We start from the raw sequence: 57,671 nt of genomic DNA on the forward strand, positions 1-57,671 counted from the left end.
CGCGAGTGTGCCCCCTCTCCCCAACCCCTCTCCCACGGGGGGAGAGGGGCTCAACAGCAGCCAAAGCTCTGCACGCAGCCTGCGGCCTGCACCCAGCTTGCGGGTCGCGCGCTCGCCTATACGCCGGCGAGTAGGCTTGACCTGAAAGAGAGTGTCTACAAGCAGCTGGTCTTGGCGGAGGCGGGCGACATTTACAGGGGCGGTTGAGGGGGCTGTATCTTGAGAGCAACACCGTTCCATGCTCGCATCGCAGGCCTTGCTTCGCCCACAGCCCGAGTCGCCAGCGCGCTGGCTGCCAGGTTCGTCTCCCGCGGTGTGATGGGAGCGGCGTCCTTCAACGGGGCCTTCCGCATCGAGGCCAGGCCGAGCGCAGATCCGCTGCCTCGAAGCGCCACGCGACGTCCCGCTCCCTACGCCCGCAGCGGTTTCGAGGTATGAGCCCGACGGAAGACATGCCCGTCGCGCGGCGCGCGCAGTCTAGCGCTGCAACGCTGTGGCATCCTCGCGTCTTTCGCGTATCCGGGGTTGATCGATGCCGCTGAGCTGGAACGAGATCAAGGACCGCGCCCTGCGCTTCTCGCGCGACTGGGCGCAGCGGTCGCCGGAAGACGCCGAGGCCAAGAAGCTCGGCAGTGACGCCGACTGCGTCACTTTTCTGTTCAAACGCTACCAGGCCCTGACAAGCCTTCTATCCACGGAGAAGCCGAAGCGCGGGCGCGCCAAGGCCAGCGCTGCACAGGTGGACGGCGCTGCGTGAGCGCAAGCGCTGACAACCCCTGGCGAGCGCTGCCAGTCGCGGCACCCTTCGTGCCGACCTGCGATGCACCTTGGCTGCCGCTGCTGCAGTCGCGCGTGGTGGAACGCGACGAGGAGAGCGCGAGCGCGGCGCTGGACCTCGATCTGCAGCCCGAGCCCTTCTTCGGTCCACACGAGGCACCCGTGGTGGTGCTGCTCTTGAACCCGGGTTTGGGCGATGACGATGCCCGCCATCATTTGCGCGGTGAGTTCACCCTCGCGCTGCGGGCGCATCTCCAGAGCGAGGGGGGCGCGCCGCACTTCCACCTGCTCGACCCGAGCCGCGGCCCCGGCCATCGCTGGTGGCTGCGCCAGGTTGGGCCCGTGCTCAAGGCGTCCGATTGCAGCGTCGAACAGCTGGCTGCACGTCTGCTGAGCATCGAGTTCTTCCCCTACCACTCGCGCTCCTTCGCCCACGCCCATCTGCGCCTGCCCTCGCAGCGCTTCGGCTTCGAGCTGCTGCAGCGGGCGATGCGACGCAGTGCGCTGCTGCTGTGCATGCGCGGCTATCGCTACTGGTGCGGCGCGGTGCCCGAGCTTGCGAGCTATGCGGGTGTGCTGCGGCCGAAGAACCCGCGCTCGGCGTCGCTGAGCGCGGGCAATCTTGGGGCGGAGGGTTTTGCGCGTGTGCTGCGCGCGCTTGATGTGGGAAGTGCTGCTATGCAAGCGCGAGGCTTCTGAATGGAAACCGGCGAGCAGGTGTTCGCGCCGCTGGCTCAGGCAGTCTCTATCGCCCTGACGCGCGAAGCTGGGCCGCGCTGCGCTTGTTGGCGCCAACCCATGAAGACCTCGCCACGCTGCAGTGCCCGGGTAGGTCGGGACAGGCCAAAGGCGCGTCCCAACATCGCACTCTCGCAGCTCGCCGCAGACTGGCTCTGGAAACGCGCTACATCCAAGGAGGGCGCCGTGACCTTCCCCCGTACGTCCAGAACGCTTCTGGGTATGAGCCAGACGGTGCATGCCACGGCGAACCCCGAGCGTAGCCCATGTATGTGATCCAGAGGGATGAAAGAGAATTGCGCAGCAGACGCGCGGGCCGGGCTGTTTATCGCGGGACTGCCTGCGCATGAATGGCAGCGAGTCGGCCCGCTTCAGGCTCGAACACATCGGCTTCCGCGTCGTGGGTGAATGGCTGCTGGAGGAAGACACGCTGCGCTGCGTGCTGACTGAGTGCGCTGCCAGCACGCACATCCTGTATGCCTTTCTGCTGGAGGGCGAGGTGGTCTACGTCGGCAAGACCGTGCTTCCGCTCAAGCGACGCCTGTACAGCTACCAGAAACCGGGGCCGACGCAATCGACCAACATCAAGGGCAATGCCCTCGTTCGCGATGCGTTGTCGCTCGGGCGGCGCGTCGAAGTGCTCGCCCTGCCGGACAACGGTCTGCTGCATTACGGCGGCTTTCACTTGAACCTGGCGGCGGGTCTGGAAGACAGCCTGCTCGCGACCCTCAAGCCCGCTTGGAATCGCAGCGGCGTCTGAGCGGCGCTCTCGGCATCCCATCCTTGGCGCGGGATTCAGGCTGGTCGAGCGGCGGGCAGGGTAAGCGACGGGCGGAATTCAGCTCGTGGTGGGCCAGGGCCCACCCTATGTGTGCGGGATCCCGTGAGCTCGAACGCGGGGCCGGCTCTCCTGCGACTTGGGCCAGGCTTGGCGCTTATCGCGAGTGGCCCCGGCGCAACGACGACGCGCTCAGTCGGCGCGCGTGTCGCCGCTGCCCGACGCCTTGTGACGCGCGCCGTCGGTTTTCGCGCGCTCGGCGGCGAACTCGCTGTCGGGGTTCCAGCTCGGCCAGTCGCTGCTGTTGGCGATGTCTTCGATCAGGCGGTACACGGTCGTCGTGTCGAGCGTGGGGCCGCGCATGTCCCAGCTGTCGTTGTATTCGTCGGCGGGCTGGTGGTAGCGCTCGGCGAAGTACTTGGCGCGCGCGGCCTTGCCGGCGTCGATGCCGCCCTCGAGCAGGTCGGTGCCGGGCCCCAGCGTGAGCGCGGGCACGCCGGCGCGGGCGAAGGCGAAGTGGTCGGCGCGGTAGAACATGCCGGCCTCCAGGTTCGGATCGGGCGAGCGCAGGCGGCCGTCGATGGCGGCCGCCGCGTCCAGGCTGCGCTCCAGCGACACCTTGCCGAGCCCCCAGGAGGAGATGTCGCGGGTCGGGCCGTCCGGGCTCCACATCTCCATGTTGATCACCGCGGCGGTGGTGGCCAGCGGTCGCAGCGGGTGGGCGGCGTAGTACTGTGCGCCCAGCAGGCCGTTTTCCTCGGCCGTCAGGGCGAGGAAGAGCAGGCTGCGCGCCGGGCGTTCGCCGGTGCTGAACACGCGCGCGAGTTCGATCATCGAGGCCAGTGCGGTGGCATTGTCGACCGCGCCATTGATGATGGTGTCGCCGCTGGCATCGGCGTTGGGGGTGATACCGAAGTGGTCCCAGTGGCCGGAGACGATCACGGTCTCCCCGGCCTGGTCGCCGCCGCGCAGCAGGCCCGCGACATTGCGGCTGACGATCTGCGCGTGCTGCACGTCGAAGGCGATGCTGAGTGAAGCGCCTTCGATGGCGTGGGCCTTGAACTCCGGCTGCTGGGCGGCGCGCTTGGCGGCCTCGAAATCAAGGCCGGCATCGGCGAACAGCTGCACCGCCAGCGCGCGCTGCATCCAGCCGCGCATGCGCAGGTGATGGCGCTCGGCGTCGGCGCGCACGATGTCGTACTGCGGGCCGTTGCGACCATTGCGCACCGTTGCCCAGGGGTAGGCCGCCGGCGCGTCCTCGTGGACGATCAGCACGCCGGCCGCACCACGCCGCGCGGCTTCCTCGTACTTGTAGGTCCAGCGACCGTAGTAGGTCATGGCGCGGCCGCCGAAGCGGCCTTCGCCGGCCTCGAAATCCGGATCGTTGACCAGCACGACCAGCAGCTTGCCGCGTACGTCGAGCTCGCCGAAGTCGTCCCAGTCGAGCTCCGGCGCATGCACGCCATAGCCCGCGAACACCAGCGGCACGTCCTTCAGTTCGACGCGAGCGGCCGGGTGCAGGCTTTCAACCGCGATGTCCTCGCTGTTGACCAGGGCGCGCGTCTGTTCCTTGACGCGCAGGGTCGCCGCGACTGCACCCTGAACCTCGCTGCGCACCAGGCTGACACGCTGCGTCCAGCTGCCGTCGTCGCCGGCCGGCTCAAGACCGGCTTTTGCGAAGGCATCCTGCAGATAGGCGACGGTCTTGTCTTCGCCGGGCGTGGCGATGGCGCGGCCTTCGAAGTCATCCGATGCCAGCACGCGGATGTGTTCGGCCAGTCGATCGGGCTGGATGCCGCCGCCCGGCAGATCAGCGGCCAGTGCCAGGGTGCAGGCGAGCGCCAGCGGTATGGCGATCAGACGATGGGCTTTCATGGTGGCTCCGTATTGCTCGCGACGCTGATGATAGGACGCCGGGCGCCGTACCGGGACGGCGTTCGCTCAGGCGTTCGCGGGGCCGTGCTTCGCGCGGGGATTCCGTTGGGCGAACCGCGGACGCCTGGCGCTGCCGCAGCTCGCGCGTGGCCGAGTTCTTGCTTGTCGGCAGTCGCGTACGTTGGGACGGTGTGTCCCGCACGGCGCTGGGCTTCAGGAGAACACCCATGCGTGGACTGTTGTGCACTCTGGCGCTGATGATGGCGTCGCCGGCTGCTTTCGCCGAGTACGCCTTTCAGATCGAAAACAACACGGACCAGAAGATCGTCGCCATCGTGGTTTCCGAAGACGGCGACGACTGGGGTGCCTTCGATATCGGCAGCGGCATCGATGCGGGCGAGACCGCCGATCTGGTCTGGGATGCCAGCACTGACGAAAGCGGCTGCAACTGGTACTTCATGGCGCGCTTCGAGGACGACAGCGACTCGGAGCTGGTCGCCTTCGATTTCTGCGATGACGAGCTGGTGATCCAGTTCAACTGAGGCCCAAGCCCGGGCATGGCGACCGCGCACCTGAGGCGCAGGGCCTGTACCGGCCCTGTGCCTGTCGGCCATCGGCCCGGTCGCAAGACGATCGGCTGCACGCGTTCGGACAGCGGCGCCGATCTTGCTGCGCCGGCAGGAACGGGCGCGGTGGTCAGCGGAAGTCCAGCGTGTCGGGGACGCCGCACCAGGGACGCACGAGCGCATCGAAGCGCCGGCGCGCGTCCGCGATCGACACTTGGCAGAACACAGGACATGCACCCATGCGGAGCTCTTTGAGGTGCCTCGGCGCAGCGCTTCTGAGTGCTGGGCTCTCGCCGTGGCCGGCACAGGCCGAAGGCCTGCACATCGGCGCGCCCCAGTACGAGTCCGCCGTCATGGGCGCGGAGGCCGAACGCCTGCGCCGCAGCGGTCATCTCGAAGCCGTGGTGCGCGCCCTGAACGCGCAGCTTCGGCTGCCGCAGCGCGTGACCGTGCGCTTGATCGAATGCGGCGAGTCCAACGCCTACTACGATCCCGGCAGCCGCGAGATCCAGATGTGCCTGGAGCTGATGGAGGACATGGCCACGGTCCTCGATGGCCAGTTCGAGGAGGCCTCGGTCGAGGAGGATGCTCTGAGCGGTGCCTGGCTGGGCACCCTGCTGCACGAGCTTGGGCACGCCCTGGTGGACGTGCTGGAGCTGCCGATCACTGGCCGCGAGGAAGACGTGGTCGATCAGCTGTCCGCGTGGATGCTGATCCAGTCGGGCGACGCCGACGCCGTACTCGGCTACGCGGCGACCTACTACTCCGAGGACCGCGAGGCGGATGCTTCGGAGTTCGCCGGCGTGCACGCGCTGAACGAGCAGCGCTACTACAACCTGCTGTGCTGGGCGTACGGCAGTGATCCCGAAGCGGGTGCGGAACTCACCCAGTCCTGGCTGCTGCCGGAAGACCGCGCCGCGCTGTGCGAGGACGAGTACGCCCAGATGGACCGCGCCTGGTCGCGCCTGCTGCGCGACCACCTGAAGCAACCCATCGCGCAGCTGCGGATGCCCAGGCCGAACGCCAGCGGAATCCTGTTTGGCGACGAGGATTCGCCCGTCCTCGCGACCGGCGCCGAAGCCACCGAAGCACCGTCGAAGGACAGCGTGACCCGGGTAGGGGGCATCGCCGATCGTACGGCGCCACAGGCACCGGCCACTCTCGGCCGCATCGAGAAGATCCGCAGTGGCAGCCCAGTCGAGCGCGAGGCCGATCTGCGGCGTCCGATCAACCATCGCGACGAACGCGACTGAATCCACCGGTGCTGCCTGGCCCGGCGAGTGCGCGAACGTGGGGCGAGCTGGTCGCGGATGCGGGTTGGCCCGGCAACTACGCGAACCTGAGGCGAGCTTATGGCGGATGCGCTGCGCTTATCCGCCCTACGAGTACGAGTGACGCGGTGCCCCAACCGAAGCCTCAGACCGGTGTGCGCGTAGGGGACATAAGCGCAGCGCATGTACCGGAACCCGCGACAGGCCCGAGTTCGAGCGAGGAGGACGTGGGAAGTCCCGCGTTTCCGCCAGTCGATGGCGGCTGCGCGGAGCTTGTCCGCCCTACGAATACGAGTGACGCGGTGCCCCAACCGAAGCCTCAGACCGGTGTGCGCGTAGGGGACATAAGCGCAGCGCATGTACCGGAACCCGCGACAGGCCCGAGTTCGAGCGAGGAGGACGTGGGAAGTCCCGCGTTTCCGCCAGTCGATGGCGGCTGCGCGGAGCTTGTCCGCCCTACGAATACGAGTGACGCGGTGCCCCAACCGAAGCCTCAGACCGGTGTGCGCGTAGGGGACATAAGCGCAGCGCATGTACCGGAACCCGCGACAGGCCCGAGTTCGAGCGAGGAGGTCGCGTGAAGTCCCGCGTTTCCGCCAGCCGATGGCGGATGCGCGGAGCTTGTCCGCCCTACGAGTACGAGTGACGCGGCGCCCCAACCGAAGCCTCAGACCCCTGTTCGCGTAGGGTACATAAGCGCAGCGCATGTACCGGAACCCGCCACAGGTCCGAGTTCAGGCGATCAGGTTGCCAGCGCCTCCGCGTCTCCACCGCCGCGCTGGCGGATGCGCTGCGTCAATCCGCCCTGCGGTCGCTATGGTTCCTTGGCAGGGCCATCCACCCGACAGGGCTCCAGGCGCAGCACTCGCTGCAGCTTGCCGCTGCGGCCGAGCAGGGGGGCGCAGCCGAGTCGACCCTCGACCCGTACCTGGCCCAGCCCGCGCGCGCTCAGCCACTGCCTCAGCGCGCTGCGCGCACGCCGCAGCGCCTGACCATCGGAGGTGTGCAGCTGCAGGCGCAGGTGCTGCGGCCCGGTCTGTACCAGCTGGTAGTCGAACAGTCCGGCCTCGTCCTCGATCACGGTGCTGAGCGCCAGCGGCAGCAGGCCTTGAGTCGCGCCCTTCCGGTCGAGCAGCTGCAGGGTGTCGTCCTCGCGGCCCTGCACTTCGATCAGCGGCAGGCGGTTGCCGCAGCTGCAGGGCTCGCCGGTGATGCGAACGCGATCGCCGAGCGCGTAGCGGATGAGGGGCTGCACGTGGTTGGCCAGGTTGGTCAGCAGGGTGGTGTGTGGCCAGTCGCCGACCGGCACCGGGCGATGCTCGGCATCCACCGGCTCCAGGATCACCCAGTCAGCGTTCAGATGCAGGCCGCCGGCGGCGCACTCGCTGGCGAGGCAGAAGAACTCCGAGGCGCCATAGCTGTTGCGTACGCGGCAGCCAAAGGCCTGCTCGATCCTTTCGCGCACAGCCGGTCGCAGGGTCTCGCCGCCGCACCACAGCGCGCGCAGCGTCACCTGCAGACGACCGGCGCGCGCCTGCTCCGCCAGCAGCTCGGCTGCGGTCGGGTAGGTGGCCAGCACCTGTGGCCGCCAGTCATTCAAGGCCTGAACAAGCGCGGCAAGTGGCCGCAGGATCGAGAAGGCGCGCAGCTGCGGCGCCAGCCAGGGCTGTGCTCTGCGCAGGCGTTCGAAGGCGGCGATGCTGGCGAAGTGGCCGCCGGTGGCGACCAGCAGGGCCATGCGCCCTCCTGCCGCCAGAGTGTTCCAGGCGCCGGCGCCGGCACCGCGCAGGCTTTCCAGCGCGTCATAGACGCACAGCGCCGCCCGATCCTGGACGAACCAGCCGGGCTGGCCGTGGGTGCCCGAGCTCTCCCAGACCTGCCAGCGACCGTCGATCAGTTCGCCGACCCGATCGGGCTGTCGCAGCCAGGTCTCGACCCTGCCGGCATCCAGGTCAGAACCGCAGAGGCCGGCCTCGAAGTCCGCCATCAGCTCGGCCCGGCTCAGTACCGGCAGCGACTGCAGATCAATCGGAGAGAAGGCGGGCAGGGACGGCAGGCGCCGTGCGTGCAGGCGGCTGTGCTGGCGCGCGTGATCGAGCAGACGGCGCAGCCGCGCATCGCGCAGCTGCGTCAGCGCCTCGGCCGACAGCTGCGGCGCCAGCAGGGCCGCGCAGTGCACCTGGGTCTGCTGAAGCGGCCACAGCGCCGCGTCGAACAGGCTCCAGGGATCCGGTAGGCGGACGGGCGTCATGGGCGGGCACCGACGCTGGGCGATGCCGGTCAATCTATCAGCTCCCTCGCTGGCGACGAGCGCGGCGGCGGCCGCGCTGCCGGCTCCCAGGCTTTGCAGTCACCGGTGCGGAGAACAGCGCCCTCCAGGCTGCGGCTGCGATCTCAGTCGCTGCGCTCGCCTGCACTCTGTGCCTGCAGCTTGGCTGGCCTCGCCAGCACCAGCCGCAGCAGGCAGGGCAGGAAGCTCAGGGTCACCACGGTCGAGCACAGCAGGCCAGCCAGCACCACCACGCCGACGCCGCGGTAGAGCTCGGTGCCGGCGCCCGGCACCAGCACCAGCGGGGCGAGGCCGAACAGGGTGGTCAGCGTCGACATCAGGATCGGCCGCAAGCGTGCGCGCACCGCGTCGAGGATGGCCTCGTCCAGGGCCAGGCCGCGCCCGAGGTTGGCGCGCGTGCGGTCCACCACCAGGATCGGATTGTTCACCACCGTGCCAAGCAGGATCAGGAAGCCGAGCATGGTGATCATGTCGAAGGGCTGGCTGAAGCCGCCCAGGCCCAGCGCCGCCGAGGCGCTGCCGGCGAGGTTCAGCGCCAGCAGGCCGAGAATGCCGCCGGCCACGCCGGTGGGCACGGTGACCAGGATCAGCAGCGGATAGCCCCAGTGGGTGAAGATCGCCACCAGCAGCAGGTAGGACAGCAGGATCGCGACCGCGAAATTGCCGAGCAGGGCGTCGCGGGTGGCATCGAGCTGATCGGCCGCGCCGGTCAGGTCGACGCTGACGCCGGGCGCGATCTCGCCGGCGCTGCGTGCGGCCGGCAGCAGCTCTTCCTGCACGCGCGCGACCGCGGTTTCCAGCGCCACCGAACGCGGTGGGATCACGAACAGGGTGACGGTGCGGCGGCCGTCGACGCGGCGCAGTGAGTCGCTGTCGACGGTCTCGACCAGATCGGCCAGCGCCGACAGCGGCAGCACCTCGCCGCCGGGCGTCAGCACCGGCTGCTGCGGCAGGGCCTGCAGGGTCTGCTGGTTGCCGGCGCCGCTGAACACGAAGACGTCGACCGGGCGATCCTCGATCAGCATCTGGTCGACGAAGGCACCGTCGGACAGCGCCGCCACCGCGAAGCCGAAGCTGTCGGCATCGAAGCCGACCTCGGCCAGCCGCGCCCAGCGCGGACGCACCTCGACCAGCGGCTGGTCCAGCGACAGCGCCGAGGGCTCGCTGCTGAGCTGCGGGTTCTCGAAGAGCTCGCCGGCGCGCCGCAGCAGGGCTTCGCCGGTGCTGTACAGCCCGGCCATGTCGGTGCCCGACAGCTCGATCGCCACCGCGCGGGTGCCGCCGTCGTTGCTGGAGATGATCGAGCCGCGCGCCGAGAACGCGCGCATGCCCGGGTAGCTGCGGAAGAGTTCGCTCAGGCGATCCATCATCGCCTGCAGCTGATCGCCGTCGACCGGCTCGCTGAGCACCATCAGGCTGCCGGCGCTGACGCTCATCGAGTAGTACTTGATCGGCGGGATCGGCAGCTCGCCGCGCTCGAAGGCGGCGGCATCACCATTCACCGCCGGGTCGATGGCGGTGCGGATCTCGGCGGCGATGCGCTCCATCTCGGCGAGGTTCTGCCCCGGCGGCGCGATCATGCGGGTGAACGCCTTGGGCTCCTCGCCCTCGGGCAGGTACTCGGCCGGCGGCGCCAGCCCGAACACCACGCCGAGCGTGATCGCCAGCGTCGCCAGCACGCAGGCCAGGGCGCGCCGCGGCTTGGCGATCAGCCAGGCGCTGGGCGCGGACAGGATCGGCGCATCGCCCGGCAGCGTGCCCTCGATGCGCGCCGCCCGCGAGAAGCGCGCGCTGGCGGCGGGGATGATGCCGATCGCCACCAGCATCGAGGCGAGGATCGCGGTCGAGATCGCGATGCCGATGTCGGAATAGAGCTGTCCGGCTTCCTGCTCGACGAACAGCACCGGCGCGAACACCAGGGCCGTGGTCAGGGTCGAGGCCAGCACCGCCGGCCAGACCTCGCGTGCGCCTTCCACCGCCGCCTGCAGCCGCGCCAGCCCGCGCCGCCGTGCGCTCTCGATGGCCTCCAGCACGACGATGCTGTTGTCCACGGTCATGCCGATCGCGAAGGCCACGCCGGCCAGCGAGATGACATTGATGGTGCGGCCGGCCGCCATCAGGCCGAGGAAGGCGGCCAGGGTGCAGATCGGCAGGCCGATCATCGCCACCAGGGTGGTGCGCCAGCTGCGCAGGAAGTAGAGCATCACCGCCGAGGCCAGCAGCGCGCCCAGCGCGAGGTTGCTCCAGACGTTGCGGATCGAGTCCTGCACGTAGCGCACGTCGTCGCTGAACAGGCGCAGGCTCAGGCCATTCGGCGCCAGCAGGTCGCGGTTGATCCGTTCGACTTCGGGAAGCATCGCCTCCTTGATGGCGATGACGTTGGAGCCGGGCTCGCGCTGCACCGACAGGTTGAGCCGCGGCTGGCCGTCGGCGAAGGCGAGACCGCGCACCTCGAAGTGGCTGAGTTCGACCTCGGCGACGTCGCGCAGGCGGACGATGGCATCGCCCTCGCGGCGCAGGATCAGGTCCTGCAGGCCTTCCGCATCGGCGACCCGGCCGACCGTGCGGATCAGGTAGCGGCGCTTGCCGCTGTCGATGTCGCCACCCGAGCTGTCGCGATTGCGCCCGCGCACGGCCTGGCGCACGTCATCGAGGCTCAGCCCGCGCTGGGCCAGCCGCGCGGGAACGACGCGGATCTGCACCTGGCGCTCGGCGCCGCCGCCGACATTGACCTGGGAGACGCCGGGCACGCGCTCCATGCGCGGCCGCACCTCGTCCTCGACGAAGTCGCGCAGCATGTTGATGTCGAGATCGAGCGGGTTGCCCGGCAGCGGCGCCAGCGCGTAGTACATGAAGGCGTTGTTGCTGAAGCTGCTGGTCAACAGCTGCGGCGGGTCGACGTTTTCCGGATAGCTGGAGACCTGCGACAGCGCATTGCTGGTGCGGATCAGGGCCTCGTTGATGTCGACGCCGAACGGAAACTCCAGCTCGATGCTGGCCTCGCCGGTGCGCGCATACGAGACCATGCGCCGCAGGTTGGGCACGCTGCGCAGGAATCGCTCCTGCTCGATCAGGATCTCCTTCTCGACGTCCTGCGGCGTGGCGCCGGGCCAGCGCGTCACCACGCTGACCGTGCGCACCTCGAGGTCGGGAATCATCTGCACCGGGATGCGCAGGGCGGCGGCAACGCCCAGCACGCAGAGGATCAGCACCGCCACGGTGACCAGGGTGCCGCGCTTGACCAGGGCTTCGAGCATGACCTTCAGCCCCCGGCCGCGCGCACTTGGATCGCTTGGCCTTCCTGCAGGCTCTCGTTGCCGCGCACCACCACCTGCTCGCCCTCGCGCAGGCCTTCGAGCACCTCGACGCGCAGGCCGGATTCGCGACCCAGCTTCAGCGGTCGGCGCTGTGCGCGCAGCGCGCCCTCGGCCTCGACCGCCACATAGACGCTGTAGCCGCCGTCGGGGTGGCGCAGCAGGGCGTCGCGCGGAATGCCGATGGCGGCGCTGCGATCGAGGCTGAGATGCGCGCGCGCCGAGGTGCCGGGCAGCAGGGCGGCGTCGGCGTCGCTCGGCACGATCTGCAGCAGGAAGGTGCGCGCGCCGCTGCCGCCGGAGACTGGAACTCGGGCTTCGATGCGTGCGGCGATGCGGGTGCCGGGCGCGGTGTCGGGTTCGATCTCGACACGGGTGTTGCCATCGATCTCGGCGAAGCGCTCCTGCGGCACCTGGACTTCCAGCCGCAGTGCGTCGAGATCGACCAGCTGCAGCACCGGGCTGCTCGGCGTCACCCATTCGCCGATGTCAACCAGACGCGCCGCCACCACGCCGGCGAAGGGCGCGCGCAGCACATGCCGATCGAGGTGCTCGCGCTGCGCGGCCAGGCGCGCGCGTATCGCATTCACGGCCGCCTCGGCTTCGGCCAGCGCCGCGCGCCGCGCCGCCAGCTCGGTCTGCGGAAGGCTGCGCTGCGCGACCAGCGGCGCGGCTTCGTCGACGCGACGCTGCGCCTCATCGCGCGAGGCCACGGCCGCTGCGGACTCCGCTTCGAGCGCCTCGACCTCCAGCCGGGCGAGGCGATCGTCCAGGCGCAGCAGCGGCGCGCCGGCCTTGACCTGGGCGCCGGCGTCGACTTCCAGTTTCGCAATCAGACCTTCAATGCGCGGCGACAGCTGGGCATCGTTCACCGCGCGCAGGCTGCCGGGCAGGCTCAGAGTTTCCCTCAGTGGGCTCCGCTCGACCGTCGCCAGCTCGACCAGGGCGGGGGACTGTGCACTCGCTGTCGCCGCCCAGAGCACCGCCAGCACGCTGCCCATCCAGCGTCGCAAGCAGGTTGCGCGGCGGCCATGCGGCGCTGCGGCAGCGTCGTGATCGAGGCGGGCGGCGGCTCTCGGGAGCGAAGGAGTCATGGGCAAGATCCAGGCGCTTGGGCGACAAAGATCGCGAGCATGCCGGCCCGAGGGTTCAGTGCAAGCGAAGAGGCGCAGGGGGCCGCCGAGCGCGGCCGAAGGTGTCATGCCTGCGTGAAATGCGGGCCTTCTGGGACATGTCACGGCGTCCTCGCTTGCGCAGCGTTGCGCGGCGCTCATGCGCCTGACCCCTACCGATCACGGATGCCCTGATGTTCGCCCATCGACCTGCTGTCGCCCGCGTCTTGTTCGCCTGCCTTGCCAGCCTCGCCGCCTTCGCGGCCCAGGCCCAGCGCAGCCTCGACTTCGAGCCCTATGCCGTGCCGCGCGAGGGCGCGGTGGCGGTGACCCTGCCGCGCGATGCGGCGCCTTCGGCCGCCTTCGCCGACGTCGACGCGATCGCCGGTGGTGCGCTGGCGCGCGCCGTCGCCAACGCGGGTTTCCTGGGCGACCGCGGCACCCTGCTCAACCTGCACGGTGTCGGGCCCTACACCCAGGTCATCGTGCTCGGTACGGGCACCGATGCGCCCAGCCCGCGGCTGCTTGAGGACATCGGCGGCCTGGTCGGCCAGGCCGGCGTGCTGAGTGCGGCCCCGCGCATCGATGTGCTGTGGTCGGAGGCCTCGCTGCCGGCGGCAGGCGCGCATCTGGCGCTGGGCCTTGAACTCGGCCAGTTCACCTTCCGCCAGTACCGCAACCCCAAGCCCGGCCAGCCCGTGCTGGGGCAGGGCAGCGTCGTGCTGCGCACGGCCGATGCCGAGGCCTCGCGCAGCGCCTGGGCTGCGCAGTGGCAGCCGCTGGCCGAGGGCGTGCGCTTCGCGCGCCAGCTGGTCAGCGAGCCGGCCAATGTGATCTATCCGGAGAGTTTCGTTGAGCGTGCGCGTGCCGCTTTTGAAGGTACTGACAAGGTGCGCATCGAAGCGCTGGACGAGCAGGCCATGGCCGAGCTCGGCATGGGCGCGATGCTGGCGGTGGGGCAGGGCAGCGCGCGGCCGCCGCGGCTGCTGGTGATCCGCTACGACGGGGGTCGCCGTGGTGAGGCTCCGCTGGTCTTCGTCGGCAAGGGCATCACCTTCGACACCGGCGGCATCTCGATCAAGCCCGCCCAGGACATGTGGCGGATGAAGTACGACATGACCGGTGCCGCCAGCGTCAGCGGTGCGGTGCTGGCGCTGGCCAAGCGCGGTGCCGCGGTCAATGCGGTGGCGATCGCGGCGCTCGCCGAGAACATGCCCTCGGGCACGGCGACGCGGCCGGGCGATGTGATTCGCACGATGAGCGGCCAGACCTTCGAGATCATGAGCACCGATGCCGAAGGCCGGATGGTGCTGGTCGATGCCATCGCCTGGGCGCAGCGCGAGCTGAAACCTCGCCTGCTGATCGATATCGCCACGCTCACCGGTTCGCAGGTGACGGCGCTGGGCGACGAGTACGCCGGCCTGTTCAGTCGCCATGACGAACTCGCCGCCCAGCTGCAGGCCGCGGGCGCGGCCAGCGGCGAGGAGGTCTGGCGCCTGCCCCTGCATCCGAGCTACGCCAAGGATCTCGAATCGCCGATCGCCGACCTGCGCAACGGCGGCAGCAGCGCTCGCGCCGGTGCCGGTGTCGGCGCCTTCTTCATCGCTGCCTGGGTGGCGCCTGAGCTGCCCTGGGCGCATCTCGACATCGCCAGCATGGCCTGGCGCGACGACCCGGCCCTGCCGACCGTGCCGCTCGGCGCTTCCGGCTACGGCGTGCGCCTGCTGGATCGGTTCGTGCGCGACCATATCGAGAGCGGGCAGCGCTGAGCGAGCTCCTCCGGGTTTGCGCTGCCCGAACTGCTGACTGGCCGGCGCTTTCAAAGCGGGCGGCTGCCGCATACTCCGGCCCGCGCAGGCTCAGGGGACTGCGCGTGACTTCGGCAGGAGGGATGACTGTGATCGCCATTGCAGGCGATGCGGCGTCCGCATGTCGAGGACTCCCGCTGGCGGCTGGCTGCTGTTCGGTGCCTGCCGTCCCCGGCCGCCCGGTCTGTATCCGGGCCGCCCCTCGTCGAGCCCCGGGCAGGGGCTCGCGACAGCCCCGAGCACGCGCCCATGTCCGAAGCACCGATCCCAGACTCCAGGCCGTGTGCCGCCGCGATCCGCGGGCTCCCGCGCCGCTTCGCCCTGCTGCTGTTCCTGCTGGCGTTGGCCGCGCCGCTGGCCGCGCAGACCAGCTTCCACGTCGCGACCACCGGCAGCGACCAGCCCGGCAACGGCAGTCAGGCCCAACCCTGGCGCACGATCACCTACGCCCTGGATCGGGTGCCTGATGGCAGCCTGATCCTGGTCGAGCCCGGCACCTACACCGGGCGCATCCGCATCCGCGGCAACTTCGCCCAGGGCGTGACGGTGCGCTCACGTCTGCCCTACCAGGCGCGGCTGCGGGCGGCCGAGGCGGTGCTGACGGTGTACAACGATGCGGCCGACATCGCCGGCATCAGCATCGAGGGCTTCGACATCGCCCACACCGGCTCGGGTGCCGCGGCGCTGGTGGTGCACATCCAGGACGGCGGCACCCGCGACACCCGCCGGATCACCCTGCGCGACAACATCCTGCGCGACAGCTGGAACAACGACATCCTGAAGATCAACAACGGCGCCAGCGAGATCCGCGTCATCGGCAACCTGTTCTACAACCAGCAGGGCTCGGACGAGCACATCGACATCAACTCGGTCGACGACGTGCTGGTCGAAGGCAATGTCTTCTTCAACAACTTCGCGGCCTCGGGCCGCACCAACGCCAACGACACCTCGGCCTACATCGTGGTGAAGGACAGCAACGGCGGCGACGACGAGTACCTTGGTGCGCGCAACGTGCGTGTGCGCAGCAATCTCTTTCTCAACTGGCAGGGCTCGGCGGGCTCGCCCTTCCTGCTGTTCGGCGAGGATGGTCATCCCTATCACGAGGCCTACGACTGCGTCGCCGAGAACAACCTGTTCATCGGCAACGCCACCAATCCGATGCGCGCGGCCTTTGGCGTCAAGGGCGCGCGCGACATCACCTTCCGCGCCAACACGGTGGTCGGTGACCTGCCGGGCAATGCCTTTGCGATGCGTTTGAACCGCGAGGGCAGCAATCCGGTGGTGCAGAACATCCGCTTCTTCAACAACCTCTGGTCCGACCCGACGGGCACGATGAACGACTTCAGCGATGTGCTGCCGGCGGACGTCAGCGGCATCGTTTTGCGGCGGAACGGCTACTGGAACGGCGGCAGCGCGATTCCGCAGGACCCGGGTGATGCCGTGAACAGCGCCAACGACGCCGAGCCGCGGCTGGGTGATCCGCGGCTGCCGCCGGTGAGCGGCGTGGTCACCCCGCACTGGCTGCCCGCGCAGTCGCAGTTCAACGGCGGCTTCACCCGGATCGCCGAGGTGTTCCAGCACTACGCGCGTACCTACGGGCAGACTGCAGCCGGTGGCGCGGGCATCGATCAGGCGGATCCGACCCAGATGCCCGCCGATGACCTGCTCGGGCGGGCGCGTGGTGCGCTGCCCGACCTCGGGGCGGTCGAATTCCTCGAGACGGTGCCAGTGCTGTTCGCGAACGGCTTCGAGCCCTGATTGAGCTGGGCGATGCGTGGGGTGACTAGGGGTAGCGGCGAACCCGTGCCTGGCTGATGTCGAGGGCCTTTGGGCCTGATCGCAGCCCGTGCGGCGAGCGCCGCTCAGGCGGCAGCAGGTCGCGGCTTCTACAATGCCGCGCATGGATGCTTCCTCCGGCGCGCTTGGCCCGTTCCGACTCCCGCTGTTCCGCGCGGTGTGGCTGGCCAGCCTGGTTTCGAACTTCGGCGGGCTGATCCAGTCGGTCGGGGCGGCCTGGCTGATGCTGGAAATGACCCGTCGCGCCGACATGGTGGCGCTGGTGCAGACCTCGGTAGCGCTGCCGGTGGTCCTGTTCTCGCTGATGGGCGGGGCGATGGCCGACGGGCTCGATCGGCGCCGGATCCTGCTGGCGGCGCAGGGCTTCATGCTGGTGGTGTCGACCGGGCTCGCGCTGTGCGCCTGGCTGGGCCTGCTGTCGCCCTGGCTGCTGCTCGCTTTCACCTTCCTGATCGGCTGCGGCAACGCCTTCAACGCGCCGGCCTGGCAGGCCTCCGTGCAGGACATGGTGCCGCGCGCGCAGGTGCCGGCAGCGGTGGCCCTGAACAGCATGGGCTTCAACCTCGCGCGCAGCACGGGGCCGGCGATCGGCGGCGCGATCGTGGCTTCGGTCGGGGCGGCGGCGGCCTTCGTCGTCAATGCCCTGAGCTACGTGGCCTTGATCGCGGTGCTCTGGCGCTGGCGCGCCGTGCCCGAGCCGCGCCTGCTGCCGCGCGAGCGCTTGGGCAGTGCGATGGCGGCGGGCCTGCGCTACGTGCTGCTCTCGCCGACCATCCGCACGGTGCTGGTGCGCAGCGTACTGTTCGGTCTTGGCGCCGGCGCGGTGCTGGGCCTGCTGCCGCTGATCGCCGCCGGGCTGGTCGGGGGCGGTGCCTTCACCTACGGGCTGCTGCTGGGCGCTTTTGGCCTTGGCGCCGTACTGGCCGCGCTGGGCAGCGCGGGTCTGCGGAGACGGCTTTCGAACGAGACCATCGTCGCTTGCGCCAGCCTGGGCCTGGCGCTGGCCCTGCTGCTCGCCGCAGCCGGCGGCGCCTTCGCCCTGAGCGCACTGGCGCTGATGCTGGCGGGCGCGGGCTGGGTGCTGGCGCTGTCGACTTTCAATGTCACCGTGCAGCTGTCGGCGCCGCGCTGGGTGGTGGCGCGCGCGCTGGCGCTGTACCAGATGGCGGCGTTCTGCGGCCTGGCCATCGGTAGCTGGAGCTGGGGCGAAGTGGCGACGGTCCACGGCCTCGAACTCGCGCTGCGTGCAGCGGCCGTCGTCCTGCTGCTGGCTGCCGCCCTGGGCGCACTGCTGCCGCTGGAAGCCTCGGAGCCGCGCAATCTCGATCCTTTGCGGCCGCATCGCGAGCCCGCGACCGCGGTGCCGGTCGATGCGCGCACGGGGCCGGTGATCGTCAGCATCGAATGGATCATCGACGAGGCGGACATCGTGCCCTTCCTGCAGGCGATGGCCGAGCGTCGACGCATCCGCCGCCGCGACGGCGCGCATCAGTGGACCCTGCTGCGCGACCTGCATGATCCCCGGCTGTGGGTCGAGCGCTACAAGACCGCGACCTGGCTGGATTACCTGCGCCACAAGGGCCGCATCACCCAGGACGATGCCGAGGTGCCGGAGCGCCTGCAGGCCCTGCATCGCGGCAGCGAACCGCCGCGGGTGCGCCGACAGATCGAGCGCAGCACACATCGGCTGCCTTTCAGTCCGCTCGACCCCAAGGGTGCAGGCGCCCCCGAGCACGACCCCGCACGCGACGTCTAGGACCGAGGGTGACCCCAAGTGCCGGTGTGCGTGGGGTCTTGTGGTCGCGTTGATTGTTGTATCCAAAGGTCAACTTGGGTCCCGGTTCGATGCGGGGGCTCACCACCAGAATTGCGCCTTCTCACCCCGGGAGATGGCAATGCCTTTACTCCGCACCGCGGCTGCGCTGCTGCTTGCCCTGAGCAGTGCTGGCGCTCAGGCCCAGCAGCCACCCGCGGCCTTCGTCAGCGAAATCCTGCACAGCCCGGCCAATGGCAAGACCGGCATCGCTTTCGATCATCTGGGCGCGAGCTACCTGATCGAAAAGCAGGGGCGAATCATCCGCGCGGCGGCCAACGGCAGCGGTGGCTTCGCGAGCCCCGTCGTGTTCGCGGATTTCGTCAGCGAAGTGTCGACCGCGCAGGAGGCCGGGTTGCTCGGCATCGCGATCGATCCCGACTACGCCAGCACGCGCTACCTCTATGTGTTCTACACCACGGCCAGCGATCAGCGCCTCGTGCGGCTGCGCGCAAATGTGGCGTTTTCTGCCGTCGAACCCGGCTCGGCAACGGTGCTGCTGGCGGGGCTGCCGCGCGCCAGCAATATCCACAAGGGCGGCGACATCCACTTCTCACCGGCCGATCCCACCGCGGTCTACATCGCTCTCGGCGACGACGGCGTGCGTTCGGAGCGCATGACCTGTCCCAGCCGCGGCGGCCTGACCCAGGTGCCGGTGACTCAGTGTCCTGATCGCTACGAAGGCAAGCTGCTCAAGGTGGATGCCGGCAACGGTCGCGGCCTGCCCAGCAATCCCTTCTACAACGGCGATCCGGACAGCATCGCCTCGCGGGTCTGGGCGGTGGGCTTCCGCAACCCGTTCCGCTTCACCTTCCATCGAGGGCGGCCCGACGCCGACGTGCTGTATGTCTCCGAAAACGGCGATGGCATCGACCGCATCTCGCACGTGCGCCGGGGCTCGAACGGCGGCTGGGGCCCCTGTGGCGACGCAGGGGCCTGCAACGGGCCCGGCGACGTCAACGACGGCGGCCCCTTCATCGCGCCCAAGGATCCGAACCACAGGGTGATGCTGACCGTGAGCCCCTCGCTCGTGGGTATCGATATCGCCAGTGATGGCCCCTTCGGCAGCGACGTTCTGTACTTCGCGCGCTGGGGATCCGCGATTCGCCGCGGCCTGCTGACGGGCGTCAACCGCGACGGCCTGCAGACGCTCGACAACGATGGCCCCTTTTTCAGCGGCTCCGCGGTGACCCTGCGCTTCGGCCCCGACGGGCATCTGTACTACGCCTCCAGCGGACAGGGCGCTTCGACGGGCGGCAACGACCCGCTGCGTCGCCTGCGCTTCAACGCCACCACGCCACCGACCGCGGCCTTTGCGACTGCACCGAATCCGCCGACTGGGCTGGCGCCGCTGAGCGTGCAGTTCACCGATCAATCGAGCGCACCGGGCAGCAGCGTCCTGCAGCGCCGCTGGTCCTTCGGTGACGGAGGCAGTTCGACTGCGACCTCGCCGTCCTACGTCTACAGCACGCCCGGGCGCTACACAGCGCGACTTGAAGTGAGCAACTCCGCCGGCCAGCAGGCCAGCGCGGAGCGTGCAGTGGTGGTGAATCGCCGCGTCAATCTGCAGATCAGCGGCCTGCTGCGTGACGCCCGTACGCTGGCCGCGCCGCCGCTGCCTGTGGCCAGCGAGCTGCGTCTGTACCAGGACGACGGCATCACGCCGGCCCCGCATTCGGGCGGCAACAACGTGGTGACGGTGGCTGCGGGGGGTGTGGTGTCAGCGCAGCTGCAGGTCGAACTGAGCGGCAACGCGCTGGTGATCAGTGCGGGCGAGCCGGCGGGTGATGGGGTGCAGCCGATTCGACGCGGATTTCTGCTGCCGGCGGGCGCGGGCCCGCATGCCATCACGATGGACGCATGGCTGTCCGACACGACGGTCGCCGGACGCGTGTTCGATACGCGCGGCGCGCCGCTGGCGGTCGATGTCGGTCTGCGTCTATCCGGCACGCCCTATGCGCTGCCGAACGGGCGTGACTACCTGCCGGCGTCGGGGCAGACCGCGACCGGCGTGGCGCATCGCGTGATGAGTGATGCGCTGGGCTGGTACCACATGCCGCTGCGCAGCGATGGCAGCGGCAGCCTGCGGCTGGATGCCGCGGGCGATACCGGCACCGGCACCCATGCCAACCCGCGGGTCGACCGCAGCATCGCCGCGGGCGCGCTGCTGGGCCTGGACCTCACTGTCGGTCAATGGAGCGGTGGGCGCGAGTGTCTGAGCCTGAGTGCCCTTCCGAACGCATCGCAGGTGAACTACGCGAGCCAGATCCAGCCGATCTTCGACGCCGCCTGCATCGGCTGTCATGCCCCCGGCGCGACCAATAGCGGTGGACTGGATCTGACGGCTGCGAACAGTCTCAACGCCTTGGTCGATGCCTTGAGTGATCGCGCACCCGGCGTTCAGCGCGTGCAGCGCGGCGAGCCCCTGCGAAGCTTCCTGTTCGAGAAGATCAACTGCCTCGATCCGCAGAGCGGCGCGGGCATGCGTCCGGGTGACCCGATGCCGGCCGCACAGCAGGCGCTGTTCCGCGACTGGATCCTGCGCCTAGACAATCCCTATCGCATCTTCGGCAACGGCTTCGAGGGCTAGCAGCCAAGAAGGGTCGCCCTGAGCAACTCCGCCAGTCCGCCGGAGCCTGGGTGCAGATGCTGGGTCAGGCGCAGCAGCAGCTGCCGGCCGCCAACACTTCGGCGCTAGACTCACGCCACGCACCCGGGGGCGGGGCGCGCATGGGCCAGGGCCCGGAGGGTGCGGATGGCATCTGCAGCTGCAGTGCATGCGCCAAGGCGGGGGCGGCGCGGTTCGCTGATCGTGTCGCTGGTGGCGGCCCTGCTGGTCGTCGCCGCGCTGCCGCTTGGTCTCGTCGCCTACCAGGTGCGGCTTTCGCGCGAATCGATGGTCGAGCAGGCGCAGCGCACCCATCTGATTGCCGCACGCGCCTCGGCCGATCGCGTGCACTCGGCGCTGTCGAGCCTGCGTGCGGCCCTTGATGGCGCCGCGCAGAACGCCTTGCTGTACCAGTCGCCGGGTTCGGTCGAGTCCGGCGAAGTGCTGGCCGGTCTGCTGCTGGGGGAAACGCAGCTGCAGGCCGTCGCCCTGTTCCACGCCGACGACGGTCGCGACACCCTGGTGCAGCTGGCGCGCACGCCGGCGGCGCAGACGCTCGATGCCGCCGCGCTGGCGGCGCTGGGTCCCGAGGTCCGCCTGCAGCGCGACGGCGAGGACCTGCGCTGGGGCATGAGCCGGGAGACGGGGCGGCCCGGTCTGCGTCTGGCGGCCTGGGCCGATGCCTCGTCGCTGGCGGACCTGCTGCTGCCGCGTGAGCTCGGCCCCTCGGCGACGCTGGTGCTGCTGCAGGGCAGTGCACCACATCCGGCGCTGGGCGTCGAGGTGCCGCTGCCGGAGCCGCTGCTGCAGGCGCTGCCGCAGCAGCGCCTCGATGCGCTGGCGGTACGCGCGCAGGGCGCCTCGGGCATCGAGGTCGCCGCCTTCGCGCGGATTGCAGGCACCGACTGGGCGATCGCTTCGCTGCAGCCGGCAGCGGAGGCGGAGACCGCTGCTGCCCGCATGCGCCGCGGCGCCTGGGCGGCGAGCGCGGCGGTGCTGGCGTTGATCGCGGTGCTGAGCCTGTTCGCCTGGCGGCGGGTGGTGCGTCCGCTGCGGGCCCTGCTCGATTGGCAGCGCAGCGCGCTCGCCAGCGAGCCCGGCGAAGACAGCGATCTCGCCAGCCTGCGCCGCGCCTTCGAGCAGATCCAGCGCAATCAACGCAACCGTCAGGCCCTGGGCGAGGTCTTCGTCGGCCGCTACCGCCTGCTCAGCACCCTCGGGCAAGGGTCAATGGGCTCGGTGTTCCTGGCCTGGGACCCGCGGCTGCAGCGCCATGTGGCGATCAAGACCCTGCATCTGGATGCGCTGGATGCGCGTCAGCAGAGCGCGCTCGCCGAGGCGCTGTCGGCCGAGGCCGTCAAGGTGGCGAAGCTGCAGCACCAGAGCATCGTCGGCGTGCACGACCTGGTGGCCGCCGGCGAATTCGTGTTCGTGGTGATGGAGTATGTCGAGGGCTGCAACCTGCGCGCGCTGATCGATCACGACGGCGCGCTGGAGCCCGCTGAGGTCGTGCTGATCGCGAGGGCGGTGCTGGCGGCCCTGCATGTCGCCCATCGTGGCGGGCTGCTGCATCTCGACATCAAGCCCAGCAACCTGCTGGTGTCGCCCGAGGGCGCGGTGAAGTTGGCCGACTTCGGTGTCTCGGCCTGGCGCTCCGAGCTGCCCGAACTGCTCAGTCGCGATGGCGCGGCCGGTACGCCGGGCTTCATCGCGCCGGAGTACGTCAGTGGCGCGGCGCCGAGCGAGCGCTCCGACCTGTTCTCGCTGGGCGTTGTCCTGGTCGAGTGCATGACCGGCGTGCGCCAGAGCCTGCCCGGCGCGCGCACCGGCGATCTGCTGCGGGCCGCACGTCTGCGTCGGGCGCCGCCGCCTGCCGCCCGGCGCGAGACCCTGGCCCTGTGGATGGCGGTGCAGGCGCTCTGCCATGCCGATCCCGAGCTGCGGCCAGAGAGCGCGGCAGCGGCGCTGGAAATGTTCGCGCAGATGGACGCCGAAGGCGCCGCCGAGCGCCTCGCCGAGCGCGTGGATGCGATCTCGCGACAGGGCCCGCGCGCGCCAAGCGAGGCGCGTACGCGGCTGCGCGATCTCGCCACCACCCAGCCGGTGCCTGCCCTGCAGGCCATCCCCTTGGATGGCTCGGGCCGTGAGCCGACGCGCAAGCAGGCCTGGGCCGAGGAGACCCGGCCACAGCCGTGGGCGGAGCCGACGCGCAAGCAGCCCTGGGCCGAAGAGACGCATCCGCAGCCCTGGGCGGACGCCACGCGTCCAGCGCCTGCGGCCGAGCCCGCCCGCCCGCCATCGCAGGCTGGCGACGCAGCCGCGGCGGCAAGCGCGGGCGCGCCTGAACCTGTGCGGCGCGGAGCTGCCGGCGCCAGCAACGCTGACCAAGACACCACCCGGGCCGCCCGCCATCGGCCGCGCGTGGATGAGGACGGCAGCACGGCGCCGCTGGCGCGCGGCGACCAGACGGCACTCGATGCCACCACCCAACCCGCGCGCCAGCGCCCGCCGCTGCCTGTGCCGCAGGCGCAGTCGCCGCAGCCGGGAAAGCAGCCATGACACTGTCCGTCGCTGTGCTGGGGCTGCTTCTCGCCGCTTCTTTGCCCGAAGACGTGGTGCAGATCGAAGGCGGCGGCCGCCTCGATGCGCTGGTGCCGTCCGATGTCCGTTCGACCTCGCGCTTCGGTTTGAACGGCGGGCCGCCCGGCGCGCTGGGCGCGCTGCCCTTGGCGCCGGATCAGGCGGGCGACTACTGGCTGGTCGGCCATGACGCGGATGGCCGCGTGCGGGCCTGGTACCGGTTCCGCGTGGGCACGCCTGGCGAGGACGAGCGCGAGCACAAAGGCGCGCAATCATCGATGACCATCGATCTGGTGCTGGACACGGACGGCCCGCAGGCGCAGCTGCAGGTCGAGGGGCCGCAGATCGAACGCGAGGGCCGGCGCATCGTGGCGGCCGATACCCGACTTCGCCTTGAACCCAGTGATCCCAGCGGCGTGGTGCAGGCGACGCTGCTGCTCGATGGCCAAGCGCAGAGCGCGCCTGCGACATGGGCGCAGTCGCGCGCGGAGGGGCCGGTGCGGATCAGCGCCGAGCTGCAGGACGCCCTCGGCAATCGCGCCATGCGCGAGCTCGGTGCGCTGTGGCTGGATCGCAGCGGACCGCAGCTTGAGTGGCAGCGTGTGGATACGAAGGCGGATGCGCCGGAGGACGTGTTCGATGGCGGTCGCGCGCGTCTGCGGCTGCGCGTATCCGATCCGCTCGCGGGCGTGGCGCGGGTGGTGGTCGGTGATCGTGTGCTGGATCCGCGCGCCGTCTCGGAGGGCATCGAGCTGCGCGTCGAAGGCGGTGCGCTCGACTACGTTCTCGAAGACGCGGTCGGCAACCGCAGCGAGGGCCGGCTGCCGCTGCGCGCTGATCGGGAAGGGCCAGAGCTGCAGCTGTTCGTCGATGGTCAGCGCGTCGATGTCGCAGCCGTGCGCATTACCCGCGCCCAGACGCTTGGCCTGCAGGCCGTGGATGCGCTCGCCGGCGTCGCCCAGGCCTGCGTCGAGGCCTCGGTGTGGTATCGCGAGTGCCGGCCGTTGCCGATGGACCTGGTCGGTCTCTCGCCCGGTCGCTATGCGCTTGAATTCCGCGCCATCGATCGCCTGGGCAATCGTTCGGCGCGGCGCTTCCCTGTGGAGGTGGTCCGGTGAGCGCGCGGCTGTGGGTCTGCGTCGCGGCTCTGGCGCTGCTGCTGGCTGTCTCCACGCAGGCCGCCGCCGCCCGGCCGCAGTTCGAGGACACGGTCGAGGACTACACCGTGGTCGCGGGCGACACCATCGCCGGCATCACCCGCCGCCTGCTCGGCGACGAGACCTGGTGGGAAGACAACTGGCGCCTCAACCCGCAGGTGCGCGACCCCGACCTGCTGCGGATCGGCCAACGCCTGCGGATCATCACCCAGCGGCGGGTCATCGCCGAGCGGGCCGAAGTGGTGCAGGCGGTGAACCGCACCGAGAAGATGCTGCAGCGTCCGCGCTGGCAGCCAGCGTCCAGCGGCGACACGCTGGACGCCGGCCACGGCCTGCGCACGCTGGAAAGTTCCACCGCCGAACTGCGCTTCAACGCCGAGTCCAGCCTGCGCCTCGACGAGTTCTCGCAGGTGTTCCTGGCGGCGAAGGACACCAGCCTGCGTGGCGTCGATCGCGGCAGCATCCAGGTGGAGCGTGGCAGCGTCGACCTGGTGTTCGCCCCGCTGGCGCGCTCGCGCACCGAGATCGAGTTGATCGCCGGACCCTCGACCACGCGGCCCGCGGCGGGAGGCGGGCAGCCGACTGCCGTGCGCACCGGCGCCACCGAAGACGGCGGCGCGCGCGTCATGGTCTACAGCGGGCGTTCGCAGGTCAGTGCGGCGGGGGCCGAAGTGGCGGTGGAGCAGGGCATGGGGACGCGCGTGCCCGAACAGGGGCCACCGTTACCGCCCGAGCGCCTGCTGCCCGCACCGCTGCCCACGGCGATGGAGCAGCGCTGGGGCTACAGCAACGGGCGGCTGCGCTGGGCGGAGGTCGCCGGCGCCGCCGCCTACCGGGTACAGGTCTGTGCGGATCCGGATTGCAGCCGCCTGCTGCAGAGCGCCGAGGTCGCTGGGTCCGAGCTGCATCTGCAGGTGCGTCCGCTGCCGCAGGGTCTGCATTACTGGCGGGTGCGCGCCCTGAGCGGCAACGGCCTGGAGGGCTATGCCAGCGCGGCGGCGCGGGTGCAGGTCGACGATGCCCGGCCCGATCTGCTGCCGCCGATGCTCGCGCTGCAGCCCTTGGCCGGCGCGGTCCTCGGCGAGGACGGCGTCCTGCGCCACGGCGCCGAGGCGCGCTGGCTGCCGGTGGCGCAGGACGAGGGCAGCGGCGTGGCGCGCATCGAGCTGCGCGCGGACGGCGGCGCGTGGACGACGTGGTCGGGTGAGCCCATCGAATTGCGGCAGGTGCGCGGGGGCGAACTCCGCCTGCGCGCGGTCGATCAACTGGAGCAGGTGTCCCCCGAACTGAGGCTGGTGCCGCGCGCCGACGGCTGAACATCGCGGCCCGAGGACTGTGAGCAGGCGGCAGGCCTGCGACCATTCGCCTGCACCCCGCCGGCCTCACATCGGATTTATGGCGAACGGCTCAGGGTAGTGAAGGAACAGTGCAGCGGCCTGCGATCGATGCTGCATTTGCACCTTGTTCTTGCGCCGTGCGTTCGCTCAGGTTGAGGCGTGAGGTGATGCCTCTGCTGTGCACTTGCAGCAAGAACCGGGCGGCACATCGATATCCGTGACCTATGCGCGTCATCGCTACAAACGATTTTATCTATGCATCGAGGCGGTTCATCCTCGACGGCGTTTCTTGGTCCACATCCAAAGGGAGGATCCATCATGTCCAACGAATCCAAATGTCCCGTGCACGGCGCGACCAGCCACATCGGCATGGGCAAGGGGCCGCGCAACCTCGACTGGTGGCCGAACGCCCTCAAGCTCGACGTGCTGCATCAGCATTCGTCGAAGTCGAACCCGCTGGGCGGGGAGTTCGACTACCGCAAGGAGTTCGAGAAACTCGATCTCGACGCCGTGGTCGCCGACCTCAAGGCGCTGATGACCGACTCGCAGGACTGGTGGCCGGCGGACTACGGCCACTACGGCGGCCTGTTCGTGCGCATGACCTGGCACGCGGCCGGCACGTATCGCATCTATGACGGCCGCGGCGGCGGCGGCACCGGCGACCAGCGCTTCGCACCGCTCAACAGCTGGCCCGACAACGGCAATCTCGACAAGGCCCGTCGCCTGCTGTGGCCGATCAAGCAGAAGTACGGCAAGCAGCTGAGCTGGGCCGACCTGCTGGTGCTGGCCGGCAACGTCGCGATGGAGTCGATGGGCTTCAAGACCTTCGGCTTTGCCGGTGGTCGCGCCGACATCTGGGAGCCGCCGATCATCGACTGGGGTTCCGAGAAGGAGTGGCTGGCGACCAGCGACAAGCCCGACAGCCGCTACAGCGGCGACCGCGAGCTGGCGGACCCGCTGGCGGCCGTGCAGATGGGCCTGATCTACGTGAATCCGGAAGGCCCGGACGGCAAGCCGGACCCTCTGGCCTCGGCGCGCGACATCCGCGAAACCTTCGCGCGCATGGCGATGAATGACGAGGAGACCGTCGCGCTGACGGCGGGCGGCCACACCTTCGGCAAGGCCCACGGCGCCGGTGACGCCGCCAAGGTGGGCGCGGAGCCCGAGGGTGCCGACATCGCCGAGCAGGGTTTCGGCTGGATCAGCACGCACGGCAGCGGCAAGGGCAACGACACCATCACCAGCGGCATCGAAGGCTCGTGGACGCCGAACCCGATCCAGTGGGACAACGGCTACTTCGACGTGCTGTTCGGCTATGACTGGGAGCTGGTCAAGAGCCCCGCAGGCGCCTGGCAGTGGCACCCGAAGGACCTGAAGCCCGAGCACCACGCGCCGTCCGCGCATGACCCGTCCAAGAAGGTCACGGTGATGATGACCACGGCCGACATGGCCATGCGCATGGACCCGGCCTACGAAAAGATCTCGCGCCGCTTCCACGCCAATCCGGCGGAGTTCGCCGATGCCTTCGCCCGCGCCTGGTTCAAGCTGACCCATCGCGACATGGGCCCGCGCTCGCGCTACCTGGGCAAGCTGGTGCCTGACGAGGTGCTGATCTGGCAGGACCCGGTGCCCGCGGTCGATCACCCCCTGGTCGATGCGAATGACGTCGCCGCGCTCAAGGCCAAGGTGCTGGGCTCGGGCCTGTCGACGCAGGAGCTGGTCGCCACCGCCTGGGCTTCCGCATCGACCTTCCGCGGCAGCGACAAGCGCGGCGGCGCCAACGGTGCGCGCATCCGTCTTGCGCCGCAGAAGGACTGGGCCGCCAACCAGCCGGCGCAGCTGGCCAAGGTGCTGGGCGTGCTTGAAGGCATTCAGAAGGACTTCAACACCTCGGCTGCCGGCGGCAAGAAGGTGTCGCTGGCCGATCTGATCGTGATCGCCGGCAATGCCGCGGTCGAGGACGCCGCCGGCAAGGCGGGCGTCAAGGTCAGCGTGCCCTTCAACCCGGGCCGCACCGACGCCAGCCAGGAGCAGACCGACGTCGACAGCTTCGCCGTGCTGGAGCCACGGGCCGATGGCTTCCGCAACTACGTGGCCAAGGGCTTCGAGGGTTCGCAGGCCGAGCGCCTGATCGACAAGGCCCAGCTGCTGACGCTGACCGCGCCGGAGATGACCGTGCTGATCGGTGGCCTGCGTGCGCTCGATGCCAATGTGGGCGGTGCCAAGCATGGTGTGTTCACTTCGCGACCCGGCGTGCTGAGCAACGACTTCTTCGTCAACCTGCTCGACATGGGCACCCAGTGGTCGCGCACCGCGGCCGATCCGAACGTGCTCGAAGGTCGCTGCCGCAAGACCGGTGCGGTCAAATGGACGGGCACCGTGGTCGATCTGGTGTTCGGCTCGAACTCGCAGCTGCGTGCGCTCTCCGAGGTCTACGCCGAGAGCGATGCCCAGCAGAAGTTCGTGCACGACTTCGTCGCCGCCTGGACCAAGGTGATGGAAGCCGACCGCTTCGACATCAAGTAAGGCTTTCCGCTGCAGCGAGCCCCGTGTCTGCCTCTCCGGGTGGACACGGGGCTCTTCCGTTTGCGCGCCCTGCAGAATTCGCGCTTCCAAGGCCTGCGGCTGCCGCTAAGCTGTGCGGCGATTTCCCCTAGGCCAAGCCTCCCCATGCCCTTCACCGCACCGCGCCGCACCCTGCGTCGCCGCTTCGCTCCTGCGTTTCTCGTGTCGCTGCCGATACTGCTTGCGGCGCTGCCGGCACTGGCCCAGGAAAACCCGGGCGTGGATCCGGCCAGCGTTGCCGCCTGCGTGGGCATCGTGTCCGATCCGGTCCGACTGCAGTGCTATGACCGGGCCGCTGGGCGCGACCGCCGCGCGGTCGCTGAGCAGGAGCGCACAGAGGCGGCGGAAGCCGCCGCCTATGACGCACTCGACGCTCGACTGCGGCCGGGCGGCGTACGCAACCAGGCCGAAGAGGAGGTGGCCGAGCGGCTTGCTTCGCGCGAGCTGTCGGCGCTGGACCGGCGCTGGGAGCTCAGCCCTGAATCCAAACTGGGCAGCTTCAACCTGCGGGCCTACAAGCCGGTCTACCTGCTGCCCTTCGCCTGGAGCAATCGCCCCAACCGCAGCCCGCAGAGCCCCAATCCCGATAACCGGGTTGACGAGCCCTTCGACCTGCAGCCGACCGAGGCGCGCTTCCAGCTCAGCCTGAAGACCAAGGTGGCGCAGGGCCTGCTGTTCGGCGAGGGCGATCTGTGGTTCGGCTACACCCAGAGCTCGCGCTGGCAGATCTACAGCAGCGAAACCTCGCGGCCATTCCGCGAGACCGTCTATGAGCCCGAGGCCCTGCTGGTGTTCGGGCCCAAGGCCGAGCTGCTCGGCTGGGATCTACGCATGGCCAGCGTGGGCATCAACCACCAGTCGAACGGACGCAGCCTGCCGCTGTCGCGCAGCTGGAATCGCGTGGTCGCGGCCTTCGGCTTCGAGCGCGAGAACTGGCTGTTGACCCTGCGCCCGTGGTGGCGGATCAGCGAGGATGCCGAAACCGACGACAACCCCGACATCAGCGACTACCTCGGGCGCGGCGACATCAACCTCGTGCATCGTCGCGGCGACCATGAGTTCGCCCTGCTGATGCGGCACACCTTCCGCTCCGGCGACCGCTCGCGCGGCGCCCTGCAGTTCGACTGGAGCTTCCCGCTCTCGCGCAGCCTGCGCGGGCATGTGCAAGTGTTCGATGGCTATGGCGAAAGCCTGATCGACTACAACGTGCGCAGCACCCAGGTCGGCCTGGGGATCTCGCTGTTCGAGTGGTTCTGAGGTCGGGACCTGGGGCGGACCGCGGATATCGAGTCGTAGGTACATGCGCTGCGCTTTGAGTACCCCAGGCGCACAGCGGTCTGCGGCTTGGATGGATGCGAGGCGTCTCTAGAGCAGCGGAGTCGAAGCCCGGGGCGAGGTGCTGGTACATGCGCTGCGCTTATGTACCCTACGCGCACAGCGGTCTGCGGCTTTGTTGGGTGCAAGGCGTCACTCGAGGCGTAGGGCGGATAAGCGCAGCGCATCCGCCAGCGAGTGCGGGCGACGCGTTGCGGATAGCGGAGTCGAAGCCTGGGGCGAGGTGCTGGTACATGCGCTGCGCTTATGTACCCTACGCGCACAGCGGTTTGCGGCTTTGTTGGGTGCATGGCGTCACTCGAGGCGTAGGGCGGATAAGCGCAGCGCATCCGCCAGCGAGTGCGGGCGACGCGTTGCGGATAGCGGAGTCGAAGCCTGGGGCGAGGTGCTGGTACATGCGCTGCGCATATGTACCCTACGCGCACAGCGGTTTGCGGCTTTGTTGGGTGCAAGGCGTCACTCGAGGCGTAGGGCGGATAAGCGCAGCGCATCCGCCAGCGAGTGCGGGCGACGCGTTGCGGATAGCGGAGTCGAAGCCTGGGGCGAGGTGCTGGTACATGCGCTGCGCTTATGTACCCCACGCGCACAGCGGTCTGCGGCTTTGTTGGGTGCAAGGCGTCTCTTGAGTCGTAGGGCCGATAAGCGCAGCGCATCCGCCAGCGAATGCGCGGGACGCGGTGCCCTGTAGCACTCTGCAACGCGGGGGCGATGGGCGTGCGGCCATGCCGGACGGCAGGTCTGGGCGAGCGGAGCCGTTGCTAGACTTCCGCGCTTCCATCGCAACGAGTCGAGAGCCATGAGCATGGACCGCTACTACCCCATCGGAACCCCCGGCAAGGCCTGGGGCGCGCCCGAACGCGCGCAGTGGCTGGCGCTGCAGCGCCGCCTGCGCAGCTACGTCGACGAGGTGGTGCAGGTGATCGACGGCTTGCGCGACCGATTCGACGTGGTCGACTACGGCAGGATCGATTACGCCGGCGAAGTCTTCGTGCTGCACGCCCTGCGCAGCCGTGGCTGGGACGACAGCCTGCCCACGGTGCTGGTCACCGGCGGCGTGCATGGCTATGAGACCAGCGGCGTGCATGGCGCCCTGCGCTTCCTGCAGCAGGATGCGCAGCGCTACAGCGGGCGCGTGAACCTGCTGGTCGCCCCGTGCGTCAGCCCCTGGGCCTACGAGCGCATCCATCGCTGGAATGCCGATGCGATCGATCCGAACCGCAGCTTCCGCGACGACGGCGCGGCCGAGGAGTCTGCTGCACTCATGCGGCTGGTCGCGCCGCTGGACGGCCGCATCCTCGTGCACATAGACCTGCACGAGACCACCGACAGCGACGAGAGCGAGTTCCGTCCGGCGCTGGCCGCGCGCGATGGCAAGCCTTTCGAGCCTGGCTTGATCCCCGATGGCTTCTACGTGGTGGGCGACAGCGAGAACCCGCAGCTGGCGTTCCAGAGTGCCGTGATTGATGCGGTGGCAGGCGTGACCCATATCGCCCCGGCCGATGCCGCAGGCCAGATCATCGGCTCGGACGTGGTGGCGCCGGGCGTGATCCTGTATCCGTTCCGCGCGCTGGGTCTGTGCGCCGGCATGACCGGGGCGCACTTCACTACCACCACCGAGGTCTATCCAGACAGCCCGCGCGCCACGCCCGAGCAGTGCAACGCGGCGCAGGCGGCCGCGGTCTGTGCGGCGATTGACTTCGCCCTGGCGCAGGCCTGATCGCGGCGGCGCGGCCGCGCCGCAGTCGCGATCAGCGTCGAGCCCGCGTTCATCCGTCCCCGCGGAAGGCCTCGCCGATCGGTGCGAGATTGGGGTTGTCCCCGAGCTGCCTGAGCATCTCGGCCGTGCTCTCGGGGCTCAGGGTCCAGCCGAGCGGCAGCGCGCGTTCACCGGGGCAGAGGCGGAAATGCCAGAGCTGGCCGCGCAAGGCTGCGATCTGGTCCATCAGCGCCTGGCGCGCGTACTCGCCGCGCGCGTCGCGGGTCGCGAGGATGGCGACCAGAGGGGCGCGCAGTTCGCCGTTCAGCGGCGCGTTCTGCCCGGGTGGATGGAGCCTCGCGGGGCAGACATCGAGCCCGTTGCGAGCGAACGCCGGCACCCCGGTATCGTTGCTGATGTGGATCACCCGGATCCGCGCCGCCGCCGCGGTGGCGCCCGCGGCATCCGGCGCTGCGTCCGCCGGCAGTCGTGCGCCGGCACGGGTGCCGCGCAGACGATCGATCACCGCCTGCAGGGTGGTGGTGCCGCTGTTCTCGAAGTAGCCGCCATCGACCACCTGGCCGAGGCGCTGCACGTTGCCGTCGGCATCGTCGCCGGCGCGGCGCAGCACGGTGCCGGCCGGGCTGACCAGGGTGAAACGCGCGCTGTTGTGCACGGCGCTGAAGGTGGGCAGTTCGCGCGGCAGCCACTCAGCACCGTCGATAACTCCGGGAAAGATGTTGGCGAGCTCGCCCCGGTACAGGGTGCTGAAAGGGTGCTGCACGATGCGCAGCCCGCTGTTCACGCTGGTGGTGTTGAGCAGCAGGGCGGGCAGCGGACTGCGCGCCTCGTCGCGCGCGAACAGGGTGTCGGCCAAAGGGCCGGCCAACGAGTGGGCGGGCTGCTGCTCAGTCGCTGCCGGCAGATGCCGCGCGTAGGCGGCCAGCCAGGCGTTCTCCAGGGCCTGGCCGCGATCGCTGAAGACACGCAGCGGCAGGAAGCGCTGCACCGCGTCCACGCCAAACATCGATCCCAGCACCGGCGCGAGGAAATCGGCTTCCAGCAGCTGCTGGAGCGCTCGCAGCGCATCGTCGTCGAGCTGCCCGCGCAAGTCACGATACGCGCCGGCGAACACGGCCAGTCCGAGGCTGCCGCCGGACACGCCGCTGACCGCGAAGGTGCAGGGCCAGAGTTGCCCCCCGGTCCTGCGGTGCAGCTCGGACAGCACCAGCACGGTCCACATCGCCGCGCGGATGCCGCCGCCCTCGCTGGAGACCAGCCACACTTCGTCGCGGCAGCTGCTGCTGCGTTCCCGCCACCAGCGCTGGCTGAAGGCGCCGAGCGCAGGCCGGTCATCGGCCGCGTAGTGCAGGCCAGGGGGTGGATCCTGGTCCGACTGCTGGGTCAGCGTCAGCCGCACCGCGTGGTTGTCGTTCAAGCCGATCGCGGTCATCAGCACGGCCCAGGCGGCCATCGCGCTCAGCAGCGGAAAACGCAGGCGCGCCGCGAGGTAGATCGGCCAGGTGCTGGCCCAGATGCTGAAACTCGCTGCGCCGAGAATCAGCGCCAGCGGGCCGAAACGGTCGATCGTGCCCGGGAAGTACAGCCCCACCAGCCAGGACCCTGCCAGCGCGGCGAGGCCGGCGTAGTGGAAGCGTCGCGCGATGCCCGGCAGCTCGCGCCAGTGCGCGAGCAGACCCACCTGCGGCTGCGCGTCGACACGGGCGGCGGCAGCGCCGGGTGCGAGCCGGTGGATGAGGGCGCGGCGGTAGGTGGTGAACAGCCACAGGCCCAGCGCCTGCAGCGCAAACGCCGCCACCATGACGAGGTTGGCACGCGAGTCGGGCGGCGGCGTGGCCTGCAGATAGGCCAGTGCCAAGGTGAGCGGCGCGACCGTCGACAGCAGCCGCGGCAGCCGGCGACCCAGCCAGAGCTGGAGCGCGGTTGATGCCTGCCAGTGCGGCCATTGGAAGCTGTAGAGGGTGCGCGCCGAGTACCAGACCAGCAGGCTGAGGCCGAGACAGAACACCCAGGTCGCGAGCGCCCAGAGGGGCCGTTCAAGACTGATGTCGAACAATTCGCGGATCTGGGCAACGTACAGCGAGAGCAGCACGCCGGCGAGCACCATGAGCAGCGGCACGCGGATCAGCACCAGCAGGTCGGCGAACTGCAGGATCCACAGCCACAGCGCGCGCAGCCTGGATTCGGATGAGGTCGGGTGCATGGACAGTCCTCGCGTGTGGGTGCGTTCGGGCTCGGCGTCAGGCGGCGTGGGCGCCGCTGCAGAATGGCGCGGGCTGCCCCTCGATGCAGCCTGTCAGGACTGGCAGGTGCGGGTCACGGCGGCGCGTTGCGCTCCCCACTGGGTGCTTCGGGGGCGTGCGCGGTGCTTCGCGGCAGCAGCGGCAGCTGCTGCAGATGGACCCACGCGGCCCAGTGGAAGGGATGCCGGAACGCCCGCGATCGCTGCAGCGCGCGGCGCGCCTCGCGCAGGGCCTCGGCCGGGTCGAAGCCGCGACCGCTGTCCTGCTGCGCCTGCAGGGCGCGGTAGTAGGCCGGCACCCACAGATGGCTGGCGGTGTCGCTGACCGGCCAGCGTGCGGCGACGACATGCTGGACGCCCGCCTGCACGAGGCTCTGGGCGAAGCTGGTCTGGATGCCCGACGGGCCGGACAAAGGTGTTTGCTGGGCCGCGAGCTGGCAGGCATTGAGCACGACGTGGGCGGCCTGCGCGCCGTGCTGGCGGATGTCGAGCGCGCTCATGAACTGCGGCGCGGCCTGGCCCTCGGCTGGATCGAGCCAGAGCCCGCTGCCGGCCACCCGGCCCGGCTGCAGGTCGCCGTGGGCCGAGACATGCAGCCAGGCGCCAGACTGGCCGAGCGCCGCCAGCAGCATTTCGCGCTGCGCCAGGGCTCGCACCTGCACCTCGCGGCCGGGCAGGGCTGCGCGGATCAACCCGGCTTCGGCATCGGCAGCCTGCAGTGCGGGCAGCCGGGTGGCGTCCTCGCTCGCGGCCCCGCCGCGCGCGCTCTGCCACTGCGCCGCCTGCAGCAGCTGCAGGGCCGCCGCGGATGCCTGTGTGGCGCCCGCATGGCTGAGCGTGCGCAGGCGGATGCGGTGGCTGCCGCCCAGTGGCTCACCCTCGTGGTCGGGCAGCAGGGCCCACTCGACTCCGAGGGCGAGATCGTCGGCGAGGATGCCGATGCCGTCCTCGGCGGGGTCAAGCGTCGACAGCGCCGGCTGCAGTCGCCCTGCCACCTCGGCGGCGACGTCGTGCAGCTGCTGCAGCGATGAGCCCTGGCTGCTGGCCAGTGCGCTCAGCTGGCCCAGCCGCGGCTGCAGCGTCTGCAGATCGGGGGGGCGATGCATGCGAAGACCCTGGCGGGTCCAGGTGGCCAGCAGCGCATGGCGTTCGCCGGCCAGCAGCAGCTGCAGCGGCGCCTCGGCCTCGAGACTGGCGCGCAGGTCGATGGCGCGCGCCGGCGCCGCGGGTTCATGGTCCGAGGCGAGCGCCTTCAGGAGGGCGCGGCTCTGCGCTGCAGGCGCGTGGCCGAGCAGGTGGCGGCCGATTTGCGCGTCGAGCGCCGACCAATCGGCGCCGGAGTCCGCGGCCGCCAGCGGCAGGCCCAGCGCCAGCCACTGCAGCAGGAGTCGCTCGGCATCCGCGTTGGCACCGGCCTCGAAACCCTGTGGGTGCGCCGTCGCCAGCAGCTCGAAGGCGGTGAAGCGCAGTCGCCGCACCAGGCCTTCCAGCGCCTGCGCCAGCAGGGCGTTGCCGCTGCGCTGGCGCTGCGCGTCGAGGCTGCGGGCGGAGGCCAGCAGGCCGTCCTGCGCCTCGTTGACGCGGCCGGAGGCGGCCAGCGCGCGCGCCTGCTCGCGCTGCAGGTCGATGCGTTCGGACAGGCTGAGCGCGGTCCAGTCGATGCCGTCCGCTGCACCCGACGCCAGCGGCGAGCGCTGCAGCAGGCCTTCCAGCTTTGCGCTCTGCGCGGCGTCCTTCTCCGCCAGCGCGCGCAGCAGCTCCAGTCGCGCGCGCTCGCGCGGGCTGGGGTCCTGCAGCTCGGAAAGGGCGGCGCGCGCGCCGCCGGGGTCGGCGAGCTCAAGCCGCGTGCTGGCGAGCTCCAGCAGCACAAGATTCTGCAGCTCCCGCTGCGTACCCGATCGTGCCGTGGCGAGGCTGGCGGTGAGCAAGGGCAGGCTTTCCGTCGGAACGCCGCGGGCGCGCAGCAGGCGCGCCTGCAGCAGCTGTCCAGACGCGTAAGGCAGCGGCGCATGGACGGGATCGAAAAGCGCCTGCGAGGCCTCCAGCGCCAGCTGCGCATCGGCGAGATTGCCGAGCTCCAGCAGGGTCGCCGCGAGACGTCGCAGCACGTGCCCCTGCCAGCGCACTTCGCCGGCGGCATCGAAAGCAGTCTGCGCAGCGTTCAGATGCTTGAGCACGCCGGGGAGGTCGCCAAGCTGGGCCGCGGTTTCGGCGAGCGAATGTTCGGCGCGGCCGCGCACCGCGTCCGACTGCGGGCCCTGCAGGCTGGCCAGCGCCTGCAGCACCACCGCGCGGGCTTCGACATGGCGGCCCAGCCGGCGCTGCAGGTCGGCGCCATTGATGGCCGCGTTGGCGGCCTCCAGCGGCTCGTCCAGGGCCTTGTACGCCGCGAGCACCCAGGCATGGCAGGCCGCCGCGGGATCGAGTTCGCCGCGATCGAAGAGCGCCCCGCAGCGTGCAGCTTCCAGCCGCACGCCGAAGTAGTGGCCCGCCTCCGGTGCGGTCGGCGCGGATCGACTGAGCGAAAGCACCGCAGCGCTGTCGCCGGCAAGGCGCAGGTTCTCGGCCGCGGCCACGCGGGCCGCAGCGGCCTTCGGCGCGGCACCGACCGCATCCCACGCGCGGGCCGCCTCCACGAAGGCGGGCGCCGACTCGGCGCTGAGTCCGGACAGCAGCAGCCACTGCGCGCGCAGATGCAGGGCGAAGGCGCGCCAGCGCGGGGCAGGTGCGGTCTGGATGAGTTCGGCCAGCGCGAAGGGCGGCTCGACACCGCGCAGGCTGCCGAGGCCGCCGCCGAAATGCCTGGCGATCGCATCGGCCCGCCCCAGCCAGGCTTCGAGGTCGACCGGCAGCGGCGCGCATTCGAGCCCCAGGCTCACCCGGGCGTTGGCGGCGTTGTCCAGCACGCGGGTGATGCCGACGCGCCGTGGCGCGTCCAGCGGCAGCAGGCTCAGGCCGAAGCGCGGCGGCACCTGCAGCAGCAGGGCGTCGGGTGCAGCGGGCTGCAGGCGAAGATCGTGGCCTTGCTCCTCGATCCACAGGACGGCGGCGCCGCTGGGCCGCAGCTCCACCTCCAGCACGCCTGGCGCGGCCGGTACGGACAGCGAGATCGGGCCGGGCGAGGCGCAATCGAGCGCGGCGCTGTTGGCTTGCGCTGCGATCAGCAGCGCAAGCCAGGCGAACGCCCGGGCAGCCGCGCGAAAATCGCGCAGCTGCCGCGCCGGTCGCCTGCTGCAAGGTTCAGACAGCGGGCGGCTCATTGCCGGTGCCGGTATCGGTCTGCTTCGTGCCAAAGCTGGGCTCGGGGCGTTTAGGCAGGTTCGCGTCACAGGGGTCGCGCCCGGGGAAATCCTCCGACCGGCAGCTCGACAGATGGGGCAGGTGGGCATCGCAGTGCTTCTCGCCGCGGGCGAAGACCTCGACGACGTAGCGCTTGTGCGCACCGCGACTGTCGCTGTGCCTCGTGTCGGCCATATGGACGTAAAGATCCGCGGCCAGGCGGTCGTCGGCGGCGCCGCTCAGCCAGGTGACGTGCTTGCGGTCTTCGGCGGGTGCGAAGACCGGCGACAGCGTGCGCTTGATGGTCTTGCCGGGATGCCCCGGCATTGGCTCGATCGTCAGGCTGTAGCGGTCGGTATCGACGATGTGCTGGATGCTCAGTCGCGCCGGCCGCGGCAGCACATCCTCGACGTGGCAGCCGGGCACCTCTGCATAGGGCCGGTAGTCCAGCGGCACCGGGCACTTGGTCTCCCAGGCGCGCGAATCGGCCTTCAGCGACAGGATCGCCAGCAGGTCGGGCTCGCCGCTGCGGTGCAGCTGGTTGCCAGCGCCGATTGCCGTCGCGGGCAAGGGCACGGTGCCGTCGTCGGCGCAGCGCGGCCCTTGCATCGAAGCGGGCTCGGCGGTCGCGGCCTGCGTGGTGGCATCCGGCGCTTCGGCGGCAGGCGGGGCAGGCGGATCGGTGCGGCCGCAGGCGGCGAGCTGCAGCAGGAGCGTCAGGCTCAACAGGCGGAGCACTGGACAGGCGATCGTCGTTGTGGACATGGCTTCCCCCGAATGGACAGGCGCCCCGGCGGCACTGTGCCATCGGGACGCCTGTCGAGGGGAGTTCAGCGGGCGGGTTGTCTCACGGCCAAGGGCAACGCTGCAGATTTCGGCGTTGCGGCGCGCCATTGAGGGCGCGCCCCTGGATCGCGCACGCAAGTGCTTGATCCGTGTTGCCCAAGACTCTGGACTGCGCGGAGGTGCCTGCAAACGCATCCACTGCTGTGGCGTAGCCGCGACTCCCGCGCATGCGGCCCGACGACTGCCGTGCCCGCAGCTCAGCGCTGAGCGCTGTCCGCCCCGGTCAGGCTGCGCGCCAGCCCCACCAGCTGCAGGAACTCGCCGCGCAGGCCATCGCGGTCCTCGCCGCGCGCGGCCACCGCCAGCTGCTCGACGCGGTCCCAGCTCATCGCGCCGGCGTGCTCGCCGCCGCGCAGAAGTTCGCCATAGCCGGCCACCGCGGCGGCGAAGCCGAGATTGTGGCTGGGCTGCTCGCGCAGGCCGCTGCGGGCGATGGGCTGCTCGATCAGCTGGCTGCTGTGCTCGCCCGGACGCTTGTAGCGAAGGCGCAGCAGGGCGATCTCGTCACTGCGCGGATCCGTTGGCGCCTGGTCGGGCGCATAGCGCAGCGGCGCGCTGGCCTCGCCGCCGGAGCCGACCAGGGCGATCTCGTACAGCGCGGTGACGCTGTGGCCGGCACCGATCTCGCCGGCATCGACGCGATCGTTGTCGAAGTCCTCGCGCGCCAGCAGGCGGTTTTCATAGCCGAGCAGGCGGTACTCGGCGACCACGGCGGGGTTGAACTCGACCTGGATCTTCACGTCGCTCGCCAGGGTGTGCAGGGTGCCGCCCATCTGCGCCACCAGCACCTTGCGCGCCTCCAGCAGGCTGTCGATGTAGGCGTAGTTGCCGTTACCGACATCGGCCAGGCGCTCGGCCGTCTGTTCGTTGTAGTTGCCGCTGCCGAAGCCGAGCACGCTCAGCGCCACGCCGGACGCGCGCTGGTCGGCGACCAGGGTTTCCAGCGCGTTGTGGTCGACCGTGCCGACGTTGAAGTCGCCGTCGCTGGCGAGGATCACCCGGTTGATGCCGCCCTCGACGCGCGCCTGCCGAGCCACCGCATAGGCCAGGGCAATGCCGGCACCACCGTTGGTCGAGCCGCCGGCCTCCAGCCGCTCCAGTGCGGCCAGGATCTCACCGCGCTGCGAGCCCTTGGTCGGCGGCAGCACCAGGCCTGCGCTGCCGGCATAGGTGACGATGGCCACCGAATCCTGCGCACGCAGCTGGTTCACCAGCAGGGCGAAGCCGCGCTTGAGCAGCGGCAGTTTGGCGGCGTCATGCATCGAGCCCGAGGTGTCGATGAGGAACACCAGATTGGCCGGCGGCAGCGCGCTCGCATCCACGGCCTGGGCCTGCAGGGCGACCTGCAGCAGCAGGCGCTTGTCATTGAAAGGCGATGGCGCGAGCTCGGTGGCGAAGGCGAAGGGCTTTTCGCCCGCGGTCGGCGCGCGATAGTCGTAGCTGAAGTAGTTGATCAGCTCCTCGATGCGCACGGCATCCGTGGGCGGCCGCTGGCCGGCATGGAGCATGCGGCGGAGGTTGCTGTAGGCGCCGGTGTCGACATCGATCGAGAAGGTCGAGACCGGCTGCTCGGCGACGCGCTGGATGCCGTTGCGCCTGAGCTCGGCGTAGTTCTCGCGGTTGACCTCGGGCGCGTCGAACATGACCGGCGCGGCCGGGGCGATCGCCACCATCGCCGGCGCCGCGCGCTGGCGATGCGCGAGCTCGGCCCCACCCACGCGCGATCCCGTCACTACGATCCGATCGAGGCTCGCCTCCTCCCGCGATGTCGGCCGCGAAGGCGGCGCGGGCGGCGGAGACGGAGCGATCGGCTGCTCGCTGGCTCGCGGTTCGGCATTGGTCTGCGCCTGTTTCTGTGCGGGACCCTGGCAGGCGGCCAGCAGGGTCAGGCCCAGCGCCAGCGCGAACGCCGGCAGGGCAGCGGGACGGCGCGGGCGCGAGGAGGGGGCGGGTCGGTCTTGCATGGCGGGTCTCCGCAGTGGGGTGCGCGATCGGATACGCAGCCGGCGAGTGAACGGGGTTGACGGAGGTGCAGCGCGCTCCCGGGTGTCAGTCGCGGTTCATGCGCGCACCCTTGCGGGGCTTCCGTCGTGCGCCGTGCATGTCCAGAATCGGCGGATGCCCAGCGCGACTCCGACCTCGACCTCGCCCACGATGCCCCGATCCCTGCCAGCCTGTCGCGTGTGGCGTCCCAGCTCCGCGGGCCCGGTGATCGAGCCCCTGCGCATCGATCTCGATGCACAGGGTCGCGTGGGTGGCCTCGCGCGCGGCGATACGAACGACGTGCTGCCCTGGGCCGTGCCTGGGGTGGCCAACCTGCACTCGCACGCCTTCCAGCGCGCGATGGCTGGTCTCGCAGAGCGCCGCATGAACCCGCAGGACAGCTTCTGGACCTGGCGCGAGACCATGTACCAGCTGGCCGCGCGCTTCGATCCCGAGCTTCTTCGCGATGTCGCCGCCCAGCTCTATGCCGAGATGCTCGAAGCCGGCTATACGCGGGTCTGCGAGTTCCACTATCTGCACCATGCGCCCGATGGCCGGCCGTATGCCGACCCGGCGGCGATGTCGCGCGCCCTGATCGAGGCTGCGCGCGAGGCCGGCATCGGCCTGACCCTGCTGCCGGTGCTGTACATGAGCGGCGGCTTCGATGGACGTGCCCTCGGCGATCGCCAGCGTCGCTTCGGCCATTCGATCGATGCCTATCTGCGCCTGCTGGAGACGCTGCGCGCCGAACAGGGCGAGCGCCTGCGGGTCGGCTGCGCCCTGCACAGCCTGCGCGCGGTCCCGCCCGATGCGATGCGCGAGGTGCTGGCAGCGCTGCCGGCCGACAGCCGTATCCATATCCACATCGCCGAGCAGACCGGTGAAGTCGAGGAGTGCGTGGCGCGGCGCGGCGCGCGGCCGGTCGACTGGCTGTACGCGAACGCCGATGTCGACGTGCGCTGGACGCTGGTGCACGCCACGCATCTGAGCCCGGAGGAGACGACGCGCATCGCTGCAAGCGGCGCCACCGTGGCGATCTGCACGACGACCGAGGCCAACCTCGGCGACGGCCTCTTCCCGCTGCTGGACTACATGGCCCAGGGCGGACGCTTCGGCGTGGGCAGTGATTCGCACGCGACGGTGAGCCTGGTCGACGAACTGCGCTGGCTGGAGTATGGCCAGCGCCTGCTGCATCGACATCGCACCCTGGCGGTGGACGACTCGACGCGCTCGGTCGGCGAAACTCTGCTGGCGGCTGTCATCCGAGCCGGCGCCGATGCCGCGGGGCAGGGCAGTGCCGTGGCTGCCGGCGTGCTGCAGCCCGGCGCCGACGCCGATCTGGTCACCCTGCAGGCCGAGCATCCCGCCCTGTACGCAGCGTCCGACGCGGATGTGGTGGATCGCTGGCTGTTCGGCAGCAATCGACCGGCGGTCGATGCCGTGTGGGTCGGCGGCTTGCAGCGCGTGTCTGATGGCCGCCACCTGCAGCGGGATGCCCTCGAGGCGCGCTTCGCGGCCGGCATGAAGCGCCTGCTGGCCGACTGATGGCGATGCTCTGGACCCTCGCCGCCGATGCCGTGCTGTTCTTGCACGTCTGCGTGGTGGTCTTCGTCGTGCTCGGGCTGCTGCTGATCGTGCTGGGCAATCTGCGCGGCTGGCGCTTCGCCAACGCCTGGGGGTTCCGCCTGACCCACCTCGCCACCATCGTCGTGGTGGTGGCGCAGAGCTGGCTCGGCATGGTCTGTCCCCTGACCACGCTGGAGCTGTGGCTGCGCGCGCAGGCGGGGGAGGCGACCTACGCGGGCGGCTTCATCGAGTACTGGTTGAGCCGTCTGCTGTACTTCCAGGCTCCGCCCTGGGTCTTCGTGCTGGCCTACACCGCTTTTGGCCTGTGCGTAGTGGCTGCCTGGTGGCGCTGGCCGCCTGCCGGGCGCCGGTCGGGAATGCCCGCGCGCTGAAGCCGCCGGGCCCGCGGCACCATCCCGGCGTATCGGCGTATCGGCGTATCGGCGTATCGGCGCATCGGCGTATCGGCGCGCCTGTGCGCGGTGGATCACCACCCCGCGCAGGCCAGCCCTAGGCCGCCCGCGCCGACACGCCCTGCCGTGGATTCGGAGTCCCGCGCCTATCGGGCGGGCACGGCGATTCGTTGGGAGCAGACCGTGCGGCTTGACTCGGCCCCTGCAGCGTTCCCGCATGAATGTGTTCGGCATTGCACTTTCAATGTGATAGCGGGCACACTCCGAGCGCGGCGTGCGCACTCCATCGTGTCGCGTTGCGGGCGCCATATGCGCACCTGTCTCGCTCGGAATTGGCGGATCAGGTCCGCGCTTCACCCCTGCAAAGCAGGCGCATGACGGCTCTGGCGTCGTTCTCACCCTCCTCGAACAAGGGGTGATTCACAGATCGCGAAAATTCTCTGAGGGGGCTCGGCAGGTTTTCGCGCTTAGGTAGCACGAGGGGAGCATCGCGAGGCGATGACTCCAGGGGGATGGGCGAGGGGCGCTCATCGGATGCATTCCGCGCGCCGTGCCTTCCGCCGGTGCACAACGCAGGATTTCGCCCGTGGCCCAGCCAGCGCGTTCCGTCATATCCGTCGCACGTCGTTGGGCGGCGCTCGCCCTGCTGGCTGGCGCCTCGCCGGTGTGGGCCCAGGCCAACCTCGGCGATTCGACCTTCAGCGGCCCGTCAACCTACATCCCCGGCAACCCCGTCCCGTCGACCTACACGCTCGTGGTGAACAACCGCGGCGATGCGGCCAACACGCCGACGACGACGACCAGCTTTCCACCGGGGGTCACCGTCAGCTGGGCCTGCAGTGCGATGGGCGCGGGCAGCAGCTGTGCCAACGCCAGCGGCAGCGGCAATCTCAACCGCAGTGCGGATGTGGTGGGTGCTCGGGCAGGCAGTACGGACGGTGAGCTCAGGTACACCATCACCGCCAGCTTCGCCTCTTCAATGACCGCCAGTCCTCTGGTCGTCCCTGCGGTCGTCACGCCCAGCGGCGGCAACTCGCTCGATCTGTCGGTGAGCAGCACGCGCAGTCTGCGCAGCGACCTGTCGGTGGTGAAGACCGCATCGGCGACCACCTACAGCGCGCCGGGCAGCGTGAGCTACACGGTGGTGGTCGCCAACGCCGGCCCCAGCGATGTGATCGCTGCCACCTTGGCCGATACCGCGCCCGCAGGCGTCAGCTTTGGCACGCGCAGCTGCACCGCTTCGGGCGGGGCGACCTGCCCTGCAGCCGGCAGCGGCAACCTCAGCTTGGACCTCGATATTCCAGCCGGGGGCAGCCTCAGCTTCACCGTCCCGGCCAGCATCGCCGCCGGCACGCAGGCGGATCCGCTGGTCAATACCGCGAGCGTCACGGCGCCCGCTGGCACCACGGATCCGACTTCCGGCAACAACAGCGACAGCGCCGACCTCGATCTGGTCAAGGCCGATCTGGCGGTGGTGTTCGTGCCGGCATCCCCGGTCGGCACTCCCAGCGCCACCTACACGCCGGGTACCACCGGCAACACCCTGGACATCCGGGTCACCAACAACGGCAACTTCGCCAGTACGGGGTCGCAGCTGAGCGTGAGCCTTCCGCCCGAGGTCAGCGCGGCGACCTTGTCCTGCGTCACGCCCGCCAGCTGCACGGCGGATTCGGGCACGGGCAGCCTGACCGTGGCCTTGGGCAGCATCGCGGTCAACGGCACGGTCACCGCGCGACTGACCCTGGCCTATCCCAGCGATGCCGGCGCCAGCACCATCGACATTGCCGCATCCATCGTCGGCAACCAGCCGGACCTGGCTCCGGGCAACAACAGCAGCAGCTGGCGCGCGACCCTGCGTCGGCAGGTGCGGATCGGACTCAGCAAGACCAGTTCGTCTGCGGTGTTGAACCCCGGCGGCGCGCTGACCTATGACATCACGGTGAGCAACCTGGGGCCCAGCGATGTCGGCAATATCGCGGGTGACACCGGGATCCTGCTGAGCGACACCCTCTCGGCTCAGCTGGGCCGCAACCTCGCCTCGGGCGCCTGCAGCAACAATGGGCAGACCACACCCTGCTGGCGCTACTGTCCGGACGACGATGGCAGCGTCGCCGCACTGACGCCGGACACCTGCACGGTTGAACTGGTCGAAGGCGACGGCTCCTTCGCCAACCAGGGCTTCCTGCTGCGCGCCGGCAGCAGCAGCACGCTCAGGGTGTTCGCCACCGTCGGCGCCAATGCCAGCGGCAGCCTGCAGAACGATGCGCTGGCGCGGGTCCAGACCGGCCTCGGTGTCAGCGACCAGGGCGCAGGCAACTGCCCGCTGAGCGGATCCAACACGATCTGCGCCCGCAGCACGGTCAGCGTGCAGGCCAGCACCGACATCGAGGTGACGGTCAACGACGGTCTCACGTCCGCCGTGCCGGGGCTGGATCATGCCTACACCGTGGTGGTGCGCAACAACGGCACCCTGACCGCCAACAACGTCAACCTGCAGACCGCGCTGCCGATCCTTGCCAGCGATGGCGACGCGGGCTTCGCGGCCGGCAGCGCGCGCTGGCAGTGCCGCGCGTTCGACGGTGCGTGCTGCACCTCCAACAGCAGCGTCTGCGGCACGACCGGGCTGACCCCGCCGATCAATGCCGCCGCTATCAACCAGGGCGTGGACCTGCCGCCGCAGTCGCGGGTCGAGTTCATCTTGAGCGGCCGCCTGGATCCAAGCGCGCTGGGCACGCTGGCGGTCAATGCCGAGGCGACGCCGCCGGCCGGCCTGATCGACAGCGTCCCGGCCAACAACACGGCGAGCGATACCAACACCCTGCTCGTGCCCACCGCCAACTTGAGCCTGAGCAAGGTGCTGGATTCAGTAGTGCCGACCAATGGTTCAGCCAGCGGCGCGCCCTTCGATCTCGACTACCGGATCCAGATCAGCAACGCCGGCCCCAGCGTGGCGCGCAATGCGGTGCTCACCGACGACCTGGCCAGCCCCCTGCTGGAGGCCAGCACCGGCGCCTGGCAGTGCGCTGTGCTGCAGGCCGCCGGCTTGAGCAGCTGCGCCGCGCCAGGCGTGGGCAGCGGGCCGGTCAGCCAGACGCTGCGATTGGATCCGGGCGGTGTGGTGGAGGTCGCGCTGGCGGTCCGCACGACGGCGATCGCCAGCGGCGAGGTGGTCAACACGGCGACCGTCTCGTCCACGGCCGGCAGCGCTTCGGCGACCGCCGTCTCGGGCCTCACCGGCGTCTCGGCGCTGTCGATCTCGCTCACCGACGGTCGCAGCGAGGCCGTTCCGGGCACTCCGACCAGCTACTCGATCCGGGTTCGCAATGACGGGCCGGACGACGCCTTCGGCGCCGGCGTTTCCGCGCTGTTCCCATCCTCTCTGGAAAGCGTGTCCTGGAGTTGCTCGGCGATCACGCCGATCCCAGGCGACTTGAGCTTCGCCAACGTCGGCGGGCTGCAGAACCAGAAGGCGGGCGCGCTGCTGATGAGCGAAGGCGGCGAACAGGCCTACCTCGTGCTGCCGGAAGCGAATGCGATCCAGGTGCTCGCCCGTAATGCCGTGCCCGGACAGGGCTTCGGCGAGTTGAGCGTGCTGGAAACCGAAACCAACGGCACCAACGACCCCAGCGACAGCGGCGCTACGGTGGCTGGCCTGCTCAATCCGGTCGATCTGAGCCTCAGCCCGGACGGCACGCTGCTGTTCGTGCTGGCCCGCCCGGCCAGCGGACCGGGGGTTCCGTCCCTGGTCAGCTTCAACCGGGTCAGCAATCCGGCCGATCCGGCCTTCGGTCGACTGTCCTACGCCGGAACCGTGTCCACGGGCGTGCCCGTGCAGGCGCAGCGCATCGTCTCCAGCGCCACCCACGTCTACGTCAGCGGCAGCAGCCCGGCGGCGGTGAGCGTGTTCCGACGGGATCCGGCCAGCGGCCTGCCGATTCACGACAGCGTGCACACCGACGCCGTGCCGACTGGAGCATCGGCACTGGCCCTGGATCGCGCCCGCGCACGCCTGTTCGTGGCCGGCAGCGGCGGCCAGATCGTGCAGTACGCGCTCAATACCGAAGCCGCCAGCGGCCCGCTCGGGCGCCTTGGCGCTCAAGGGGCGGCCTTCAGCACCGGCCTGGCCGGCATTGTCGATCTGGCGCTGGTGCCCGCCAATCGAAGCCTGTACGCCGCCTCGGCGACGTCGGCACGTCTCGATCTGTTGACCTATGCCGATGCCGGCCTCACGGCGGTGGCGAGCTATACCCGCAGCGCCACCGACGCGCCGGGCTCGGCGGCAGACCCGCTGGCGGGCGACGGTCGCCTCGCGCTTGCGCCGGACGGCGAACATCTCTACCGGGTGTCGGCCAGTGCCGGCAGCCTGCTGGGCTTCCGTCGCGACACCCTGAGCGGCACCTTGAGCGAGGGCCGCGTCCTCTACGACGCGGTGTCCACGCCGGGTCTCGCATCAGCGCGTGCGGTGGCCGTCAGCGGCGATGGGCGCCATGTCCTGGTCGCCAATGATTCCGGCAGCGGCCGCCCCCTGCATGCCTATGCGCGACGCGCGCCGGACCCCCTGTTCGCCTTCCTGGAGCAGGAGCGCGATGGCATCGCCGGTACGGCTGGGCTGCTGTCGCCGGCCGATCTCGCGGTCAGCCCGGATGGCCGCCATCTGTATGCGGTCAGCCTGCAGGACGGCGCGCTCAGCGTGTTCGAACGCTTCAGCCGTCGCGGCGTCGACGGTGCCACCCAGGGCGACCACCTGGAGTTCCGTGCGCGCTATGTCAACGGACAGGATGGCGTGGTGGCGGGACTCGATCGCGCCAGCCGCGTGCTGGTCAGCCCCGACGGCCGCAGCGTCTACGTCACCAGCGAGGATCGCAACACGCTGACCGTGTTCGAGCGCAATGTGAGCGAGGAGCCCGCAAGCGGCTTTGGTCGCCTCACCTATGTCACCCGCTTCGCGGACGGCGTTGGCGGCGTCGACGGTCTGCTCGGCGCCCAGGGCATGGCGATGGATCCCGACGGCAGACACCTGTACGTCTCGGGCAGTTTCGAGGCGGCGATCGCGATCTTCGCGCGCGATCCCACCACGCGAGCGTTGAGCTACCAGGGGCAGGTGCGCAACGGCAGCGCCGGCGTCAGCGGGCTGTCGGGCATCCGCGATCTGCTGGTCAGCCGCGATGGCCGCCAGCTGCTCGGCGTGGGCTCGATTTCCAATGCCGTGGTGGTGTTCAACCGCGACCGCTCGCTGGTGCCCGGCGAAGGTGGACGTCTCAGCTTCGTGCAGGCGCTGAACCTGCAGAGCGGCGCGCGCCTGATGTCGCTGTCGATGCCGCAGGGCGCGCTGCCGACCGACGGCGAGCACGTCTACGTGGTGGGACAGACCACCTCGAGCCTGTTCGTGCTGCGCCGGAATACCGATGTCACGAGTCCCGGTTTCGGACGCCTGGCGCCGGCCTTCCAGTACAGCCGAAACCAGCCGGGCCTGTCGCGGATGAACGGCCCGCGCGATGTGCAGGTCAGCGCCGACGGCCGCCGCGTCTACGTCGCCGCCCAATTCGGCCACAGCGTGCTGGTCTTCGATCGCGATCTGAACCGCAGCGGCGCCGGCTACGGCGGCCTCAGCCTGCTGGAGACGCGCACCGACGGGCTTGAGGGCGTCGACGGGCTCAACGATGTCTATGCGGTGGGTCTCAGCCCCGACTCGCGCAATGTCTACGCGGCGGGCTTCGGCGATCGTGCGATCGCCTCGTTCGCGGTGGGCGCGGGCTCCAGCTGCAGCGCAGGCGGCAGCGGCGATATCGATGACCGCGTCAACCTCGGCGTGGGCGGCACGCTGGAGTACAGCGTGCAGGCGATGATCCGTCCCGGCGCGACCGGCACGCTGGAGACCCTGGCCGAAGTGGAGCGGCCGGCGCGCTTCGAGGATCCGGACCTGCTCGACAACCTGGCGCAGGACTCGACCGCGCTCACGCCGCGCGGCGACCTCGCGGTCAGCAAGACCAACAACCGGGTTTCGGTGGTCGGCGGCGAGACCGTCCGCTACGAGGTGGTGGTGCGCAACGCCGGGCCCAGCCATCTGCGGCACACGCCGTCTTCGGTGGTCGAGATCAACGACCGCCTGAGCGCGCTGCCCGGCTTCGAGCCCGGCTCGGTCAGCTGGACCTGCACCGCCGCTGGCTCTGGCGCACTGGATTTCACCGCGGCATATGCCAACAACGCGGCCGGTGAGCCCGGTCTTGGCGGCGTCACCGGCCTCGCTCTGGTGCCGGACAGCGATGGAGCCGGACCCTTGCCGGCCTACCTGGCGGCGGTGAGCGTGCTCGACAGCCGCCTGCTGCTGTTCCGCCGCGATGCCGTCGATGGCCGCCTGCAGCTGGCCACCAGCGTGGCCCAGGGCCAGAACCTCGGCGGCAGCCCGGTCAGCCAGCTGCTGGGTGCGCGCTCGGTGGCGGTCAGCGCCGACAGCCGCTTCCTCTACGTCGCGAGCCGCGAATCCGACAGCCTGAACGTGTTCGAGCTGAGCCATAGCGGCAGCACACCGGTGCTGGCCCTGCGGCAGACAGTGCAGGGCGTGGTGGGTCTGGATCAGGCGCTGCATGTCGTGCTCAGCGCCGACGGTGCGCACCTCTATGTCGCCGGCGCCAACGATGCCGCCGTCGCGGTGTTCAGCCGCAATGCCGGGACCGGTCAGCTCAGCCATGTTGAAAGCGAGCGTGAGGGCGTTGACGATGCGTCCGACGCCGGCGGCGTGGTCTCAGGCTTGATCGATGTCGAGTTCCTTGTCCTGAGCCCGGATGGCGAGCACCTGTACGCCCTGTCCGGCGCCTCGGGCAGCGTGGCCCTGTTCGACCGCGACAGCGCCAGCGGACGCCTGAGCTTCCGCGCTGTGCGCGGTGCCGCCCAGTTCGGGGTGAGCACTGACGGCGCTTCCGGCGCCGCCTTCGATCCCGAGGGACGACAGCTCTATCTCGCCGCCACGGGCGCCAATCGCCTGCTGGTGCTGAACCGCGAGATCAATCCAGCCAGCGGAAGCTTCGGCCAGCTCAGCCTGGGCTCCAGCCTGCAGCAGGGCGTGGCCGAGGTGCAGGGCCTGCAGGGCCCCCGCCGCGTCGCGCTCAGCAGCGACGGCGTGCATGTGTACGTCACTGCCCAGGCCGGCGGCAGCGTCGCCTGGTTCGTGCGCGACGACGTCACCGGCACGCTGCGCTTCCTCGGCCTGCGGGCCTCCGGCTCCGGCGGCGTGCAGGGCCTGGATGGCGCAACCGGCCTCGTGGTCGACAGCCTGCGCAATCACGTCTACGTCGCCGGCAGCCTCGCGCCCGGCGCCGAGGGCGCCATCGCCGGCGGCCTCGCGGCCTTCCGCCGCGAAGCCGACAGCGAGTGCCCGGCCAGCGGCACCGGTGATCTGGTGGACGTGCCGATCAGCGTGGCCTCCGGCGGCAGCGTGACCTTCCAGATCGAAGCGCGGGTCAGCAGCGGTGTTGCCGTGGGCAGCAGCCTGACCAATACGGTCACGCTGACGGCTCCGCAGGACACCACGCCGGAGAACAACTCCGCCTCGGACACCGACGTGGTGGCCCTGGTGGCGGATCTGGCGATCCGCAAGGATGACGGCCTCGCGGAGTTCGACGGCCTCGCGGGCGCGGTCGCAGTGAGCGGCGATGCCAGCCGACTGTTCGTCGCCGGCCCCACCGACAACGCGATCGGCGTGTTCCGCCGCATCGAGGCGCCGGGTCAGCCGCAGACCGGTGAGCTGCGCTTCGCCCGAGTCCTGCGCAGCGGTGTGGGCGCGGTGACCGGTCTGGGTGGCGTGGCCGGCGTGCTGGCAAGTCCCGACGGCGCGCACGTGTACGCGGTCAGCCCGATCGAGAACACCGTCGTTGTGTTCCGGCGGCGCCCGGCACCGGTGGAGCTGGAGTTCGTCGAGGTCGAGCAGAACGGCGTGTTTGGCGTCAGCGGCCTTGCCGGTGCCAGCGCGCTGGCGCTCAGTGCCGATGGCCGACACCTCTATGTCGCCGGCAGTTTCGCCAACGCCATCGCGGTGTTCGCGCGCTCGGCCGACAGCAGCGCCGCCGACTACGGGCGCCTGAGCTACCAGGGCCTGGTGCAGAACGGTGTCGGCGGCGTGGACGGCATCGCCGGCATCAATGCGCTGGCCGTATCGCCCGACGGCCGGCATGTGTATGCGCTCGGGGCCGCCAGCAGCACGCTGGCGGTGTTCGCGCGCAATCCCAACGCCGGCAGCGCCGGCTTCGGCCAGCTCAGCTACCTGCGCCGCTATGTCAACGGCCAAGACGGCATCGGCGGCCTGGGCGGCATGGTGGGCCTCGCGATCAGCGCCGATGGCGCACGCGTGTTTGCCGCCGGCGGCTTGAGCGGCGGCCTGGTGAGCTTCAACCGCAGCAGTGCCGATGGCGCGCTCAGCGTCGCCGGCATTGCCCGCGAGGGCGTCGAGGGCGCGCAGGGTCTGCTCGGCGCTCGCGGCATCCGGCTCAGCGGCGACGGCCAGCACCTCTACGTCGCCAGCGGCAGCGGCCGCAGCCTGGCGCACTATCGGATCAGCGGAACTGCGGCGCCGGTGTTCTCCGGTATCGTCCGCTCGGGTGATGCCGCTCCGCTGAGCGGTGGTCAGGTGCTGGGCCTCGACGGTGCCGCCGACCTGCATGTCTCCGCCGACGGCACCCACGTCTACGCGGTGGGCTCGCTGGACAATGCCATCAGCACCTTCAACCGCAGCGTCGACGCCGATCCCGCGCTGTCGACCGGTGCCCTCGATTACCGCGCGAGCCTGTTCGACGGCCTCGGAGGCGTGGCCCCCGGCGAGTCCGTGAGCTACGTGATCCAGGTCGACAACCTCGGGCCGAGTGCGGTCAGTCAAGCGCGGGTCGTCGACACCTTCCCGCCCGAGTTCAGCGCAGTCACCTGGAGCTGCAGCTCCAGCGGTGGCGCTACCTGTCCACTGGGCGGCAACGGCAACATCGACGTGATCACCCAGCTGCCGGTCGGTGGCCAGGTGGTGTTCACCGCCACCGGCGTCGTCGGCCAGAGCGCCACCGGGCGCCTGGTCAACACGGCAACGGTGTCGGCCGCGGGCGCGGTCGACCCGAACGAGCTCAACAACAGTTCGACCGACGACAACACGGTGCTGTCGCCGGCCTCCGATCTGGTGGTCACGGTGGATGACGGCAGCCCCACCGCCGTGCCCGGTGGGCGTGTCGACTATCTGGCGGAAGTCCGCAACCTCGGTCCGTCCTACGCGGTCGGCGTGCGCGTCACCGATACTGCGCCCGCTGCGCTGTACGAGCGCGCGTGGACCTGCGAAGCCTTCCCCAAGGCTGGCGCGCTGGACCTGCGGCAGAGCTTCGCCGGCAGCCTGGACAGCTACACCGCCATCGTGCCCGCCGGCTTCGGCCGCCAGGCCTATGTGACCGGCAGCCTCGGCGGTGTCGGTGCGGTCGCCCTGCTGAGTCGCGACCCGCTCACCGGCACGCTGTCGCTGCCGGTGCTGCCGACCGGCGTCGAGGCGGTGCTGGTCAACGAGCAGGACGGCGTGCGCGGAATCGGCGGCGCTGCCGACCTGCTGCTGTCCAATGACGAGCGCTTTGTCTACGTGGCGGGCCGCAGCTCCGACTCGGTGGCGGTGTTCAGCCGCGATGCGGGCAACGGCAGCCTGAGCTTCAGGGCGCAGTACCAGGACGGCGAACTCGGCATCGACGGCATCGGCGGCGCCCATCGCCTGCGGATGAGCCCGGACGGTCGCCATCTGTACGTCGCGGGCAGCGTCGAGAGCGCGATCGCGGTGTTCAACGTCGATGCCAGTACCGGCCTGCTCAGCCCGGCCAGCATCCTGCGCCAGGGGGTCGGCGGCGTGGATGGTCTGAACGACATCCGCGACCTGCAGTTCAGCGCCAGCGCCGGCCACCTGCTGGTGGCAGCGGGCAGCAACCAGTCGCTGGCGGCGTTCGCGCGCAATGCGACCACTGGCGCGCTGAGCCCGTTCGCGCTGGTGCAGGACTTCGAACTGCCCGAGCGCCTGCTGATCGACCCGCGTGCGCTCCGCTTCGCCGGCAGTACCGTCTGGGTGACGGGCGGCGAGAGCAATACCGTCGCCGGCTTTGTCTTCGATCCGCTGCAGACGCCGGCCCTCAGCCTGTCGAAGGTCATCCGCGAGGGCGAGAACGGCGTCAGCGGCCTGGTCACGCCCGATGCCCTGCAGTTCGAGTCCGACCAGTCGCGCCTGTATGTCGGTGCCGCCGGACGCCTGTTCCTGTTCAGCCTGCAGCCCGAAGAGCCGCAGCTGCTCGACAGCTACAGCGCGCAGCCGCCGCTGGGCGGCGGGCTCAGCCTGGTCAGCGCGTCGGATCGCCAGCAGCTGTACAGCGCGAGCGCGGATGCCGGTGGCCTGGGCGTGTGGGCGCGTGCGCGCGGTTCGCGCTGCCCGCTTGCCGGCCGTGGCCCGATCGGCGAGGTCAGCGTTGACATCGAGGCCCAGGGACGCGTCGAGTTCAGCGTGGGCGGCCGCATCTACCCGAACGCACTGGGCACGCTCGACTACAGCCTGCGCGCCGACACCCGGATCGCGGCCCAGGAGCTCAACCCGCTCGACAACGTCGATACCGATTCTGATCTGCTGCAGCCCGAGCCCGACCTGTCGGTGAGCAAGACGGATGGCCTCAGCGAGGTAGTGGCCGGCCTGCCGCTGACCTACACCATCGATCTGGCCAATGCCGGCGTGTCCGATGCGCTGGAAGCTCGACTGTTCGACCCGCTGCCGATCTTCCCGGCGGTCAATGCCGGGCTGGTGGCGGGCGAGGGCAGCTGGAGCTGCAGCGCCAACCTGCCGGTGCAGGATCTGCTGCGCCTGACGCCGGCGGACGTGACTGCGATCGCCGGGATCGGCGCCAGCCGGCGCTCGGCTGACGGTCAGCGCCTGTACGCCGTCAACCCCAGCCTCGGAGCCCTGCTGGTGTTCCCGCTGGATGCACAGGGCCTGCCCGGCACGCCCGAGGTGATCGTCGACGGCGCCACCCTGGGCAGCACCACCGTGGCCGGTCTGGCCGGTGCCTCGATGGTGACCCTGTCGCCGGATGACCGGCACATCTACGTGACCGGCAGCAGCGCCAACAGCCTGGTGCTGCTGCGCTACGACGCCGACACCGGGACCCACAGCTTCGGCCAGCGCCTGCAGTCCGGCGTCAACGGCGTCGCCGGCCTGCAGGGCGCGGCTGACGTGCATCTCGGCGTCGACGGCCGCTTCGTGTTCGTGGCCTCGGCCAGCTCGCATGCCATCGCGGTGTTCAGCCGCAGCGCGGAGAGCGGCGAGCTCGCCTTCGTCGAGCGCGTCGCCGATGGCCTCGGCACGATCGTGCCCGACAGCAATGTGATCCGCGGCGTGCGCCGGCTCGCGCTGTCGGCGGATGGCGGTCGCCTGTATGCCGCGGCGAGTCTGTCGCAGGCGGTCAGCAGCTTCGACATCGGCGGCGACGGTCGCCTGCAGTTCCGTGGCCGACTGCGTCAGGACCAGCCGGGCATGGCGGCGCTGGCCGGCGCGCGCGCGCTGGCGCTGACGCCGGGTGACGGCCAGCTCTACGTGCTGGGCAGCCAGGCGATCAGCCGCCTGAGTCCGCAGGCTGATGGCAGCCTGGTTGCACAGTCCGTGGTCTCGGCCATTCCCGAACTGGCGGCGGCGCGTGATCTGAAGCTCGATGCCACCGGCTCGCGCCTGTATCTGGCCGACAGCGCCGGTGCGCTGTTCGTGTTCGCCCGCGACTGGGCCGACGGCGCGCTGGACCTGCGCTATCGCCTGCCGCCCGCGGCGGCCGTCACCGGCACGCCGGAGCTCAGCCTGGGCGCGATCGACAGCGCCGGTCGCATGTATCTGAGCGAGGCCGCGGGACGACTCGGCGTGCTGCGCCAGCAGGCGCTGTCGCGCTGCCTCGACGCGCAGACCGATCCGGACCGCATCGACGCCACGGTCGACCTCGGCGTCGACGGCAGCGCGCGCTACGAGTACGCGGTGCGCGTGCATCCCAGTGCCCGCGGCGTGCTGACCAATGTGGCCACCGTCAGCCCGGGCGAGGGCATCGACCCCGCGCCTGAGAACAACGAGGGCACCGACCTCACCCAGATCCGCGCGGTGTCCGACCTGTCGGTCACCAAGACCGGACCGGTGCAGGCCGTTGCCGGGCTGCGCCTCAACTATGTGATCGAGGTCGGCAATGCCGGGCCCAGCGATGCGCTCGGCATGCAGGTGGTCGACACGCTGCCGGCCGCGCTCGCCGGCGCGACCTGGACCTGCGTGGCCAGTGCCGGATCGAGCTGTCCGGCCGCCGGAAGCGGCAGCCTGGCGATGACCGGCACGGTGCTGGTCGGCGGCACGCTGCGTATCGAGATCGATGCGCCGATCGCCTCCAGCTACCTGGGCGCGCTGGTCAATACGGTCAGCCTGGTGCTGGAGCCCGATGCCACCGATCCCGATCTCTCCAACAACACTGCAAGCGCCAGCACCGACGTCATCGCGATCGCCGATGTCTCGGTCAGCAAGAGCAATAGCGTCACCACCGTCACTGCAGGTGCGCGCACGCTCTATGCCATCGCGGTGAACAATCTCGGCCCCAGCGATGCACCGCAGGTGCGCGTGCGTGACCTGCTGCCTGCACAGCTGCGCGACGCCCAATGGACCTGCAGCCTGCAGGGGGGCGGCAGCTGTCCGGCCAGCGGCACCGGCAGCATCGACCAGGTGATCGCGGTGACGGCCGGCGCGACCGCGCTGTTCGAACTCGATGTGCAGGTGGCGCCTGAAGCGCGCGGCAGCGTCAGCAATACGGTCACGGTGCAGGTGCAGGGCGCACCGACCGACCCGCAGTCGGCCAACGACAGCGCCACCGACACCGACGCGATCAGCGTCGCGCATGACCTCGCGGTGGGCCTGGTCGATCCGCTCGATCCCTTCGATTCCAGCGGATCGATCGCGCTTCCGTACCTGGTGCAGGTCGACAACTTCGGCCCCTCGGATGCGGTCGGCGTCAATCTGCGGCTGGGCTTCTCGGCCGCGGTGCAGGCGCAGCTCGGCCTGTCCTGCGCGCCGGCGGGCAGCAACGAGATCGACTGCGACCTGGGCACGCTGCGCGCCGGCAGCAGCCGCGTGCTCGATGCGAGGCTGCTGCAGCTGCCGGCGCCGCCGGCAACGCTGACAGTCGTCGCCTCGATCGGAGGCGGCGATGGCCAGGATCCACAGCAGGCCAACAACAGCGCGGTCGAGCAGACCACGCTGGTGGCCGGCATCGACCTGCAGGTCGGAATCAGCAACGGCGTCAGCCTGATCCAGCCCGGCGACGCCACGACCTACACCGTGCTGGTCACCAATATCGGCTCGGTCACGGCGACCTCGGTGCAGGTCGAGGTGCCGCTGGCGGCCGGCCTGATCGACGCCAGCTGGACCTGTGCAGGGCAGGGTGGCGCGAGCTGCGCGCCGTCGGGCAGCGGCGGCATCAGCCAGACCGTCAGCCTGGCGCGCGGCCAGTCGGTGCGCTACCTGCTCAGTGCCCGGCTGGACCCGCAGACCGATCCTGCCGTCGCCGCGCTGCTGATCCAGACCGCCAGCGCGCTGCCGACCGCACCGGCGACCGATATCAACATCGGCAACAACACGGCCGCGGACGAGGACGTGATCCAGTTCATCGTGTTCCGCGACGGCTTCGAGAGCCTCACGTCCGCGAGTCCCGCCGCGGGGCCGATGTTTGCCCTCGCTTCCGCGTGCACGGGACTGCGCATCGATGCCGCCTCGCCGCTGCTGGCGGGCGTCACCACCGAGGCGCGCCAGCGCGTGCTGCTCAGTTCACGTGACCGTCGCGGGCAGATGCTTGCCCAGGTCGAAGCGCTGCAGGCCTCCAGCGGCCGCTGGCTGCGCCTGCGCAGCGCACAGCAGGTCGGTGAGTGGCTGCCCTGGAAGCCGCGCTTCTCGAGCCTGCGAAGCGCCGGGACGGGCCTGCTGCTCGATGCCGGCGACGGCGCGGTGCAGCGATTCCCGGCGATCCCGGGCGCGCGTGAATGGTGGGCGACCGCAGGGGTGGAAGTGGTCGCCTTCAACGCTTGCGACGGCGAAGTCGCCGATGGAGATTCCCGATGAGCACCTCATCCTCGCGCCCTGGCGTATTCGCCGTCGCGCTGCCCTTCGCCACGCTCGCCGCCGGCCTTGCGACGGGCTGGTACCTGCGTGGGCCAGTGCCTGAGCCGGCCGCGGCTGCGCCGCCGCCGACCCAATGGGTGGCCCAGGTCGAGGGCGACTACATCAGCGCGGAGATGTTCATTGACGAGATGCGTCGCCGCGGCGGCAGTCGTCCCGGCCAGTACCAGGACCTGCAGCAGAAGCGTGCCCTGCTCGACGACATGGTGCTGAAGCAGGCGATGGTGCAGGCCGCGCGCGAAGAGGGCATCGACCAGGACCCCGAGATCCGCCGTGCGGTCGACCAGCTGCTCGCCAACCAGTACCTGCAGCGCAGCCTGCGCCAGCGCCAGGCGGCGATCACCATCAGCGAGGACGAGGTGCAGGCGCGCTATGCCGCGGCCGCCGCGGACTACGCGGTCCCGGCGCGCCGGCGGCTCGCGCTGATCCGCTTTGCGGTGGCGGCAGACGCCAGCGCGGAGGATTGGCAGGCGGCGGAGCGCCGGGCGGGCGAGGCCCTGGCAGAGGCTCGGCAGCTGCCGGCGTCGGTGCCGCATTTCGGCGCGGTGGCGAACACCTACTCGGAAGACCCTGAGACCCGCTGGCGCGGTGGGCTGGTCGGCTGGATCGCTGACGCCGCCCCCGCGGAGGAATCGAGTCGTCTGGATCCTGCCGTACTTGCCGCAGCGCGTGCGCTGCCGGCGCCAGGGGCGCTCAGCACGCCCATCCGTGGTGCCGACGCGATCTACCTGCTGCGGCTGGTGGATGTCGATGCCGGCCGCAGCCGCAGCTTCGAGGAGCTCGCCGACGGCATCCGCCAGGGCCTGCGGCAGCAGCGCCTGGCCGAGATGGAGCACGAGTTCCGCGAGGAACTGCTCGGGCGCATGCGCACGGTCGTGCGCGACGAGGCGCTTGCCGCCATTGATCCCCTTTCTCCGCCGGCCCCTGCAGAGCCCCTGCAACCGCCGGCCCTGCCCGGTGACCGCGGATGAGCACCCAGACCATGACCCTCGCCTCCATCCGCCTGTGCCTGCTGGTCCTGCTGACCTTCATCTCCGGCGCCAGCCGCGCCGCCGAGCTTGAGCAGACCATCGAGCTGCGCCCGGGCTGGAACGCCATCCACATCGAGCTGGAGCCGGTCGACAAGTCGATCGCCAGCGTCTTCGCCGGCCTTCCTGTCGCCAGCGTCTGGCGCTACCGGCCCGATCCCGACGGCGCGCAGTTCATCCGCGATCCGGCGGAAGGGCTGGAGAACGTCGACGGCTGGTTCGCCTGGTTCCCCGAGCCCCGTCCCGAATCCTTCCTGACCAACCTGTTCTCGATCGACGGCAATGCCGCCTACCTGGTCAGGCTGGAGGGCAGCATCAACCGGAACCTCGTCATCCGCGGCATCCCGCGCTTCCGCCCGACGCGCTGGACGGCGGATGCCTTCACCCTGACCGGGCTTCCGGTCGCTGCCGGCAACCGGCCCAGCTTTGCCGACTTCTTCGCGTCCTCGGAGGCGCATCGCGGTCAGCCGGTCTATGCCCTGAGCGCGGCGGGCCAGTGGCAGCGCGTCACCAGCCCCGGCTCGACGTTGATCGAGCCCGGTCGGGCCTACTGGATCTATACCGACGGCAGTTCGCGCTACCAGGGCCGATTGCACCTCGTGCTGGATCAGGGTGAGTCGCTGGAGTACTCGGCCGCGCTCGACGAGATCCGGCTGGTGCTGCGCAACTTCAGCGGCCTGCCGGGCAGCTTCCAGCTGCGCCG

28 protein-coding genes (1 of these 28 running past the window's edge) are annotated in these 57,671 nt (G+C 70.3%); 20 read left to right on the top strand and 8 right to left on the bottom strand.

Annotated features, from left to right (window positions below):
* The first annotated feature begins 532 nt into the window (after nucleotides 1-532).
* From Q0654_RS08745 to Q0654_RS08755, 3 genes are all read left to right on the top strand, one after another.
* A complete protein-coding gene (locus Q0654_RS08745) occupies nucleotides 533-757 on the top strand; it encodes a hypothetical protein (protein WP_298852821.1) in 225 nt (74 codons plus the stop codon).
* Nucleotides 754-1,476: a hypothetical protein gene (locus tag Q0654_RS08750; protein WP_298852824.1), complete on the top strand. Its 723-nt coding sequence runs from the start codon at nucleotides 754-756 to the stop codon at nucleotides 1,474-1,476. Before Q0654_RS08745 ends, Q0654_RS08750 begins: the two co-directional genes overlap by 4 nt.
* A 385-nt stretch (nucleotides 1,477-1,861) precedes the next feature.
* The gene (locus Q0654_RS08755; RefSeq protein WP_298852826.1) at nucleotides 1,862-2,275 is read left to right on the top strand and encodes a GIY-YIG nuclease family protein; all 414 of its coding nucleotides are present in this window, start codon (nucleotides 1,862-1,864) and stop codon (nucleotides 2,273-2,275) included.
* 210 nt (nucleotides 2,276-2,485) lie between these two features.
* Here the strand turns inward: Q0654_RS08755 and Q0654_RS08760 are convergent, their stop codons facing one another.
* Nucleotides 2,486-4,168, bottom strand: a complete 1,683-nt coding sequence (locus Q0654_RS08760; RefSeq protein ID WP_298852828.1) for a M28 family metallopeptidase — start codon at nucleotides 4,166-4,168, stop codon at nucleotides 2,486-2,488.
* Between the two features lie 227 nt (nucleotides 4,169-4,395).
* Between Q0654_RS08760 and Q0654_RS08765 the strand changes: the two genes are divergently transcribed.
* Both Q0654_RS08765 and Q0654_RS08770 read left to right on the top strand, forming a co-directional pair.
* The gene (locus Q0654_RS08765) at nucleotides 4,396-4,710 is read left to right on the top strand and encodes a hypothetical protein (RefSeq protein WP_298852830.1); all 315 of its coding nucleotides are present in this window, start codon (nucleotides 4,396-4,398) and stop codon (nucleotides 4,708-4,710) included.
* Between the two features lie 263 nt (nucleotides 4,711-4,973).
* Nucleotides 4,974-5,987 carry a DUF4344 domain-containing metallopeptidase gene (locus Q0654_RS08770; RefSeq protein ID WP_298852832.1) on the top strand — a complete coding sequence of 338 codons (1,014 nt, stop codon included), beginning with the start codon at nucleotides 4,974-4,976 and terminating at the stop codon, nucleotides 5,985-5,987.
* 832 nt (nucleotides 5,988-6,819) lie between these two features.
* Here the strand turns inward: Q0654_RS08770 and Q0654_RS08775 are convergent.
* From Q0654_RS08775 to Q0654_RS08785, 3 genes are all read right to left on the bottom strand, one after another.
* Nucleotides 6,820-8,256, bottom strand: a complete 1,437-nt coding sequence (locus Q0654_RS08775; protein ID WP_298852834.1) for an AMP-binding protein — start codon at nucleotides 8,254-8,256, stop codon at nucleotides 6,820-6,822.
* Nucleotides 8,257-8,399: 143 nt separating this feature from the next.
* Complete coding sequence (locus Q0654_RS08780; RefSeq protein WP_298852836.1) at nucleotides 8,400-11,552, bottom strand: efflux RND transporter permease subunit; 3,153 nt, start codon at nucleotides 11,550-11,552, stop codon at nucleotides 8,400-8,402.
* 5 nt (nucleotides 11,553-11,557) lie between these two features.
* A complete protein-coding gene (locus Q0654_RS08785; protein ID WP_298852839.1) occupies nucleotides 11,558-12,703 on the bottom strand; it encodes an efflux RND transporter periplasmic adaptor subunit in 1,146 nt (381 codons plus the stop codon).
* Nucleotides 12,704-12,915: 212 nt separating this feature from the next.
* Here Q0654_RS08785 and Q0654_RS08790 point away from each other — a divergent pair, with 212 nt between their 5' ends.
* From Q0654_RS08790 to Q0654_RS08835, 10 genes are all read left to right on the top strand, one after another.
* Nucleotides 12,916-14,490 carry a leucyl aminopeptidase gene (locus Q0654_RS08790; protein ID WP_298852841.1) on the top strand — a complete coding sequence of 525 codons (1,575 nt, stop codon included), beginning with the start codon at nucleotides 12,916-12,918 and terminating at the stop codon, nucleotides 14,488-14,490.
* Between the two features lie 288 nt (nucleotides 14,491-14,778).
* Nucleotides 14,779-16,287 (top strand): hypothetical protein, encoded by a 1,509-nt coding sequence (locus Q0654_RS08795; protein WP_298852843.1) that lies wholly within the window; start codon nucleotides 14,779-14,781, stop codon nucleotides 16,285-16,287.
* 142 nt (nucleotides 16,288-16,429) lie between these two features.
* Nucleotides 16,430-18,082, top strand: coding sequence for an MFS transporter (locus Q0654_RS08800; RefSeq protein ID WP_298852845.1), 1,653 nt, complete (start codon nucleotides 16,430-16,432; stop codon nucleotides 18,080-18,082).
* Nucleotides 18,083-18,221: 139 nt separating this feature from the next.
* Nucleotides 18,222-20,729, top strand: coding sequence for a PQQ-dependent sugar dehydrogenase (locus Q0654_RS08805; protein ID WP_298852847.1), 2,508 nt, complete (start codon nucleotides 18,222-18,224; stop codon nucleotides 20,727-20,729).
* A 165-nt stretch (nucleotides 20,730-20,894) separates the two neighbouring features.
* Entirely contained in the window at nucleotides 20,895-23,306 is a 2,412-nt protein-coding gene (locus Q0654_RS08810; RefSeq protein WP_298852849.1) for a serine/threonine-protein kinase, read from the top strand.
* Nucleotides 23,303-24,445 carry a hypothetical protein gene (locus Q0654_RS08815; protein ID WP_298852850.1) on the top strand — a complete coding sequence of 381 codons (1,143 nt, stop codon included), beginning with the start codon at nucleotides 23,303-23,305 and terminating at the stop codon, nucleotides 24,443-24,445. Before Q0654_RS08810 ends, Q0654_RS08815 begins: the two co-directional genes overlap by 4 nt.
* Nucleotides 24,442-25,800: a LysM domain-containing protein gene (locus tag Q0654_RS08820; RefSeq protein WP_298852853.1), complete on the top strand. Its 1,359-nt coding sequence runs from the start codon at nucleotides 24,442-24,444 to the stop codon at nucleotides 25,798-25,800. The genes Q0654_RS08815 and Q0654_RS08820 overlap by 4 nt, the downstream gene beginning before the upstream one ends.
* A 339-nt stretch (nucleotides 25,801-26,139) precedes the next feature.
* Nucleotides 26,140-28,347, top strand: coding sequence for a catalase/peroxidase HPI (gene katG / locus Q0654_RS08825; RefSeq protein ID WP_298852855.1), 2,208 nt, complete (start codon nucleotides 26,140-26,142; stop codon nucleotides 28,345-28,347).
* Between the two features lie 144 nt (nucleotides 28,348-28,491).
* Complete coding sequence (locus Q0654_RS08830) at nucleotides 28,492-29,643, top strand: phospholipase A (protein ID WP_298852858.1); 1,152 nt, start codon at nucleotides 28,492-28,494, stop codon at nucleotides 29,641-29,643.
* Nucleotides 29,644-30,517: 874 nt separating this feature from the next.
* Nucleotides 30,518-31,438 (top strand): M14 family metallocarboxypeptidase, encoded by a 921-nt coding sequence (locus Q0654_RS08835; protein ID WP_298852859.1) that lies wholly within the window; start codon nucleotides 30,518-30,520, stop codon nucleotides 31,436-31,438.
* Between the two features lie 49 nt (nucleotides 31,439-31,487).
* Here Q0654_RS08835 and Q0654_RS08840 read toward each other — a convergent pair whose 3' ends face one another.
* The 4 genes from Q0654_RS08840 to Q0654_RS08855 form a co-directional block, all read right to left on the bottom strand.
* Nucleotides 31,488-33,641, bottom strand: coding sequence for a hypothetical protein (locus Q0654_RS08840; RefSeq protein ID WP_298852861.1), 2,154 nt, complete (start codon nucleotides 33,639-33,641; stop codon nucleotides 31,488-31,490).
* A gap of 113 nt (nucleotides 33,642-33,754) precedes the next feature.
* Nucleotides 33,755-36,940: a CHAT domain-containing protein gene (locus tag Q0654_RS08845; RefSeq protein WP_298852863.1), complete on the bottom strand. Its 3,186-nt coding sequence runs from the start codon at nucleotides 36,938-36,940 to the stop codon at nucleotides 33,755-33,757.
* Nucleotides 36,921-37,724: a hypothetical protein gene (locus tag Q0654_RS08850; protein WP_298852865.1), complete on the bottom strand. Its 804-nt coding sequence runs from the start codon at nucleotides 37,722-37,724 to the stop codon at nucleotides 36,921-36,923. The genes Q0654_RS08845 and Q0654_RS08850 overlap by 20 nt, the downstream gene beginning before the upstream one ends.
* A 278-nt stretch (nucleotides 37,725-38,002) precedes the next feature.
* Entirely contained in the window at nucleotides 38,003-39,769 is a 1,767-nt protein-coding gene (locus Q0654_RS08855; protein ID WP_298852867.1) for a VWA domain-containing protein, read from the bottom strand.
* 244 nt (nucleotides 39,770-40,013) lie between these two features.
* On the opposite strand from Q0654_RS08855, the gene Q0654_RS08860 reads away from it, so the two are divergent.
* The 5 genes from Q0654_RS08860 to Q0654_RS08880 all read left to right on the top strand — a co-directional run.
* Entirely contained in the window at nucleotides 40,014-41,333 is a 1,320-nt protein-coding gene (locus Q0654_RS08860) for a formimidoylglutamate deiminase (RefSeq protein WP_298852869.1), read from the top strand.
* A complete protein-coding gene (locus Q0654_RS08865; protein WP_298852872.1) occupies nucleotides 41,333-41,746 on the top strand; it encodes a DUF2784 domain-containing protein in 414 nt (137 codons plus the stop codon). The genes Q0654_RS08860 and Q0654_RS08865 overlap by 1 nt, the downstream gene beginning before the upstream one ends.
* A gap of 607 nt (nucleotides 41,747-42,353) precedes the next feature.
* Nucleotides 42,354-55,883, top strand: a complete 13,530-nt coding sequence (locus Q0654_RS08870; protein ID WP_298852875.1) for a beta-propeller fold lactonase family protein — start codon at nucleotides 42,354-42,356, stop codon at nucleotides 55,881-55,883.
* Nucleotides 55,880-56,911 carry a peptidyl-prolyl cis-trans isomerase gene (locus Q0654_RS08875; RefSeq protein ID WP_298852877.1) on the top strand — a complete coding sequence of 344 codons (1,032 nt, stop codon included), beginning with the start codon at nucleotides 55,880-55,882 and terminating at the stop codon, nucleotides 56,909-56,911. Before Q0654_RS08870 ends, Q0654_RS08875 begins: the two co-directional genes overlap by 4 nt.
* Nucleotides 56,908-57,671 carry the beginning of a hypothetical protein gene (locus Q0654_RS08880; RefSeq protein WP_298852879.1) on the top strand. It continues 982 nt past the right edge of the window, so 764 of the gene's 1,746 nt are visible here — the first part of the coding sequence; it begins with the start codon at nucleotides 56,908-56,910; its stop codon lies off the right edge, out of view. The genes Q0654_RS08875 and Q0654_RS08880 overlap by 4 nt, the downstream gene beginning before the upstream one ends.

This window comes from uncultured Aquimonas sp. (assembly GCF_937888285.1).
Classification (GTDB): Bacteria; Pseudomonadota; Gammaproteobacteria; order Xanthomonadales; family Xanthomonadaceae; genus Aquimonas.

What these genes read in the sequence shown, in the direction of transcription:
- Q0654_RS08745 (WP_298852821.1), top strand. Translation starts at nt 533, where the DNA reads ATGCCGCTGAGCTGGAACGAGATCAAGGACCGCGCCCTGCGCTTCTCG.
- Q0654_RS08755 (WP_298852826.1), top strand. Translation starts at nt 1,862, where the DNA reads ATGAATGGCAGCGAGTCGGCCCGCTTCAGGCTCGAACACATCGGCTTC.
- Q0654_RS08760 (WP_298852828.1), bottom strand. Translation starts at nt 4,168, where the DNA reads ATGAAAGCCCATCGTCTGATCGCCATACCGCTGGCGCTCGCCTGCACC.
- Q0654_RS08765 (WP_298852830.1), top strand. Translation starts at nt 4,396, where the DNA reads ATGCGTGGACTGTTGTGCACTCTGGCGCTGATGATGGCGTCGCCGGCT.
- Q0654_RS08770 (WP_298852832.1), top strand. Translation starts at nt 4,974, where the DNA reads ATGCGGAGCTCTTTGAGGTGCCTCGGCGCAGCGCTTCTGAGTGCTGGG.
- Q0654_RS08775 (WP_298852834.1), bottom strand. Translation starts at nt 8,256, where the DNA reads ATGACGCCCGTCCGCCTACCGGATCCCTGGAGCCTGTTCGACGCGGCG.
- Q0654_RS08780 (WP_298852836.1), bottom strand. Translation starts at nt 11,552, where the DNA reads ATGCTCGAAGCCCTGGTCAAGCGCGGCACCCTGGTCACCGTGGCGGTG.
- Q0654_RS08785 (WP_298852839.1), bottom strand. Translation starts at nt 12,703, where the DNA reads ATGACTCCTTCGCTCCCGAGAGCCGCCGCCCGCCTCGATCACGACGCT.
- Q0654_RS08790 (WP_298852841.1), top strand. Translation starts at nt 12,916, where the DNA reads ATGTTCGCCCATCGACCTGCTGTCGCCCGCGTCTTGTTCGCCTGCCTT.
- Q0654_RS08795 (WP_298852843.1), top strand. Translation starts at nt 14,779, where the DNA reads ATGTCCGAAGCACCGATCCCAGACTCCAGGCCGTGTGCCGCCGCGATC.
- Q0654_RS08800 (WP_298852845.1), top strand. Translation starts at nt 16,430, where the DNA reads ATGGATGCTTCCTCCGGCGCGCTTGGCCCGTTCCGACTCCCGCTGTTC.
- Q0654_RS08805 (WP_298852847.1), top strand. Translation starts at nt 18,222, where the DNA reads ATGCCTTTACTCCGCACCGCGGCTGCGCTGCTGCTTGCCCTGAGCAGT.
- Q0654_RS08810 (WP_298852849.1), top strand. Translation starts at nt 20,895, where the DNA reads ATGGCATCTGCAGCTGCAGTGCATGCGCCAAGGCGGGGGCGGCGCGGT.
- Q0654_RS08815 (WP_298852850.1), top strand. Translation starts at nt 23,303, where the DNA reads ATGACACTGTCCGTCGCTGTGCTGGGGCTGCTTCTCGCCGCTTCTTTG.
- katG (WP_298852855.1), top strand. Translation starts at nt 26,140, where the DNA reads ATGTCCAACGAATCCAAATGTCCCGTGCACGGCGCGACCAGCCACATC.
- Q0654_RS08830 (WP_298852858.1), top strand. Translation starts at nt 28,492, where the DNA reads ATGCCCTTCACCGCACCGCGCCGCACCCTGCGTCGCCGCTTCGCTCCT.
- Q0654_RS08835 (WP_298852859.1), top strand. Translation starts at nt 30,518, where the DNA reads ATGAGCATGGACCGCTACTACCCCATCGGAACCCCCGGCAAGGCCTGG.
- Q0654_RS08840 (WP_298852861.1), bottom strand. Translation starts at nt 33,641, where the DNA reads ATGCACCCGACCTCATCCGAATCCAGGCTGCGCGCGCTGTGGCTGTGG.
- Q0654_RS08845 (WP_298852863.1), bottom strand. Translation starts at nt 36,940, where the DNA reads ATGAGCCGCCCGCTGTCTGAACCTTGCAGCAGGCGACCGGCGCGGCAG.
- Q0654_RS08850 (WP_298852865.1), bottom strand. Translation starts at nt 37,724, where the DNA reads ATGTCCACAACGACGATCGCCTGTCCAGTGCTCCGCCTGTTGAGCCTG.
- Q0654_RS08855 (WP_298852867.1), bottom strand. Translation starts at nt 39,769, where the DNA reads ATGCAAGACCGACCCGCCCCCTCCTCGCGCCCGCGCCGTCCCGCTGCC.
- Q0654_RS08865 (WP_298852872.1), top strand. Translation starts at nt 41,333, where the DNA reads ATGGCGATGCTCTGGACCCTCGCCGCCGATGCCGTGCTGTTCTTGCAC.
- Q0654_RS08875 (WP_298852877.1), top strand. Translation starts at nt 55,880, where the DNA reads ATGAGCACCTCATCCTCGCGCCCTGGCGTATTCGCCGTCGCGCTGCCC.